Source organism: Pseudomonas sp. NPDC088414 (assembly GCF_044753325.1).
GTDB lineage: Bacteria > Pseudomonadota > Gammaproteobacteria > Pseudomonadales > Pseudomonadaceae > Aquipseudomonas.
On the sequence record NZ_JBIVMY010000003.1, the window covers coordinates 136,085 to 189,757 of the forward strand.

Below are 53,673 nucleotides of genomic sequence, written 5' to 3' on the forward strand. Positions count from 1 at the left end.
GGTCTTCTAAACCGATTTGGATAAGCCGCGCTCGAGTTCTTCACGATATTCCATGCTGGGCTCCGCTAGCTCAGTAGATGGGCTAGGCGATATGGCGCCAGTCGAGCCCTGAATCTTGATCGGCCAGTTGCAGCCAGTCCGGGTCGCACCCGAGGGTGTCGACGAAACATTGCCGGGCCAGCTGCGGCAGGTTGTTCTTGCTGCTCAGGTGGGCGAGAACCAGATGCTGCAAGCCCTGCCACCCCAACTCGGCCACCAGGAATGCCGCCTGATGGTTGTTCAAATGTCCCAGCTCGCCGCCCACCCGTTGCTTGAGAAAGTATGGGTAATGACCACGGGCCAGCATGTCGCGACAGTGGTTGGACTCGATCATCAACGCATCGAGATCCCGATAGCTGTCCAGCACCCGCTCGCAGTAGGAACCCAGGTCGGTCAGCAGGCCGAAGCGCCGCTGCTCGTTATCACTGAATACGTACTGGGTCGGCTCCTGCGCATCATGGGCCACGGCAATGACCCCGATGTTCAGTGCGCCGATCTGCAGCTGCTCGCCGCCGGCCAGAAAGCCTGCGGGTTCGATCGGTTTGCGCATCCCGCGCAGTGTGCCGCGACTGAGGTAGACCGGTAGATTGTAGCGCCGAGACAGCAAACCCACGCCATGCACGTGGTCGGCATGTTCGTGGGTTACGAGTATCGCGCTCAGTTGCGCCGGGTGAACCCCCAGACGCAACAGGCGTTTTTCGGTTTCCCGCAGGGAAAAACCACAATCCACCAGCACATACGTATCAGCGCTGGCGATCAGCGTGCCGTTCCCTTGGCTACCGCTGCCGAGAACGGCAAAGCGCATGTGATCAGCCCAGGTTGTCCTGAATCACGCTCAACACTTTGCGCGCCACATCGGCTGGCGCGACGGTGTTGATGTTCTTCTCGACGGTGACCTGAACGTTCTCGCCGACCTTGCTCAGGCGCACCTGATAACGCTCGGCGCGGGCTTCAACTTCTTCCTTGGTCGGCGCACTGCCGAACAGGCTGCTGAAGAAACCAGGCTTGTCGTCTTTCTTCTCGGCTTTTTCGGCCAGGTTGATGTAGTACAGGCCCAGGCTGCGGTTGATGTCTTCAACGCGCCACTGACCTTGCTCCAGCGCACGACCGACGCTCGACCAGGCACGATCCAGGTCCGGACCGACGTTCAGTACCGGGTTGCCGCTGCCGTCTTCGCTGAGGCTGACACGGCTCGGGGTATCGAAGTCACGCGAAGCCAGCATCGACACCGAACCACCCTTCTCGGAGATCCGGCTCATGCTCGCGAGCATGTCGTCGACCAGCGCTGCATCCAGACCAGTGTTGACCGAGCGGTTGGTGAAATCGACGTCGGCGGTGCTGCCGGCAGGACGCTCGGCGCTGACCACGTAGATCTCACTGGTGTTGCGCTGCACGCCCGGCTCGATACGCACCCGCACGCGGGTTTCGCTGTCGGAACCGACACCGGCGGCGCTCAGGCGCTTGGCCACAGCGGCGGACAGTTCGTCGGAATGCTGCCAGGTGGTGGTGAATTCACCGGTTTGCGGACGCTGCTCATCCAGACGGAAACCGTTGTCCTGGAAGAACTGCACCGCCACTGGCCAGACTTCGGCTGGTGGGTGCTGGGCCACGACCCAACGCGAGTCACCGCTCTTCTGCAGCGAGTAGTCGGTCGCCTCGGCAACTGCTGTCAGCGGTTGCGGGCGCGGCACCACGTATTCGCCCTTGGCGGTGTCATCGGCCACGTTGCGCGGGATCGGCAACAGCGGATCCAGACGCTTGGAGGTGCTGACATTCGGTGGCAGTTGCATCGGTGCAGTCTGTTGCGCTTCCAGGTAATCGCTACCACGGTCACGGAAATAACCTTCCGGGCCCCAGACCCATCCGCAGCCACTGGTGCTGGAGATAATCAAGGCAAGTGCGGAAAGTCCGGCCATTCGCTTCATGCGTTGTACTTCCTCAATTAAACCAGGACGCTGCACTGGCGCAGGGCCGTGCGAAGCGTTTCATGACAAGGAGCGCTCAGCCAGGTCAACGGCAGGCGGATGCCTTCGTGCATCAGGCCCATTTCAACCAAAGCCCACTTCACCGGAATCGGGTTGGCTTCGATGAACAGGTCCTTGTGCAGCGGCATCAATTTTTCGTTGATCGCCCGTGCGGTCTCGGCGTCGCCGTTCAGCGCAGCCTCGCACAGGTCAGCCATTTCGCGCGGGGCGACGTTGGCCGTTACGGAGATGTTGCCTTTGCCACCCAGCAGGATCAGCTCGACCGCAGTCGGATCATCGCCGGACAGCACGATGAAGTCCTTGCTCACGCCGTCGATGATGGCTTTGGCGCGTTTCAGGTCGCCAGTGGCTTCCTTGATGCCGATGATGTTCGGCACGGTGGACAGGCGAATCACGGTCTCGGCCTGCATGTCGCAGGAGGTGCGGCCGGGAACGTTGTACAGAATCTGTGGAATGTCGACCGCTTCGGCAATGTGCTTGAAGTGCTGGTACAGGCCTTCCTGCGTCGGCTTGTTGTAGTACGGCACCACCAGCAGGCAGGCGTCGGCACCGGCTTCCTTGGCGTTGCGGGTCAGCTCGACGGCTTCGCGGGTCGAGTTGGCGCCGGTACCGGCGATCACCGGGATGCGGCCTGCGACCTGTTTGACCACGGCTTTGATGACGGCGATGTGCTCTTCTACATCAAGGGTCGCCGATTCGCCGGTAGTACCGACCGCGACAATGGCGTGGGTACCGTTTTCAAGGTGGAAGTCCACGAGTTTTCGGAGGCTGTCCCAGTCAAGACGCCCTTGTGCATCCATGGGTGTGACCAGTGCCACCATACTGCCCCGAATCATGAAAACGCTCCTGCCGGAAAAAGAGAGCGGTAATGGTACTGGCGCCAAGATGCTTGCACAAGCGAAGTACTGCGCCGCCATTCCCCTTGGCGTCGGTTTTCGCTACCCTTCAGACTTTGATCGGTACAGATCAGCTTGTACGCCGGGTTCCAGCCTCCCTTTTCGGCCTCCCAGGTCCCGTTCCAGCGTCGCTGCTGCACGCTCCACCATTATTGGAGCGAATTGCGAGCCGTGGCCCGGGGCTTTCTGAATCGGCACGCGCAGAAACTCCCGACGGCCAACGCCCATCGACCTACCGACCGCTCATCGCTTTAGGAATGCTGCATGTCCACCCCCACAGTTCGCGAACAATTCCTTGTCATCAGTGCCCTTGGCGCCAACCCCATGGAGCTGACTAACGTCCTGTGCCGCGCCAGCCATGAAAATCGCTGCGCCGTCGTCACCTCCCGCCTGACTCGTCACGGCGAGTGCAGCGCCCTGGTGCTGGAAATCTCCGGCAGTTGGGACGCCCTGGCCCGCCTCGAAGGCAGCCTGCCGACCCTGGCCAAGCGCCACGCCTTCACCGTCAACGTGGTGCGCAGCGCGGCGCTGGAAAACCGCCCGCAGGCCCTGCCCTACGTGGCTTATGTCAGCTCGGCGTATCGCCCGGACATCATCAATGAACTGTGCCAGTTCTTCATGGATCACAACGTCGAGCTGGAAAACCTGACCTGCGATACCTATCAGGCCCCGCAGACCGGCGGCACCATGCTCAACGCCACGTTCACCGTGACCCTGCCCGCCGGCACCCAGATCAGTTGGCTGCGCGACCAGTTCCTGGACTTCGCCGACGCGATGAACCTGGATGCGCTGATCGAACCTTGGCGCCCACAAAACCCAATGTAAGGAAGCTTTCATGGCCGTTGTCATCGACCAGCCGGTTGCGGATTTCGAAGCACCTGCCACCAGCGGGCAGACCGTCAGCCTGTCCGCTATGAAGGGCAAGCAAGTGGTGATCTACTTCTATCCGAAGGACAGCACTCCGGGCTGCACCACCGAAGGCCAGGGTTTTCGTGACCAGTACGCGGCGTTTCAGGCTGCCAACACGGAAATCTTCGGCATTTCCCGCGACAGCCTGAAATCCCACGAGAACTTCAAGTGCAAGCAGGAATTCCCTTTCGAGCTGATCAGCGACAAGGACGAAGCCGTCTGCCAGCTGTTCGACGTGATCAAGCTGAAAAAGCTGTATGGCAAGGAATACCTGGGCGTTGATCGCAGCACGTTCCTGATCGACAGGAACGGTGTACTGCGTCAGGAATGGCGCGGCGTGAAAGTGCCGGGGCATGTGGATGCGGTGCTGGCTGCGGCTCAGGCGCTGAATAAAGCCTGAAGATCAAAAGATCAAAAGATCAAAAGATCGCAGTCTGCGGCAGCTCCTACAGGGAAACGCATTCCAATTGTAGGAGCTGCCGCAGGCTCGGGCCGCGATCGGACGATCTTTTTGCTTTTATAGCAATGGAGCCACCACAGGCTCCTTGCGCGGCCAGGCATCCAGCACGGCCTTGAACAACGTCGCCAGCGGAATCGCAAAGAACACACCCCAAAATCCCCAAAGCCCGCCAAACAGCAGCACCGCGCAGATGATCGCCACCGGGTGCAGATTGACCGCCTCGGAAAACAGCAACGGCACCAGCACGTTGCCATCCAGGGTCTGAATGATTCCGTAGACCGCCATCAGATAGATGAACTGATCGCTCCAGCCCCACTGGAACAACGCAATCAGCAACACCGGCACAGTCACCACCACCGCGCCGACGTACGGCACCACCACCGACACCCCGACCAGCAACGCCAGCAGCGCCGCATAGTTGAGGCCAAGCGCGACGAACGCGATGTAAGTCACGCCGCCACAGATTACGATCTCGATGACCTTGCCACGAATGTAGTTGGCGATCTGCCGGTTCATTTCCTGCGCCACGCGGGTGATCAGCGCTCGCTCACGGGGCAGATAGCCGCGCACCCACTCGCCGATCATGGCCCGATCCTTGAGGAAGAAAAACACCAGAATCGGCACCAGCACCAGATAGATCATGATGTTGACCAGCAGCGGCAGACTCGACAGGGAAAAGGTCAGCGCCCATTGGCCGAACTTGCCGATTTCGCCACGCGCCGCTTCGATAGCCTGCAGTACCTGCTCATCCGAGACCAGATGCGGATAGCGCTCGGGCAGCAGCAACAGCAGCGACTGCCATTTGGCGAGCATCCCCGGCAGCTCGTTGAACAGTGTGATCAACTGATGCCACAGCAGCGGCAACACCACCACGATGAACACCAGCAACACGCCCATGAACAGCGCAAACACCAGCCCCACCGCCGCCGCGCCAGGCACGCGCATGCGCTCCAGTGCGAGTACCAGCCCCTGCATCAGATACGCCAGCACCATGCCGGCCAATACCGGCGCGAGCATGCCACCGAGTGTGAGCACCGCGGTAAAGGCGAGAAACAGCAGCACCGCCAGCACCACCGCTTCTTCGTCGGAAAAGTAGCGCTGAATCCAGTCGCGTAACACTTTGAACATCAATAATCCTTAGGTCTTTTACGCTGTCGGCCTCAGGCTTTTTTCAACCAGTAACGGTAGACGCCTGCTTCGTCTTCTTCGCGCAGCAGCGTATGACCGGCCAGACGGGCAAAGGTGCGGAAGTCGCGCTGCGAACCTGCATCCGTGGCGATCACCTTGAGCACCGCGCCGCTGGGCAACTTGTTGAGTTCCATCTTGGCCTTGAGCAACGGCAACGGGCAATTCAGGCCACTGGCGTCCAATTCACAGTCATGGGCTACAGCGTCAGTCATTGCGTCACTCCGGTTCAGGTGGTTGAGGCGCCTAGAATATCTGGTCGCAAGCCCGGTGTCCGGCTACAGTAAGGTCTTTGTCTTCTAAGGCTTTGTGCATGACATTTCTGCGCCCTACCCTGCTGACGCTCGCTTGCCTGCTCGCCTCACCGGGCTTTGCCGACGATCTGCCGTCACTTGGCGACGCCAGTTCTGCCATTGTCTCTCCGCAACAGGAATATCAGCTGGGCCGCGCCTGGCTGGCGATGTTGCGCAGTCAGGTTGCACAGCTCAACGATCCGCAGCTCAAAGACTACGTCGAATCCAGCGTCTACAAGCTGGTGGAAACCAGCCAGGTCACCGATCGGCGCCTGGAATTCATTCTGATCAACAGCCCGCAGCTCAACGCCTTCGCGGCACCGGGCGGGGTGGTCGGGGTCAACGGCGGCCTGTTCCTCAACGCACAGACCGAAGGCGAATACGCCTCGGTACTGGCCCACGAACTGGCTCACTTGTCGCAACGTCACTTTGCTCGCGGCGTCGAAGCCTCGCAGCGGATGCAGGTGCCGATGATGGCGGCGCTGCTCGCCGGCATCGTGATTGCTGCCGCCGGAGGCGGTGATGCCGGGATCGCGACCATCGCCGGTACTCAGGCCGCAGCCATTCAGTCGCAGCGTACCTTCTCGCGCCAGAACGAGCAGGAAGCCGACCGTATCGGCATCCTCAACCTGGAAAAGGCCGGATACGACCCGCGCTCGATGCCGACCATGTTCGAACGCCTGATGCGCCAGTATCGCTTCGACGCCAAGCCGCCAGAATTTCTGCTGACTCACCCGGTGACCGAATCGCGTATCGCCGACACCCGTAACCGCGCAGAACAAGCACCGGCGGGCGGCATCGAAGACAGCATGCGTTATCAACTGATCCGCGCCCGCGTTCAGCTGATCTATGAAGAAACCCCGGGACTGGGCGCCAAGCGCTTCCGTGCACAACTGGATGAAAATCCGAAAAACGACGTGGCGCGCTACGGCCTGGCGATCGCTCAGATCAAGGGCGGCCAGCTCAACGAAGCCCGGGAAAACCTCAAACAGCTGCTGGCCAGGTCGCCCAACGAGATCATCTACAACCTCGCGCAGATCGACCTGGACATTACCAATAACCGTCTGCCGGATGCGCAAACGCGGGTTGACCGAATGCTCACCCAGTATCCGGGCAACTATCCACTGAATCAGGTTCGGGTCGACCTGTTGCTGAAACAGAATCGCACCGCCGACGCGGAGAAAGCCCTCGACAGCCTGCTCAAATCCCGTCCGAATGATCCTGACGTGTGGTATCAGGTCGCGGAAACCCGTGGTCTCTCTGGGAACATCATTGGTCTGCATCAGGCTCGCGCCGAGTACTTCGCGCTGGTCGGCGATTATCGTCAGGCGATCCAGCAGCTCGACTTTGCCAAGCGCAAGGCGGGCAGCAACTTCCCGCTGTCCTCGCGGATCGATGCACGCCAGCGCGAGCTAATGGAGCAGGAGCGCATGATCAAGGACATGATGGGCTGAGTTTTCCTCGACGAGGCAAATGTTTCAGGCATAAAAAAACCGCCTCTTTCGAGGCGGTTTTCTATTTCACCGCTAGCGGATTATTCAGCCAGTTTGAAGGTGATGAAGCTCGCGCGACCTTCACGCAGAACACGCATCGACACCGAACGATTCTTTGGCAGCGCCTTGGCGATCTCGGCGAACTCCTTGGTGGAGCCGATGGCCTGGTTGTTCAGGTGAGTGATCACGTCACCCGGCTGCAGACCGATCAGTGCCGCAGGACCATCCTGAACATCCTTGATCACCACACCACCCTTGAGGTCGTAGGTTTTCTTCTGCTCGGCGGTCAGCTCGATCACCGACACACCGAGGCGGTTACTGCTGCTTTCCGCGCCGGATTTCGGCAATGCAGCCAGCTCTTTGTCCTCGTCCGGAATCGCACCGACGGTCAGCTCGACATTCTTGCGCTTGCCGTCACGAATCACTTCAAGGTTGGCCTTGGCGCCCGCTTTCAGCGCACCGACCAAGTGTGGCAGATCGGCGGACATGACGATCGGCTGACCGTTCATGCTCAGGATCACGTCGCCCACTTGCAGGCCGCCCTTGGCTGCCGGACCGTCATCCTGAATCTGTGCAACCAGCGCACCGGCCGGCTTATCAAGACCGAACGACTCGGCCAGATCCTTGTTCACTTCCTGGATGACCACGCCCAGCCAGCCGCGGCTGACCTTGCCACCGCTTTTCAGCTGATTGGAAACGTCCATCGCCACATCGATCGGGATGGCGAACGACACGCCCATGAAACCACCGGAACGGGTGTAGATCTGCGAGTTGATCCCGACCACTTCACCGTTCAGGTTGAACAGCGGGCCACCGGAGTTACCCGGGTTGATCGGCACGTCGGTCTGGATGAACGGCACGTAGTTTTCGTTTGGCAGGCTACGGCCGACGGCGCTGACAATGCCTTGGGTCACAGTGTGGTCAAAGCCGAACGGCGAACCGATCGCCACAACCCACTGGCCCGCCTTCAGGTCCTGGGACTTGCCGAGCTTGAGCACCGGCAGATCCTTGCCATCGATTTTCAGCAGGGCCACGTCGGAGCGTGGATCGGTGCCGATCAGCTTGGCTTTCATTTCACTGCGATCTGCCAGACGCACGAGGATTTCGTCGGCATCGGCAATCACATGGTTATTGGTCAGGATGTAGCCATCCGAGGAAATGATGAAGCCCGAACCCAGCGATTGCGCTTCACGCTGACGATCGCCGCGCGGCGAACGCTGCTGAGGTGGCATGCCACGCTCGAAGAACTCGCGCAACATCGGCGGCAAGCCTTCCAGGTCAGGCATCTGCTGGTTCACCTTGCGGTCCGGCAGTTTCTGCGTGGTACTGATGTTCACCACTGCAGGCGAGGCCTGTTCAACCAGTTGGGTGAAATCCGGCAGGTCGGCTGCCTGGACAGCGGGGACAGCCTGACCCAGTACCAGCACGGTGGCGAAAATGGACAGATAAGACTTCAAGCTAAGTATCGACATACAGCTCCCGTTACGACGAGCAGGGTTAAGCGATATGGAGCAAGGAACACCGGGAACCGCAGGCCGGCATTTTTGTTCCGGGAACGACAGACAAGGCCAGAGCCGTGAGGCTCTGACCTATAAAAAACTTTCGGGTGATTTGCAAATGAAAATGCTGAGCAAACATTTCATCTACGTCTCGAAGAAGAAGTGGAAATGACTGAAATCAGCTCACTGCTTGCTGGTTGCAGCGCCATCGTTGCGCATCGAAAGGGCAATCCTCTCGGCCGTGCCGATTGGAATTTCGCCGACCACCGTCACCATCATCTCACCCTCAGGCGTAGTGAGGCGGCGGGAAACAGCGACAGTCGGCCCCAACTGCGTGCGGGTGTCGGTCACTGTTGCACCGTTCAACGGCTCAAGAAATACCGAAAAACGCGCAAGCCCGTCGTCATACATCAGGCTGCTGACCTGAGTCTTGGTTTGCGGATCTTTGTGCGAGGTGCTGCTGGTCAGTACGAAGCCTGGGGGCAGCCAATCAGAATGCCAGACCTGAGCCGTCTTCACCGCAGAAGCCTTGTCACTATCAATAGTAACGGCCTTGCACTCGGTGCCAGCCTGCAGGTCTTTGTCCGACGGGACATCAGCGGTATTCAGGCTGGTGAACTGGAAACGCTCAAGTAGCTGCCCCTTGTCGTTGAGCAACAACGACTTCAGTGGCAATCCGGTCTGTTTATCCAGATGCAGTTCGAAACCATAGCGATGCTGGTCGCGAGGCGTCAGCGATACGATAACCGCATCACGCCCGGCCACGCGCGACTTGCCAATGACGGCAAGCTCATACCAGTTTTTCAGCTTTTGCGGATCAAGCGAACGAGCGGTCGAGTTGGGAGAATCTCCCAACCCCGCAATCAGGGTGCCGCTGACGCATTGAGTATGCCCATCAACACGTACGACTTCCTGAGCCGAGCCGTCGAGCTGAAGCAAACGCTCGCGGACCTGACCGTTCTGGACACGATGCCAGATATTATGGGTAGAAAAACTACCGTTACGCTCGTATACGAAAGTGCCTTGGAAGCTTTGCTGCTGCTCGGCCTGACCCAGGCGGATCAACCAGTCCTGGGCCTCGTCGGCATGGGCTGGAACAATGAACCAGCCGCTCAGCAGAAGCGAAAGTAGAGGTATGGCGCGCATGATCCTCCTTAACGGTTTTCCATGCTTGCTGCACGCGCATAAGGCAGAGCGCTTTCAGTACCTTTCAATGCAGCCTGCTGGGCATGCTGACGCAGATAGCCTGGCAGACGCTGATCGTGCCAGCCTGGCTGACCTTGCAGGACGCCATTGGCCATCGGGCCAGTGGTTTCCGAGCTTTCCTTGTAACCAGCCAGGACAGCCGGGCCCTTGACCTGCGGTGCAACCAGCGAAGGCTGATTGGACTGCTGGGCCAGCTCGACGCCAGCGATTTCGTCCTGGTTATACAGGCGCACGCCGGCCAGTACTGCAACGGTCACCGAAGCTGCAACGGCCAGACGACCCAGGTTGCGCCAAGGGCCGCGGGATACTTTGGCTGGAGCCGTTTCGTCTTCCAGCGCAGCAGAAACTGCCGCAGCAATGTCCAGACGCGGAAGCAGCAGATCCTTGTGCATGGCTGCCCGAGCGATCTGATAACGAGCCCAGGTCTCACGGGTTTCAACATCGTCCAGTGCATTGATCACTCGACGCAATTCCAGTTCGTCCGCTTCGTTATCCATCACTGCGGACAGCGATTCCTGCAGGGCTTCACGACTCATGGCGTTCCTCTCTTGGCTGTCGCCGCTGTCTCAGTTTTCCTGCAACAACGGCTGCAGGGCTTTATCGATGGCCTCCCGGGCGCGGAAAATCCGGGAGCGCACGGTACCCACCGGACACTGCATGACGCTCGCAATGTCCTCGTAACTCAGACCATCGAATTCACGTAAAGTTAAAGCCGTACGTAAATCCTCTGGCAGTTGCTGAATGGTTCGATGGACGGTGCCTTCGATCTCATCCCGCAGCAATGCGCGTTCCGGTGATTCGAGATCCTTGAGGCCATGATCGCCGTCGTAGAACTCTGCATCTTCAGAACTTACATCGCTATCCGGCGGCCGGCGGCCGCGTGATACCAGATAGTTCTTTGCCGTGTTGATGGCAATGCGGTAAAGCCACGTATAGAACGCGCTGTCTCCGCGAAAGTTTCCTAGTGCTCGGTAGGCCTTGATAAAGGCTTCCTGAGCCACATCCTGGGCTTCATGGGTGTCGTGCACGAAACGCACGATCAACCCGAGAATTTTGTGCTGATATTTCAGCACCAGCAGATCGAAAGCTCGCTTGTCGCCACGCTGAACGCGCTCGACCAGCTGCTGATCCTCTTCCTGGGTTAGCATGAACACTCCTCGATAAGCATGGAGGAGGCTTGCATAACTAAACGACCAGACTTGCAAACATAGACTCGGGCTTTTCGCAAAAGTTCTCCCCCTCCAGGCAAGTTTCCTGCGGGCTCTGATTTGGCACGCACGAAAAACGCAGCGCGGGATAAACCGGCTGCGCGAATAATCTTGTCATCGGTTCGCCGGCAAAAACCCAATCGCAGGTTCTGCATTGAAGCCGACACTGTCCCGTGCTTCTGGCAACTGACTATTGATCTTGGGCCTCTGGCAAAAGTTCCAATTATTTATAGCCGCGCTGAAGCGACATCGAGCAACCATGTGCTGAAAAAGCCTGTTTCATCCTCGATACAGTCGCCTTTTTCCAAAACGACAGAAAAAAACGTCCGACGAAACGTCAAGCTTTTGTCGTCACAGTAGTTTCACAATGCCATACGAGCCCGGCTATTGTGCCGCTCCACCCCTCTATATACTAGTGGGCTGTGTGGCTGTCTTGACTCGCCGATCCAGCTGTCTTGCACCACCCCCGATCCGGGTCGCTTTGAGCGGAATCCTGAAATGAGCCAACAGTTTCAACACGATGTTCTGGTGATTGGCAGCGGCGCTGCCGGTTTGAGTCTCGCGCTGACCCTGCCGGGTCATTTGCGCATTGCCATATTGAGCAAGGGCGATCTGGCCAACGGCTCGACTTTTTGGGCCCAGGGCGGCGTCGCTGCCGTGCTGGACGATACCGATACTGTCGAATCCCACGTCGACGACACTCTGAACGCCGGCGGCGGTCTGTGCCATGAAGACGCGGTGCGCTTCACCGTCGAGCACAGCCGCGAAGCCATCCAGTGGCTGATCGACCAGGGGGTGCCGTTCACCCGCGACGAACAGTCCGGCACCGAAGACGGCGGTTTCGAATTCCACCTGACCCGCGAAGGCGGCCACAGCCATCGGCGCATCATCCATGCCGCGGACGCAACCGGCGCAGCGATTTTCACCACCCTCCTCGCCCAGGCCAAAGAACGCAGCAACATCGAACTGCTGGAGCAGCGAGTTGCCGTTGACCTGATCACCGAACGCCGTCTGGGTATGAGTGGCGAGCGCTGCCTCGGCGCCTACGTGCTCAATCGCGCAACCGGCGAAGTCGACACCTACGGCGCACGCTTCGTGATCCTCGCGTCCGGCGGCGCCGCCAAGGTCTACCTCTATACCAGTAACCCCGACGGCGCCTGCGGTGACGGCATCGCCATGGCCTGGCGCTCGGGCTGCCGAGTGGCGAACCTGGAATTCAACCAGTTCCACCCCACTTGCCTGTACCACCCACAGGCCAAAAGTTTCCTGATCACAGAAGCCTTGCGTGGTGAAGGCGCGCACCTGAAGCTGCCCAACGGCGAACGGTTCATGCCTCGCTTCGACAAACGTGCCGAACTGGCGCCACGCGACATCGTCGCCCGCGCCATCGACCATGAAATGAAACGCCTGGGCGTCGACTGCGTGTACCTCGACATCAGCCACAAGCCTGAAGCCTTCATCAAAAGCCACTTCCCGACCGTCTACGAACGTTGCCTGGGCTTCGGCATCGACATCACCAGGCAGCCGATCCCGGTCGTACCGGCGGCGCACTACACCTGTGGTGGGGTGATGGTCGATCAACACGGTCGCACCGATGTGCCGGGGCTGTACGCGATCGGCGAAACCAGCTTCACCGGCCTGCACGGGGCCAACCGCATGGCCAGCAACTCGCTGCTCGAATGCTTCGTCTATGCCCGCTCGGCGGCAGCGGACATTCTTGCGCAACTGGATAACGTCACTGCGCCAACCGCCCTGCCCGAGTGGGACGCCAGCCAGGTCACCGATTCCGATGAGGACGTGATCATCGCCCACAACTGGGATGAGCTGCGCCGCTTCATGTGGGACTACGTGGGCATCGTGCGCACCAATAAACGCTTGCAACGGGCGCAGCACCGCGTGCGTCTGTTGCTGGACGAGATCGACGAGTTCTACAGCAACTATAAAGTCAGCCGCGACCTGATCGAGCTGCGTAATCTGGCGCAAGTCGCCGAACTGATGATCTGCTCAGCCATGGAGCGCAAGGAAAGTCGCGGTCTGCATTACACCCTCGACTATCCGAACCTGTTGCCCGAGGCGCTCGACACTATTCTGGTGCCGCCCACCTACGCCGGCTGAACTTGAGCCGCACTCGCAGGCGACGGTGCAGATCCGCCGCCTGCGAGTCCCGCGGTATACAGATCGAGCGCACCCGCCGCTCGCCGCGCAAACGAAAGCGCAACACCACGATCAACGGCAACGCCAGGCTGTCCGGGCGCAGCTGCACCGCTTGCCAGTCGCCCGCCTGATTCCACAACTGCCAGCCATCGGCGTCGCGGCGCAATCCGCAAAAAGCCTGCGGATGCTTCAGCAGAATCTGCCGTGGCACCACCCACGCAGCGTGCAGCAGACAGGCGAAGGCCCCAAGCAGACAGGCCCAGAGTGGAATCGTCAAAAGAAACAACACACCCAGAGCGAACGACTGGGCCAACAGATATGCCGCCAGCAACTGCCGTGAGGCATGCCAGCGGCATTCGAACGTGTTACTTGGGCTGAACACGGTCCAGGATCATCCGGACCATGCGCTGCAGCTCAGGGTCTTCAGATTCGCTGCGCTCCATGAACCAGCCGAACATGTCCTGATCCTCGCAGGTCAGCAGACGCACATACAAGTCGCGATCGACCTGATTGAGGTGCGGATAGACCTCTTGCACGAACGGCACCAGCAGCACGTCAAGTTCCAGCATGCCGCGACGGCTGTGCCAGAAGAGGCGATTGAGTTCAACTTGTTCGACCATGGAGCCCTCCTCAAATAGGCGCGCAGTATACAGCCCCGGCGCGGGTCGCACAGTCGGCTTTGGTCGGGCACCACCGATCCTTTATCAACTACCCATTTCAACAACGCGCCCTTATGATGTGCCCCAGACTTTTTTACCCTGCGATGACCCATGGCCGATTCTGCTTTTTTCTGCACCCTGTCTCATGAAGGCGTACTCGCGGTTCGCGGCGTGGATGCCGGCAAATTCCTGCAAGGCCAATTGACCTGCAACATCAATTACCTCAGCGACAGCCAGGCCAGCCTGGGCGCGCGCTGCACGCAAAAAGGCCGGATGCAGTCGAGCTTCCGCATTCTGCTCGAAGGTGACGGCGTGCTGCTGGCGATGGCCAGCGAACTGCTGGAGCCGCAACTGGCGGACCTGAAAAAGTACGCGGTGTTCTCCAAATCCAAGTTGACCGACGAAAGCGCCGCCTGGGTGCGTTTTGGCCTGGAGCATGGCGACACAGCGTTGGCCAGCCTGGAGCTGAACCTGCCAAGTGAAACCGACAGCGTAGTGCGCAATGCAGGCCTGATCGCGATTCGCGTCTCGCCGGATCGCGCCGAACTCTGGGTACCGGCCGATCAAGCCGACGTCATCAAGGCCAAACTGGCCGCCGCCCTGCCTGAAGGCGATCTGAACCAATGGTTGCTGGGGCAGATCCGCGCCGGTATCGGTCAGGTCATGCCGAGCACCCGCGAGCTGTTCATCCCGCAGATGCTCAACCTGCAGGCCGTCGGTGGCGTGAGTTTCAAGAAAGGTTGCTACACCGGCCAGGAAATCGTCGCGCGCATGCAGTACCTGGGCAAGCTCAAGCGTCGCCTCTATCGCGTGCAACTGGACGCGAGCGAACTGCCGGAGCCGGGCACCCCGCTGTTCGCCCCGAGCCACAACAGCGCCATCGGCGAAGTGGTGATTGCGGCCCGCGCCGCAGAAAAGATTGAACTGCTGGCGGTGTTGCAGGCCGAAGCTGCCGAAGCGGGTGATCTGCACCTGGGCGCCCTCGAAGGGCCAGCCCTGCATTTGCTCGACCTGCCCTACGAACTGGATCGCGACCGCGAAATCCAGCGCTGATCGCAGCTTTTGTTGCAACACCCTAGAGAAACTACATGAGCGAGCTGGCGGATAAGGTCCAACAGGATTTGGTTGAGGCCATCGATAACGATGACCTGGTTCTGCCAACGTTACCGGAAGTGGCCCTGCAAATTCGCAAGGCCGCCGAAGACCCGGAGATCAGTGTCAGCGACCTGAGCAAAGTGATTGGCCGCGACACGGCGCTGTCGGCGCGCCTGATCAAAGTGGTCAACAGCCCGTTGCTGCGCGCGACCCAGGAAGTCACCGACCTGCACACCGCGATCACCCGGCTGGGGGTGAACTACAGCAGCAACCTGGCGATCGGGCTGGTGATGGAACAGATTTTCCACGCCCGCTCCGAGGTGGTCGAACAGAAGATGCGCGAAGTCTGGCGCAAGAGTCTGGAAATCGCCGGCGTCAGCTACGCCCTGTGCCGCCGTCACACCCAACTCAAACCTGATCAGGCGGCGCTGGGTGGACTGGTGCATCAGATCGGCGTGCTGCCGATCCTGACCTACGCCGAAGATCACTACGAACTGCTGTCGGACCCGGTCAGCCTCAACCATGTGATCGACCATATTCACCCGTTGCTGGGCGACAAGCTGTTGCGGGTCTGGGAATTTCCCGAGCAACTGGTGGCGTTGCCGGGGCTGTATCTGGATTTCAAACGCGACTCGGCACACCTCGATTACGTCGATCTGGTGCAGGTGGCGAGCCTGTATTGCCACAAGGACAGCGATCATCCGATTGCGCGGATTGACCCGCTCAGCGTGCCGGCATTCAGGAAGCTTGGGATCGATCCGGAGAACAAGCAATTGTGCGCGGATCTGGAAGAATCGCGAACGATGTTTTACTGACCTGTGGCGAGGGAGCTTGCTCCCGCTGGACTGCGAAGCAGCCCCTAAACCAGGCGGCTCCCTTCATCAGGCAAACCTTGCACTCATCACGACTGCTGGGCAGCCGAGCGGGAGCAAGCTCCCTCGCCACAACAGCCCTCTCGGCTGCTATCCGGCAATAAAACTCACCCGAACCTTCAAGCCGGCCTGCTCACCATCATGCAAGGTGATCTGCGCCAGATGCGCCCGGCAGATCTCTCCGACAATCGCCAGCCCCAGCCCTGAGCCCGCGACCTGCTGATTACGCCGGTAGAAGCGCTCGAATACCCGATCACGCTCTTCCAGCGGAATCCCCGGCCCGTCATCTTCAACCTCAAGCACCGCCGGCGCCGCGACCCGCAGAATCACGTTGCCGCCCGGTGGCGTGTGCGCCAGTGCGTTGTCCACCAGATTGCTCAGCAGTTCATTGAGCAACGTCGGTTCACCGCGCAGCCACACTGGCTCATCGGCCTCCAGCGCTAGCGCGACCCCGCGCGCATGGGCCAAGGGCGCCATGGCCATGCCCAGCTCGCGGGCCAACTGACTCAGATCGAGCAACTGCGCGCCGCCCTCGGCTATCGCCCGGGCACCGTTTTCCACCCGCGCAAGCGACAGCAGTTGATTGGCCAGATGGGTCAGGCGGTCGGTGCTTTGCGCAGAAGATTCCAGAGTTGTGCGCCAGGTTTCCGGTTCACTGGAACGCAGCCCCAACTCCAGCCGCGCCTTCAACGCCGCCAGTGGCGTGCGCAACTCGTGTGCAGCATCGGCGATGAACTGTGCCTGCCGCTCGAACTGCCCGCGCAAACGTTCAGTGAAGTGATTGAGCGCGCGCACCAGCGGCCACAATTCACGCTGTACTTCCACCAGCGGCAGTGGCCGCAAATCATCGGGCTGACGCTCCTCCACCGCCGTGCGCAAACGCTCCAGCGGGCGCAGCGCGGCACTCACCGCAAACCACACCAGCAACAAGGCGCCGATCGCGAGCATGCCCAGACGCAGCAGCGTATCGGCCGCCAGACTGCGGGCCATGCTGACTCGCGCCTCATCGGTTTCGGCGACACGGATTTCCGCCATGCCGTTCATGTTCGGTTCGGTGACCGCTTTGAGCAGGCTGACCACGCGCACGTTCTGCCCGCGATAGGTCGCGTTATAGAAGCGCGCGAGCGCTGGATAATCGTCGGTTCTCGGCGTACCGGGTGGCGGCCCGGGCAGGTTTTCGTAGCCGGAAATCAGCTTCTGGTGGATGTCGTTGACCTGGTAGTAAATCCGCCCGGCGCTGTCGTAAGCGAAGGTGTCCAGCGCCACGTAGGGCACGTCGGCGCTGAGCGTACCGTCGCGCTGCGACAGGCCGGCGGCGATGGTTCGCGCCGAGGCCAGCAGGGTTCGGTCGTAGGCCGTGTCAGCGGCTTCGCGCCCGTTCCAGTACGCGCTCAAACCACTGGCGAGCATCAATACCACCAGCAGCAGCGCGAGGTTCCACAGCAACCGCCAGCGCAGGCTGCTGGGCTTATGCATCGCGGCTTTCCAGCAGGTAACCAAGACCACGGAAGGTCACGATCGCCACCGGTTGGCCGTCGAGTTTCTTGCGCAGGCGATGCACGTAGATTTCGATGGCATCGGGGCTGGCTTCTTCGTCGAGGCCGAACACCTGAGCCGCCAGTTGCTCCTTGCTCATCACCCGTCCCGGGCGGGCGATCAACGCTTCGAGCACGGCTTGTTCGCGAGAGGTCAACGTGAGCAGTTCTTCGCCGAGGCTGAAGCGCCGGGTGTCGAGATCGTAGGCCAGTACGCCGCAGCGCTGCTGACGCTCGCCACCGAGCACACTGCGCCGCAGCAGGGCTTTGACCCGTGCTTCGAGCTCGGTCAGTTCGAACGGTTTGGCCAGGTAATCGTCGGCGCCGAGATTCAAGCCGTGTACGCGGTCCTTCACATCGCTGCGCGCCGTCAGCATCAACACCGGCAGGTTCTTGCCGCGTGCCCGCAGGCGCGCCAGCACCTCGAATCCGTCCATGCGCGGCAGGCCGACGTCGAGGATTGCCATCGCATATTCCTCGCTGCCCAGCGCCAGGTCGGCGGCCACGCCATCGTGCAACACGTCCACGGTCAGACCGGTGCTCTTGAGCGCCTGGGCGACGCTTTCGGCCAGTTGCAAATGGTCTTCGACGAGCAGAACACGCATGGATCTCTACCTCATTCAGGGATGGCCGACGCCACTCTTTGCCGCGGAGTTTACAGCCGCAACCGCCGCTGTGAAGCCCGAAACCCGCGAAATCCAGCTGAAAGGTTAGTGAAAGGTTAGCCCGTTAGAGTCCGGTCACGGACAGTTTCGACTGCCGTCGCTGCTGCCACACAGCGCTACGAAAAACGCCTCGAAGCGTTTTCGACCAATAAGAACAATAAACGGAGTACACCCGCATGCCGTCCTTGCAGACCAAGGCTTCTACGCCTGTTCGTCCTTCTCGTTTGCGCCACGCCACCCTCGCCAGCACCGCTGCCCTCGCCGGTTTTTCGCCGCTGAGCTACGCCGACTTCATCAAAGACAGTTCCGCCACCTTCGAAACCCGCAACATGTACTTCAACCGCGACTTTCGCGACGGCACCAGTGCCCAGCAAAGCAAGCGTGATGAATGGGCGCAGGGTTTCATGCTCAACCTGCAATCGGGTTACACCGACGGCACCGTGGGGTTCGGTGTCGATGCGCTAGGCATGTTGGGCGTCAAACTTGATTCGAGCCCGGATCGTACCGGCACCGGCCTGCTGCCGACCCACGATGACGGGCGCGCGGCGAACGAATACTCGAAAGTCGGCCTGACCGGCAAAGTGAAAATCTCCGCCACCGAACTGAAAATCGGCAGCCTGATTCCCGAACTGCCGATCCTCAAACCGAATGACGGGCGCATCCTGCCGCAGACCTTTGAAGGCGGCTTGCTGACCTCCAAAGAGATCAAGAACCTGACCTTCACCGGCGGGCGTCTGGAGAAAGCCAAGGATCGCGACAGCACCGATTTCGAGGACATTGCCCTCAACAACAAGAACAGCCGTTTTGCCGGCACTGCGGCTGGCAAGCATTTCGACTTTGCCGGCGTGGACTACAAGTTCACCGACAAGATCACCGGCAGCTACCACTTCGCCCAGCTCGATGAAGTCTACAACCAGCACTTCTTCGGCCTCGTTGCCTCGCGGCCAATGGGACCGGGCACCTTCGCCACCGACCTGCGCTTTGCCGTCAGTGACGATCAGGGCGCGGCCCGGGGTGGCGAGATCGATAATCGCTCGCTCAACGGTCTGGTCAGCTACGCCCTGAGCGGCCACAAGTTCACCGCCGGTTATCAGCACATGTCCGGCGACAGCGCCTTCCCGTATGTCGATGGCAGCGACCCGTACCTGGTCAACTTCGTGCAGATCAACGACTTCGCCGGCGCCGAAGAACGCTCGTGGCAAGCGCGCTACGACTTCGACTTCGCCCGCCTCGGCATCCCCGGCCTGTCGTTCATGAGCCGTTACCTGAGCGGTGACAACATCAAGCTCAAGAACGGTGAAGAAGGCAAAGAGTGGGAGCGCAACACCGAGATCAAATATGTAGTACAAAGCGGCGCCCTGAAGGACGTTGCGCTGCGTTTGCGTAATGCCACTTACCGTTCCAACTACTCGGCTCGCGATGCGGATGAAGTGCGGTTGCTGGTGAGCTATAGCGTTGCTCTTTGGTAATTGATTGAAATGCCGGAGTGTTGAAGATCAAAAGATCGCAGCCTGCGGCAGCTCCTACAAAAAGCCCTACAACAACAAGACTGTGGAGAAACCAATGAATTTGTCACTGCGTAAAGTTGCTCTGGCCGCTGGCGTCATGCTGTTCGCCGGCCAGCTGATGGCCGAACCGAAACGTCCGGAATGCATCGCCCCGGCCTCCCCCGGCGGTGGTTTCGACCTGACCTGCAAACTGGCGCAGAGTGCGCTGGTCAATGAAAAACTGCTGACCAAACCGATGCGCGTGACCTACATGCCCGGCGGTGTCGGCGCGGTGGCGTACAACGCGGTCGTCGCCCAGCGTCCGGCCGATGCCGGCACGCTGGTGGCGTGGTCCAGCGGTTCGTTGCTGAACCTGGCGCAGGGCAAGTTCGGTCGTTTTGATGAAACCAATGTGCGCTGGCTGGCCGCCGTCGGCACCAGTTACGGCGCCATCGCGGTGAAAAGCGACTCGCCTTACAAGACCCTGGACGATCTGGTCAAAGCCCTGAAGAAAGATCCGAGCTCCGTGGTCATCGGCTCCGGCGGCACCGTCGGCAGCCAGGACTGGATGCAGACCGCACTGATCGCCAAGGCTGCCGGGATCAACCCGCGTGACCTGCGTTACGTCGCGCTCGAAGGTGGCGGCGAAATCGCTACTGCACTGCTCGGCGGTCATATCCAGGTCGGCAGCACCGACATTTCCGACTCCATGCCGCACATCCAGAGCGGCGACATGCGTCTGCTCGCGGTGTTCGCCGACAAGCGCATCGACGAGCCGGAAATGAAAGACATCCCGACGGCTCGTGAGCAAGGCTACGACATCGTCTGGCCGGTGGTGCGTGGTTTCTACCTCGGGCCAAAAGTCAGCGACGAAGACTACGCCTGGTGGAAAGACGCCTTCGACAAACTGCTGGCCTCGGAAGAGTTCGCCAAGCTGCGCGATCAGCGTGAACTGTTCCCGTTCGCCATGACCGGCCCGGAGCTGGACACCTACGTGAAGAAGCAGGTCGCGGACTACAAAGTGCTGGCCAAAGAGTTCGGCCTGATTCAGTGATCGTCTCTGTCTAGCGGCTGCGGCCTCGCGCATCGAGGCCTCGGCACAGGAGTTTCCCATGCTCTTACAACGCATTTTCGCCTCGGTGCTATTGCTGGCCTGCGTCGGCCTGGCCCTGATGGCGTGGCCGTATCAAGCGGCTTTTTCTTATGAACCGGTGGGCCCGCGCGCCTTTCCTCTGCTCATGCTCGGCCTGATGGGCGTGGCGCTGCTGTACATGGTGTTCCGCCCGGCACCGATCAAACACAGTGAAGACGAGCCGCCACTGGATCGCCAAACCCTGACCAAGATCGGCATCTGCGTGCTGTTGCTGCTGGTCTTCGCCGGTCTGTTCGAACCGCTGGGCTTCATCCTCAGCAGCATCCTGATCGGCATCCCGATGGCGCGCCTGTATGGCGGTCGCTGGCTGCCGAGCATTGTGGTGACAACGTTGATGGCCATCGGTCTGTACCTGCTGTTCGACCGTCTGATGGACGTTCCACTGCCGCTGGGCCTGCTCGACGTTCTGGAGAACTGATATGGATACTCTCGGTTATTTGGGTCAGGGCTTCGGCGTCGCGCTGAGTCCGTACAACCTGGTCACGGCCCTGACCGGCACGCTGATCGGCACCGTGGTCGGGCTGTTGCCGGGCCTGGGCCCGATCAATGGCGTGGCCCTGCTGATCCCGATCGCCTTCGCCCTCGGCCTGCCACCGGAGTCGGCGCTGATTCTGCTGGCGGCGGTGTATCTGGGTTGCGAATACGGCGGGCGGATCAGCTCGATCCTGCTGAACATTCCGGGCGAAGCCTCCACCGTGATGACCACCCTCGACGGCTATCCGATGGCGCGTCAAGGTCTGGCCGGTGTCGCCCTGTCGCTGTCGGCGTGGAGCTCGTTCATCGGTGCGTTCATCGCCACTTGCGGCATGGTGCTGTTCGCCCCGTTGCTGGCGAAATGGGCGATTGCCTTCGGCCCGGCGGAATACTTCGTGTTGATGGTGTTCGCGATTGTCTGTCTCGGCGGCATGGCCGGTGATCGTCCGCTGAAGACCTTTATTGCGGCGCTGATCGGCCTGTTCCTGTCGACCGTCGGCATCGACGCCAACAGCGGTGTTTATCGCTTCACCGGCGACAACATTCACCTGACCGACGGCATCCAGTTCGTGGTGTTGGTGCTGGGTCTGTTCTCGGTGAGCGAAATCCTTCTGCTCCTGGAAAAAACCCATCGCGGCCAGGAAGCGGTGAAGGCCACCGGGCGCATGATGTTCAACTTCAAGGAAGCGGCGTCGGTGTTCGTGGTGAACATCCGTTGCGGCCTGCTGGGTTTCATCATGGGCGTGTTGCCGGGTGCCGGCGCGACGCTGGCCAGTGCCGTGGCCTACATGACCGAAAAACGCATCGCCGGTACTGGCGGCAAATTCGGTCAGGGTGACGCCCGTGGCCTCGCCGCTCCGGAAACCGCGATCGGCGCGTCGGCCTGCGGCGCGCTGGTGCCGATGCTGACCCTCGGTGTACCCGGTTCCGGCACCACAGCGGTGATGATCGGCGCCCTGTCGCTGTACAACATCACCCCGGGGCCGCTGTTGTTCCAACAGCAACCGGATATCGTCTGGGGCCTGATCGCTTCGCTGTTCATCGCCAACATCATGCTGGTGATCCTCAACATCCCGATGATCCGCATCTTCACCCGCATCCTCGCCGTGCCGAACTGGGCACTGGTGCCGGTGATCGCGATCATCACCGGGATCGGCGTCTACGCCGTGCATGCGACCACGTTCGACCTGTTCCTGATGGTCGGCATCGGTATCTTCGGCTACATCCTGCGCAAGCTGGATTTCCCGCTGTCGCCAGTACTGCTGGGCTTCATTCTCGGCGGGCTGATGGAGCAGAACCTGCGTCGTGCGCTGTCGATCTCCAACGGTGCGCTGGAAATCCTCTGGTCGAGCCCGATCACTTTCGGTGTGTGGATCCTGACCGCGATCATGTTGCTGCTGCCGCTGCTGCGTATCTGGCGTAAACGTTCGGCTGCGCAACGCGCCATCGCCGATGTCTGATCGCTCCTCCCTCAGAAGCTGGTGGGCGACCCCGCTGGTCGGTCTGCTTGGCGGTTTTATCGCCAGCCAGATCGGCTGGCCGCTGCCGTGGATGGTCGGCTCGTTGCTGGCGATCATCCTCGTGCGCTGCCTCACTCCGTGGCAACTCACGGAAATCCCCGGCGGGCGCAAATGCGGCCAATGGATTGTCGGCATCGGCATCGGCCTGCACTTCACCCCGCTGGTGATGGAGCAGGTGCTGAGTCATTTCGGTTTGATCTTCTTCGGTGCGCTGGTCACCAGCCTGTCGGCAGTGGTCGGCGTGTGGTTGATGCGCCGCACCGGCGAGGATCGCGCCACGGCGTTTTTCTCAAGCATGCCCGGCGGCTCCGGGGAGATGGTCAACCTCGGCGCACGCAATGGCGCGCTGCTCAGCCATGTCGCGGCGGGGCAGAGTCTGCGGGTGCTGGTGGTGGTGCTGTGCGTGCCGGCCGCGTTCAAGTATCTGCTGGGCGACGGCACGCCGATTTCCCACGCTGGCAACGTCGATTGGCGCTGGCTGGCGATTCTGTTTCCTGCGGGCGCCCTGCTCGCCTGGCTCTGGCAGCGTTTGCGTCAACCCAATCCGTGGTTGTTCGGCCCGTTGCTGGTCAGTGCTACGGTGAGCATTGCCTGGGATCTGCACATCGGTCTGCCGGACGGTGGCAGCCAGATCGGCCAGTGGCTGATCGGCAGCGGGCTGGGCTGTCACTTCAATCGACAGTTCTTCCGCCGCGCACCGTCATTCATGGGCAGGACATTGATCGGCACGGCGCTGACCATGTTGATCGCCACATTGGCGGCGTTGGGCTTGAGCGCGCTGACCCATCTGGATTTGCGCTCGCTGACGTTGGGCATGATGCCCGGGGGGATTGCCGAGATGAGTCTGACGGCGGAGACCCTGCAACTGTCGGTGCCGCTGGTGACGGCGATGCAGGTGATGCGCTTGCTGTTCGTGCTGTTTCTGGCGGAACCGTTGTTCAAGTACTGGAACCGTAATCCCGAGTAACACCGAGTCACTGTGGCGAGGGAGCTTGCTCCCGCTGGGCTGCGCAGCAGACCCGAGATCCTTGAATCGGGTGCTTCTGGCACACCGAAATCACAGGTTTTGCGGCTGCTGCGCAGCCGAGCGGGAGCAAGCTCCCTCGCCACAGATTTACTCAGCCAGTCAAATCGGCGGCAACCGCCACTCGATCGGCGCTTCACCGTTCTGCTCAAGAAACTTGTTGGTCCGGCTGAAATGTCCGCACCCCAAAAATCCACGATAAGCCGACAACGGCGACGGATGCACCGAGGTCAGCACCAGGTGCTTGGTCGCATCGATCAGCTTCTGCTTGCTCTGCGCATGCGCCCCCCACAGCATGAACACCAGGTGCGGCTGGCGTTCGCTGACCAGTTCGATGATCCGGTCGGTGAAGAACTGCCAGCCCTTGTCCTTGTGCGCGTTGGCATTGGCGCGCTCGACGGTCATGGTGGTGTTGAGCATCAACACACCCTGATCGGCCCAGCTCTGCAGGTAACCGTGGTTGGGGATGTCGATGTTCAGGTCGCGTTTCAGCTCTTTGTAGATGTTGACCAGCGACGGCGGCGCCGGCACGCCCGGTTGCACCGAAAAGCACAAGCCGTGGGCCTGGCCCGGGCCGTGGTACGGGTCCTGGCCGAGGATCACCACTTTGACTTTATCCAGCGGCGTCGAATTCAGCGCGTTGAAAATCAGCGGTCCCGGCGGGTAGATTTCCTTGCCGGCCGCCCGCTCCTGCTGCAGAAAAGTGCGCAACTCTGCCATGTAAGGCTGGTCGAACTCAGCACGCAGTGCCTCCTTCCAGCTCGGTTCGAGTTTGATACGGTCGTCAGCAGTCATGGTCATACCCGGCAAAAACAATGGGGCGAACCCTAGGAAAGCCGACCACGCTTGTCAATTGATCTGACGCAGATCCGGCACTTTCCCACACAGCGATCATACTGAACGCTCAAATTCCCGATCGAGGTCACGATGAATCTGCACTTCGAAGAACTCACCGGCACCGACGGCGCTCGCCTCGGGATCGCCAGCCTGGATGCTGAAAAGTCGCTCAACGCGCTGTCCTTGCCGATGATCAACGCCCTGAGCGACAAACTGAACGCCTGGGCCAAGGATTCACAAATCGTCTGCGTGCTGCTGCGCGGCAACGGTGCCAAGGCGTTCTGCGCCGGCGGCGAGGTGCGCAGTCTGGTGGAAGCCTGCCGCGCCCACCCCGGCGAAGTCCCGCCACTGGCCGCACAGTTTTTCGCCGCCGAGTATCGCCTGGACTACAACCTGCACACCTACCCCAAACCGCTGATCTGCTGGGGCCACGGTTACGTGCTCGGCGGCGGCATGGGCCTGTTGCAAGGCGCGAGCACCCGAATTGTCACGCCGAGCAGTCGCCTGGCGATGCCGGAGATCACCATTGGTCTGTACCCGGACGTGGGCGCCAGCTGGTTTCTGTCACGGTTGCCGGGCAAGCTCGGTCTGTTTCTTGGCCTGACCGGCGCGCACATGAACGGGCGCGATGCCATCGATCTGGATCTGGCCGATCGCTTCCTGCTTGAAGAACAGCAACCGCAACTGATCGAAGGCCTGCTGCAACTGAATTGGCAGGAACAGACCGACATGCAGCTCAACAGTCTGTTCAAGGCCCTGCAACAGGAAGCCGTGGGGCAGATGCCCGAAGCGCAGTGGTTGCCGCGCCGTCAGCAGATCGACGAACTGCTCGACGTCAGCGACGTCACCTGCGCCTGGAAAGCCATCAGCCTGCAACGCGACAGCAGCGACCCGCTGATCGCCCGCGCCGCGAACACCCTGAGCGAAGGCTCGCCGCTGACCGCGCATCTGGTCTGGGAACAGATCCTCCGCGCTCGCTACCTGTCGCTGGCCGAAGTGTTTCAGATGGAATACACCCTGAGCCTCAATTGCTGCCGGCACCCGGAATTCAGCGAAGGCGTGCGCGCACGATTGATAGACAAGGATCAGAAACCGCACTGGCATTGGCCGGACATCAATAACGTCCCGGAGGCGGTGGTCGAGGCGCATTTTCACAAGGTCTGGGAAGGTCGGCATCCGTTGGCCGATTTGACGGTTTACTGATTGCCCGGCAAATCGCAGGCACAAAAAAGCGGCGCTCAATGCGCCGCTTTTTTGTTTGCGGATGATTACCAGCGACCGCCTCGCCCGCCGTGGTCACCGCGGTTACCGTGATGGTCACGGCCGCCACGGTCACGATCCCAACCCCCACCACGGTGACCGTCCCAACGGCCACGATCATTGTCGTGCCAGCGGCGGCTCTCGTAGTAGCGCGGCGCTGGTTGGTAGTAACGTGGCGCCGAGTAATAACGCGGAGCCGGTTGGTAGTAACGCGGGGCCGCCTGGTAGTAGCGCGGGGCCGAGTAGTAGGTGCTGCCACCGCTGTAATAGGTGCCGCCAGTGTTGTAGTACGCCGGAGCGGGTGAGGTGTAGACCTCTGAGCTGTAATAACTGTCTGCGTAGGAGTAGGGAGCGCAACCGGCAACGGAAAACATCATCGCAGCAAGTAGAAGAATTCGTCGATACATGGCGGCCTCCTGGACCGCGGGTAGCCGCACCAGCGACGCTGGCAGGCATCAGTCGTTTATTCGGTGACTGACGAAACATCTGACAGCGTTTTCCGAATCTGGTGCGCTTTCGTAACAAGTTGAAACATGTGATTGATGAAATCCTGTTCATTTGGAAAACACTTTCATTCAACCGCCGATCAGTGGTGCCCGCCGTGATAACCGCCGCCGTGATAACCGCGTCCATAACCACCGCGATAACCGTAGCCGCCATAGTAATAATGCCCGCCACCGTAGTAGCGCGGTCCGTAATAACCGCCGTAGTAATACGGCGAATAATAGCCGGGGTAGTAGTAAGTGGCGGGGTAAGCGTCGTAAGGCCCGGCGTAGTAATAACAACCGGACAGACCCAGGCCGAGCACCGCTCCCAACAGCACCCGGCGCAACAGTTTTGAATTACCCATGACGGCCTCCTGAAAGACCCACGACCGCAGCAGGACAGCGCAGCCGACACAGTTTTTGACTGTCAGGTCCGGGGCGAGTGCCGGGCGCGGAAAGGCTTCAGATCAGCGGCGTCAGTCACACTGAAAATCCTCTGTGGTAGCAGGTTTGCTCCCACAGTTGGCCTGCGAGCTTGCACAGGCTACCGTCCCGGGCCGATCATGCGATGCAACGGGCCAAGCAAACCGGCCGTAACCGCACCTGCGTGGAAATGCCTCACCCGACTTATGCCTGATTCCGACACTAAACCCGACCTCTGCCCGGCCTGCGGCGCCCGCAACGACTGCAGCCTTGCCGACCCGCGCAACGCTGACCGAGCCTGCTGGTGCTACGGCGTGAGCATTGATCCGGCAGTCCTCGAGGCGCTGCCAGCGGCGCTGCGCGACAAATCCTGCCTATGCCCGCGCTGCGCTCAGGTCGAAGCGCAACTGCAAGCAGCGGCTCGGCCAATCCCGTAAGATGCGCGACCCTTTTTTCCGCCGATTCCTGACCATGCGCGTCGACCGTTTTCTCAGCAACCTGCCCCGCTATAACCGTCAGCAGGTTCGCCTGTTGCTGGTGGAAAAGCGTGTGCGGATCGACGGAAAAGTCGTCAGCGACCCGCACAGCGAAGTGCTGGAGTTCAGCCGCGTCGAAGTCGACGAAGAAGTCCTGCAACTCGGCAAACCGGCGCGCTACTTCATGCTGCACAAACCGCCCGGCTGCGTCAGCGCCACCCGCGATCCGCAACACCCGACCGTGCTCGATCTGATCGATGAGCCGGACAAGGACGACCTGCACATCGCCGGGCGCCTCGACTTCAACACCACCGGGCTGATGCTGATCACCAACGATGGCAGCTGGTCGCGACGCCTGACCCAACCGCAGACCAAACTGCCGAAGGTCTATTACGTCGAGACCGAACAGCAGATCGGGCCGCAATACGCCCTCACGTTTGCCGAGGGCATCTACTTCGCTTTCGAAAACCTGACCACGCAACCGGCGCGACTCGAAGTGCTCGGCCCGCGAGTGGCGCGCCTGAGTATCATCGAGGGTCGCTACCATCAGGTGAAGCGCATGTTTGGTCACTTCAACAACAAAGTCTTGCGCCTGCACCGCGAATCCATGGGCCCGCTGTCGCTGGATAACGCGCTAAAACCGGGCGAGTACCGCGCTTTGCGCACCGAAGAGATCCATTTGTTCTAAGCCGGCGACCGCTCAGCAGAAGTTGTCGAACAATTTACCAACGGCACTTGCGCGATCCCGCTCCCACTGCTTGAATCAGGACGTCGGCCAAATTGTGACCGATGAGTCACAACATACTTCCAAGAAACTTTTTGCCGGTCGTCAGCCCTTGGGTTGCGCCTCAGCCGGCAGACTGCCCGCCAATAACAACACCCGTCGACCGCAGTCATGGATCGACATGGGCCAAGCACATTCCAGGCGTATGCCTACCTGTCACAAAGCTCGTGCAATCTCTATTTGCGCGCATACCCGCTTGCTTGCCAGGAGTCTTATGACATGAGGCCAGAAATCGCTGTGCTGGATATACAGGGTCAGTATCGGGTTTACACGGAGTTCTATCGCGCAGACGCCGCAGAAAAGACCATCATCCTGGTCAACGGCTCGATGGCCACGACTGCGTCGTTTGCACAGACTGTGAAAAACCTGCACCCGCAATTCAACGTGGTTTGCTACGACCAACCCTACGCGGGCAAGTCGAAAATCCACAACCGTCACGAGAAACATCTGACCAAGGAAGTCGAAGGGCTGATCTTGCTGGAGTTGATCGACCATTTCGGCGCCGAACACGTGCTGTCGTTTTCCTGGGGTGGTGCGGCGACTCTGGTTGCCCTGTCCCACCAGCCGCGGCGTATCGAGAAAGCCGTGATCAGCTCGTTCTCGCCGGTGATCAACGCACACATGCTTGATTACCTTGAGCGCGGTGTCGATTACCTCGGCCAGCGTGACGGCGACCGCGTCGGGCACCTGGTCAACAGCACTATCGGCAAACACCTGCCGTCACTGTTCAAGCGCTTCAACTATCGCCACGTCAGCAGCCTGGCCGAGCACGAATACGGGCAGATGCACTTCCACATCAATGACGTACTGCACAGCGATCGTCAGTGCTATTTGAATGCCGCGAAGAAGATCAACGTGCCGGTGCTGTTCCTCAACGGCGAATGGGATGAATACACCGCCGCCGAAGACGCCCGGATATTCGGCAACCATGTGGCGCACAGCACCTTCACCACGCTGCAGGCCACCGGCCACTTCCTCGACATGGAGCACAAGGCTGCGTGCCGCGATAGCCAGAACGCCCTGCTCGGTTTCCTGAAACCGTCACAACAGTCGAGCCGAACGCGCTACTCGTTCGTCCAGGATCACCATGCATTGGCCATTTGAAAAAGCGTCGGCGCGTGCGAGTCTGTGGGGCTGAAAAACCAGCATGGACTGTCCTGCAGATTCGCCCGCGGATGACCGTTTTCAATGCTGTAACGCGCTGCGAGCAAAAGAAAAACTTCAAATCTGCGCCCGACTCTGGTACAAAGTCAGCCGCTCTGAGCGGGTATAGTTTAGTGGCAAAACGAAAGCTTCCCAAGCTTTAGTTGAGGGTTCGATTCCCTCTACCCGCTCCACTCAATCAGGTCTCACGTTGTGTCATGACGGGGGATGCAGGAACAGAAAAAACCGGCCTACAGGGCCGGTTTTTTTGTGTCCGGGATTTTGTGGGAAGGCACCATGAATGATGATTCTCCTGACTCGGACCTCTCCTCAACCAAATTTGAATAATTCCATTTTTCTGTGGGTTATTGCGATTTTTAAAAGATAAGCCACAATAAACAGGAATAACGCATGGATGACAAATTCCTGGATAAATCCAGAATTACCGGGTTTAAAGTAGCTTTTGAGGTGTAAGACCCATTATGTTGGATTTGAGCCTTAGCAAGCCAAGTGAGATCGTCAAGCGGATCTGTGAACGCCTGCGCACTGATCGACTCGCTCTGGAGATGACACAAGCAGATGTGGCCGCACGTGCCGGCATCGGAACCAACACGGTATCCAATCTTGAGGCCGGGCGTAATGTGGGCTTCGAAAATCTGGTGCGCGTCGCCATGGTACTTGGACGCAGCAAGGAACTCGAAAACCTGTTCTTGCCAAAGCTTGAAACTCTGGACGACATCCTGCGCTACGAAAACAGTGCCAAGCGTTACCGCATCAAAAGGAAATCCGACAATGCTTGAGAAAGTAGACGTCTACTACGAGGGTTGGGGTGACCATTGGCGGTGGGGCACACTGGCTTCCACCGCAGCGCTGACCGGCCGTCCGCTGGTGGTGTTTGAGTACAGCGACGAAGCGAAAAAAAGAGGACTCGAACTTTCGTCCCTGAAACTTCCTTTACAAGGCGCAAAATTAAGCCGGGATTTCCCGCAACATCAGTTGGGATTGCCAGGCCCCGTCTATGACTCGCTGCCCGACGGTTGGGGCATGCTGCTGATGGATCGTCTATTCAAACGTCGCGGCCTGAATCCCGCACGCATCGGCCCCTTGGAGCGACTGGCCTACATTGGCAACAATGCCATGGGCGCCATGTCGTTCAAGCCTGTGGCGCCTGAGGTGCTAGAACCGCAGATGCATGTTCCCATTGAATTGCTTGCAGCCGAAGTGCAACAAGTGCTCAAAGGTGAAGGGGGTGAGCTTCTTCAGAAGTTGTTGCTGGTGGGAGGATCTCCGCAAGGTGCCAGACCAAAAGCTCTGGTCTATCGCGATCCTGATACCGGGACGTTCACCACTGCCGCCACTCCGGCTTTTGAAGCATGGCTGGTGAAATTCCCGGCCCAGCACGAACACCCCGAAGTGTGCGCTATCGAAATGGTTTATGCCGAGTGCTTGCGCCTCTGCGGCATTCAAACACCAGACACGCAATACTTCAGTCTGTCAGACGGAATGGCTGCCTTCGCCAGCAGACGGTTTGATCGACAGGACGGACTACGCGTCCCCATGCAGAGTCTCGCAGCCTTTACCGGTGCAGATTTTCGCTCTCCTGGGGCATTGGACTATGTCAACTTCCTGCGCGCCACCCAAAGATGTACCAATGATGTACGTGAAAAAGCACGGGCGTTCGAGCGTGCTGTTTTCAACGTCGCGTTCCACAACCGGGATGATCATCCCAAGAACTTTGCCTACACCATGTCGCGAGCTGGCGATTGGAAACTAGCCCCGGCCTACGATGTGACCTTTTGCGAGGGGCCGGGTGGGTATCACCAGATGGATGTGATGGGCGAAGCGCTGGAAATCGACCGAAAGGCCATGCTTGGACTGGCAGAAGAAGCGGAGGTTGGTGCCTATGAGGCAGGAGTTATCATTGAGCGCTTTTGCGACGTATCCAGCCAATTCTCGACTGTGGCAAATGATCGTTATCCTGGCGTGATCACTCAGGAAACCCTGCGTACCATTCAAAGCCGAATTGATCACAACATCAAGTTGTTGCGATGACTGCATATCCTTGCAAATCACACTTTTTGAAACCCTGAAGATTTTTCCGACATTACAGATCCACAACACACCCACGGTTCTCACCGTCCCCACGACCCGCTAGCATTTCCACCTCACCCACCACCCTCCCCCCTGCGCGTCCATCGACGAATACGCGTTTTGACTTTCGAGGGACTCCATGGCGCGGCCACCTTGCCGCTGATGACCGAACTCAAAAGAGCACTTCCCCCATGACGCAAAACATTTACGACGACCCCGAATTTTTTCACGGTTACAGCCAGATGAACCGTTCAATCGGCGGCCTCGATGCTGCGCCGGAGTGGCCGGCACTCAAGGCTTTGCTGCCATCGATACACGATTTGCATGTGGTCGACCTCGGCTGCGGCTATGGCTGGTTCAGCCGATGGGCCAGTGAGCACGGTGCCGCCCATGTACTGGGGCTGGATGTCTCGGAAAAGATGCTCGAGCGGGCGTGCGAAACCACTGCGGCGGCGAACATCCGCTATGAACGCGCCGATCTTGAGCATCTCGACTTGCCGGCCTGCAGTTTCGATCTGGCCTACAGTTCGCTGGCGCTGCATTACATCAAGGACCTGCCAGGGTTGTTCGCTCGTCTGTACGTAGCGTTGAAACCGGGTTCGCATTTTGTGTTCTCCATCGAACACCCGATCTTCATGGCCCCGCGCAATCCGGGCTGGCTGGTCGACAGCGACGGTCACAAGCGCTGGCCGCTGGACAGTTATCAAATGGAAGGCGAGCGGGTGACCCACTGGCTGGCCGACGGGGTGATCAAGCAGCATCGCACGATTGGCACGCTGTTGAATTCGTTGATCGCGGCGGGCTTTGCCATTCGCCATGTCAATGAATGGGGGCCGAGCGATGCGGAGGTGGCGGCGCAACCGGCGCTGGCGGAAGAGCGGGAGCGGCCGATGATGATGTTGGTGGCGGTGCAGCGCTAACTCGCGAAACATGCATTGTGGCGAGGGAGCTTGCTCCCGCTGGGGCGCGAAGTGCCCCGAAGCCCTTGGGCCTGCTTCGCAGTCCAGCGGGAGCAAGCTCCCTCGCCACAGAATTGTTGTTTGCCCTTAGCGAGTCGCGACGATAAATAGCCGAGGAAACGGCAACAGCACCGAACCATCCGGCAACGCCGGATACGCCTCTGCAACGGCCGCCAGGTACTGCTGCAGATACTGCGTCTGCTCCTCTTCGCTCAGCGGGCTCAGAAACGGAATCAAGCCACTGCCCTTGAACCACTCCACGATCCCCGCCGCTCCACCTGACAACTGATGGTGATAGGTAGTACGCCACACATCGACCCGCGAACAGTGCGGACGCAACATCGAGAAGTATTCGCTGGCACTCGCCATGTCGGTGCGCTGCCCGGCGGCGCCGGCGAGTTTCGCGGCCCATGGGCCATTGGCGGCGACTTCGCGCATCAGTCGATGGGAAGGCTCGTTGAGGTTGTCCGGCATCTGGATCGCCAGACTGCCACCGTCCGAAAGCTTACCCGCCAACGCCGGCAGCAACGTCGCGTGATCCGGCACCCACTGCAGCACGGCGTTGGCGAAGATCACATCGAACGGCCCTTGATCCGCCCAACTATCGATTTGCGCGACCTCGAACTGCAACTGCGGCAGCCGCTTGCGCGCCGCGTCAATCATGTCCGCCGAGCTGTCCAGCCCTCGGACCTGCGCCTGCTCGAAACGCTGCACCAGCAGTTCGGTAGAGTTACCCGGGCCACAACCGATATCGACCACCGATCGCGCCTGAACCGTGGGAATCGCCGCCAGCAGATCACGGGCCGGGCGGGTGCGTTCATCTTCGAAAGCGACGTATTGTCTGGCGGACCAACTCATTGCGTTCTCCTGTCGGGACATTCCTGCGGTTCGTCACAATACAGGCAGCGCTGCGGACAGTTCCAGAGAGGCTTATTGCAAGGGATGTCTTCACCCTCACAATTTTTGGCAGACGTCATTTGTAAGTAGAATTTTCATCGCGCCCCGGATGTCTGAATTTCAAGCTCTCCCAATAAGGAACACCGCAATGAAATTCGCGAAAATCTCCCAGACCCTGGCTCTCTGGGCCGGTAGCCCGAAAACGTTCATGGGCGCATTGATCCTGATTTTTCTGTGGGGGTTGAGTGGGCCGATTTTTCATTTCAATGACACCTGGCAACTGATAATCAACACCTCAACCACGATCATCACCTTTCTGATGGTGTTCCTGATCCAGAACACGCAGAACCGCGATACCGACATCCTGCACCTGAAGCTTGATGAGTTGCTGCGGGTGAATAAAGAAGCGCAGAACGCGATGCTCGGGCTGGAATCGCTGGATCTCAAACAACTCGAGGCGTTGCGCAAGCATTACCGCAGCCTGGGGGAAAGCGAGGTGTTCAATCTTGATGGGCTGGGGGAGAAGAGCAAGCCGAAGCAGGATTTGAATGACTGCTAAGTAAAGTTGAACAAAGCAAAAGATCGCAGCCTGCGACAGCTCCTACAGGGAATGGTGTAGGAGCTGCCGCAGGCTGCGATCTTTTGATTGGCAAGTAGTATCAGCGGCTGGCTTGCAGCGCTCGCGCCATTTCCAGATGGCTTTGCAGTTTTGGCAGTGTCTCGTCGGCAAAGGCCTTGATTTCCGGCACGTCGGTCGACTGCGCTTCCTGCTGAATCTGCTGGATCGCTTCTTCGGTCGCTTTCACTTGGCTCGCGGCGTAGGCCTGATCGAAGGTTTCGCCGTCTTTAACCTGCGGGATCATGGTCTTGGCCTTGTCGGCGATTTCTTCACGGGGCGCGACCGGCAGATCGAGTTTCTTCGCGATCTTCGCCAGATGCTGGTTGGCCGTGGTGCGGTCATTGATCACGACGATGGTGTAATCCTTGACCTCTTTGGATTCGGATTTCTGGTGCGCCAGACGACTGGCTTCGATGTCGGCCATGCCTTTGGCGGACGCATCGTTGATGAAGTCGGCAGGCGACTGGGCGAATGCTGTGCCCGCGAACAAACCCAACAGCGTGGCAAAACTGAAACGACGTATCTGGGTGGCCATCCGGCTCATGGTCGCGCCCTCCTATCTCTGCAAATTCAAGCGGGGGCTTGCGCCCCCGCCTCTCAATCAAAACTACCTCACCGACTACTTCGACTTCTGAGCTGGCTTGCGGCCCATTTCGGTTTTCGCAGGCTCTTTGTCGACTGTCGTGGTGGTGGTTTTCCCACCTTTGCGACCGGCTTCAGAGGCCTTCGTTCGATCGTTGGCGAAGTTTCCCGAGTTCGAGTTTCTTGAATTAGGCATGATTCTCTTCCTCTTGGTATTGATCGTTGGCGAGCAGGTGCCCGCCTAGATTGAGAATTGCCGGACTGCCAAAGGTTTAGAAAAGTTGCCCGCGCCGCGACGAACGGCGCGCACTGGCTCAGTTATCCACCGCCCGATGATTGAGGCGTTTGGCAGTGTACATCGCCTGGTCGGCATGCCGGAACAGTTGCTGTTCCTCGCTGCCATGTTCGGGATAACGGGCCACACCGATGCTCGGTTCGATGTGCAGGTTGTGACCGTCCAGGCGCATCGGCTTCATCAGTACCTGGCGGATTTTTCCGGCGACGATGTCGGCGTCTTCAGCGGCGTGAACGCTGTGCAACAGCACCACGAATTCGTCGCCACCGATGCGCGCCACGGTATCGGTATCGCGTACGCAGCCCTTGAGCCGGCTCGCCACCGTTTGCAGCAGCATGTCGCCGACCGCATGGCCAAATGTGTCGTTGACCTGTTTGAAGCGATCCAGATCGACGTACAGCAGCGCCATGTTTCCCGAGGTTTCGCGGGCAGCAGCCAACGCAGCCTTGAGGCGCTCTTTGAGCAATCCGCGATTGGGCAGCTGGGTCAGTTGATCGTACTGCGCCATGCGCTTGAGCCGCGCGTGCAGTTGCTGACGCTCGATCGCGGTCGCGACCTGGGCGCAGACGTATTGCAGCAATTCCTTGTCCTGCTCGGTGTAACGCTCGCCGCCCGGCAGACTTTTGACGATCAGCGCACCGATGGTGCCGTTCTTCGAATTCAGCGGCACACCGAGCCAGCAGGGTGAGTCCTGCCCCGTCACCAGCGCGGCGAAGTCGGGCGAGGCGTCGGGGCTGTCCGGCGTCAGCAGAATCGGCTGACCGCTGCGGATGACCTCCGTACACAAACGCCCGGTGACGGTGCCCGGTTGCTCGGGCTGCAATTCGTGGTCATCGACGTGATAGGGAAAATTCAACTGCGCACAGTGCTCGTCGTACAGCGCCACGGAGAAATTCAGCGCCGGCAACCATTCGCCGATGATCAGGTGGATGCGTTTGAACAGCGCCAGCAAGTCTTCGGCGACATGCGCCGCCTCGGAAATCGCATACAGCGCAGCCTGACGCGATTCCGCCTGCTTGCGCTCGGTGATGTCGCGGGCCACGGCGATGCGCAGCTGATCGACCTCCGACCAGCGCGCCGACCAGAGGATGTTGACGATGCGGCCATCCTTGCGCACGTAACGATTTTCGAAATTGTGCTTGGGTTCGCCACCCATGATGTCGCGGGCGGCAGCGAGAGTGCGCTGACGGTCTGCGGGATGCACCAGCTCGATCATTTGCCGGCCGATCAGTTCTTCAGGGGTATAACCGAAAATACGCTCGCAGGCGGCGCTGACAAAAACGAAACGGCCCTGCCTGTCCACCGCACAGACGGCATCCAGCAACAGGTCCATGTAACTCGCCAGCGGCGCGGAATTTCGGCTTTCCATGGTTCAGCGTGGATGTCCGGACAATGCAGCACTGATCAACCATCCCTGACCCTTTGTTCACGCATCCCTGCACACAACTTCAAGCCTTGTTCGGCAGCAATCCCGGCAGCGCATGCACCAGCGCATTGATGGCAAAACCGATAAACATCACGCCACACAACCGCGTGATCATCAGCTCATGGCGCTGATACAGCGTGCGTACCCGTTGGGCGCCGACAACGCCGATCAAGATAGCGTAAGCCAGCAATCCGCCGAAGAAGCTCAGGGCGATCAGCGCCGGCAGCATCGACCAGTTGAGCAGTTCGGCACGGCTCGACAGCAGCGCAGTAAAGGTCGCCACCGCCACCGGGTAAGCCTTGGGATTGGTCAGGCCGAACAGGATGCCGTGCCAGAACGGCTGACGCGCTGCGCCTTGCGGCTGGTCATCACTGCGCCGTTTGGCCCGCACTGCACGCCAGCCGAGCCAGAACAGGTACAAGCCGCTGAGCACGCCGAGCACATCGAACGCGGTACTGCCGATCTCGCGGGCGCCGACGATGGCGATCAGCGCGGTGCTGCACCAGACCACATCACCGAGCAGGTGGCCGCAAAGAAACCCGGCCCCGGCCCGCCGGCCATGCGCCGCGCCGATGCCGAACACCGCCAGAACGCCAGGCCCTGGCGTGATGCCGTAAATGAAACCCGAGGCCAGAACGGCCATTAGCAGCGATGGAGTCATGAAAAACCTGCTGTCGCCAGTACAAATGATGGCCAGTCTATATCAGCCCAATGTGTCTGATCACGACGCGTCGTAAAAACGCATGCCCGAGTACGGTTTCAACCGACAGGCTGCCAGTCGCGAAGCCAGATTGCCGACGTGAGCCTCCAGCTTGTGGCCATCGGGATCCAGGAAGTAGAACGACGCACCTTCGCTGCGGTTGTCGCGCCATTCCCGAATGTTCGCCGCTTTTAGCTTCTGCACAAACGAGGGAAAATCTGCCTCAGCGAGGCTGAACGCGTAATGGGTGTAGTCGACGGATGGCTCGGCGCTGCGCTGCGCATCCAGCGACAGACACAACCACAGCCCCGGCAGCGACAGGTACGCACCGGCATCCCATGTCGCTTCGACGCGCAGACCCAACACATCGCGATAGAACGCCAGGCTGCGGGGCAAATCGCTGACAGCGAGGGTCAGGTGGTTGAGACCGGTGAGCATGGGATCAATAACCTCTGAGGTCTTCAGGAACGTTGTACTGCTGGCCATCGTACGTCAGGGTGTTCTGCTTTTTCTTCAGCTCGGTGTTAGTCGATATGCACTGATTGCCGGCCTTTTTGTTTTTCATTTTGCTGCCGCTGGTGGTGACGATCAGATCGGCGAAACCATTGTGGCTCGTTGGAGCGATCTCGAGCGTCCGGCGGATTTTTTTGCTGTAGCCCTCGCAGTCATTTACGAACTCACCGTTGTCCTTGAAGACCACCAGGCCTTCAAGCACCGGACGTAACTCGTCACCCTCGCGCACATACAGCGCCAGATCGGTTTTCTCGTAGGGAATGGCCTGGGAACTGTGGACAAACTTTGCGCGCAGACCAAAAGCGCGAATATCCGGCGTCAATCGGTAGCGCGCCGTGTCGATGCGCACATCATCCAGGCGCACGGCATCGGAGTTGTAGGCGCCCGGCTTACGGTAGGTGGCAATGGGTTTGGCGTTGCTCGCGTTGAGGAGCGCCAGGTCCAGATCGAACGCCCCGGCATCGTCGCCACCGGAATCGGCAAGATAGGTGGATTTGACCGAAATCGCCTGACTCGGAAACGCCGGCCAGACATTGCAGCGCGACATGGATTTGCCGTCGAAGCTCTTGGTTGTGCAGGCGGCGTGGGCCTGGGTGGTGATGGCCATAAATGCAAAAGCCAGGATGAAGGTGTTTCTGCAGGTCATGTTTCTTCCTTGATAAAGTCTTGTGCGCAACCGTTAGACGAATGGCGGGCCGGGACAAGTATGACGCTGTAGTATGTTGCACTACAAATCACTACACCGAGATCATCATGTCCGTCATGTCTTTGCGGCTTCCCGACGAAATTGCAGATACGCTGGCCAACCTCGCCAAAGCGACCGGGCGCAGCAAGTCTTATCTGGCAGTCGATGCATTGCGCGAATACCTGGCGCGCGAAGCCTGGCAAATTGAAGAAATCCAAAAAGCGCTGAACGAAGCCGATGCCGGTGATTTCGCTTCTGCCGATGACGTCAGGGCGATCGCCAACAAATGGAATGCCAATGCGCGTTGAGTGGCTGCGTACCGCACTCAGGAATCTCGATGACGAAGCGGCCTACATCGCGATTGAAAATCCGCAGGCAGCCTCAGAGTTTGTTCAAGCCATTCTCGACTGCGTCGATCACCTTGCCCGCTTTCCTGCCTCCGGGCGCGAGGGACGTTTGCCCGGAACCAGAGAGTGGGCGCTCCCTGATCGCCCCTATCTGATTCCGTACCGGGTTCGTCAGGGCCGACTTCAGGTTCTGCGCGTCTTCCATACTCGCAGGCTTCCTCCGCGCACGTGGTAGGCCATTATCAATCGCGGCTCCCGGATCGATCTATCCCCTCCTCAATCCGGCGATTCAACCAGTTCAACGCCTGATCCCCACCCCGGCGCCTATGCCACGCCAGCACAAACGTGAACGGCGCGATCTCGAACGGTGGCGGCAGCACAATCAGTTCCTGCTGATCAATCTCGCGCACGCTGCGCGACGACACCGTGAGAATCAAATCCGTACCGCTGATCAACTGCGGCGCGACATTCCAGTGCGGCAGGCTGATGGCAACGCGGCGGCGTTCGCGCAATGAGGTCAGCGCCCGTTCGATTTCCGGGGTGCCGCTGCCGCGCATTTCCAGCAACACATGCGGGCGCGACAGGTAAGTCGGCAAATCCAGTACGCCGTCGGTCGGCAAGCTGCGGCGATCCAGCAGGCAGACGTAGCGTTCTTCGAACAGCGCGCTGCAGCGCAACTCGTTAGGCATTTCCGGAAACACCCCGGCGGCCAGGTCGATGTCGCCGTTGAGCACGCCTTCGAGCATGCCTTCGCGGCTGGCATGGCTGATCTGCAGATCGATGCCCGGCGCCTCACGGCGCAAGGTGCGGATCAGCCCGGGCAGGATGATGGCCGCGCCGTAGTCGGACATCGCCACGCGAAAGGTCCGCCGCGCAGTGGCCGGATCGAACGTGTTCGGCGCCAGCAACGACTGCACCTGGGCCAACGCTTCGGCCAGTGGCGCAACCAGTTCCAGCGCCCGCGCCGTGGGCACCAAAGTCGAACCGGCGCGCACCAGCAGCGGATCGCCGAGCAAGTCGCGCAGACGCGCCAGCGCATGGCTGACTGCCGGTTGGCTCAGGTGCAGCCGCTCGGCGGCGCGGGTGACATGTTGCTCGCTGAGCAAGGCGTCGAGGACCACCAGCAGGTTGAGATCGATACGGCGCAGGTCATTCATCTTGTGCATGTTCTGTATGACAAAACCGAATTTAAATCTGCGCGACGAATACTCTAGAGTCCAGCAAAACCTGTTGGAGAGTGATCATGAGTACGTTGCAGTGGACCGGTTTGTTGCTGCTGGCCGCGTTTGCCGGGGCGGTGGTGCCGTTTCAAAGTGCGATCAACAGCAACCTGGCACGGGGACTCGGCCATCCGTTGTGGGCAACTCTGGCTTCGTTGCTGGTGAGTGTGTTGGTGCTGGTGCCGGTGATTCTGGCGTTGCGCCTGCCGCTGCCGTCGCTGGGTTTTATCAGCAAGGCACCCTTGTGGATGTGGGCTGGCGGTGCGTTCGGCGTGTGTTTTGTGGCGCTGGCGGTGATGTTGCTGCCCAGGCTCGGCGCGTCGGGATTTGTTGCGCTGGCGTTGGCCGGGCAGGTGATTGCGTCGATGCTGCTTGATCACTTCGGGCTGTTCGGGCTGGTGGAGAAACAGCTGACGTTATCGCGCGCGCTGGGGGCGTTGTTGCTGATTGGCGGGGTGATGTTGATTCAGTTTGGTGGGGTGTTTGAGAGGAATGTGGCAGCAGTCGGTTAATCCAGAGGGTTATTCGATGTCTGGAAGACAGCCATCGCGAGCAGGCTCACTCCTACAGTTGAAATGCGTTCCCCTGTAGGAGTGAGCCTGCTCGCGATGGCGTCAGAGGTGGCGCGAAAAACCTCGGAACGTGTCGAGGCTGTACCCTGCTCAAAACGCGTTACGGAAAATCTCCTCGATCTGCCGCTGATCCGCCGCCCGTGGGTTGGTCAGACCGCACGCGTCTTTCAGTGCGTTGGTGGCGAGCACTGGAATATCGCTGAGCTTGGCGCCGAGTTCACGCAGGCCGCCCGGTATGTCGACGTCCCTGGCCAGACAACGGATCGCATTGATCGCCGCCTGAGCGCCCTCTTCCGGGCTGAAACCACGGATGTCCGCGCCCATGGCGTGGGCGACATCGGTCAGGCGTTCGGCGCAGACCAGCGCGTTGAAGGTCTGCACGTGCGGCAGCAACACTGCATTGCACACGCCATGGGGCAAGTCGTAGAAACCGCCCAACTGGTGCGCCATTGCATGCACGTAGCCGAGCGATGCGTTGTTGAACGCCATGCCGGCGAGGAACTGCGCGTAAGCCATGTTCTCCCGCGCCGCGAGGTCGCTGCCGTCACGCACAGCCAGGCGCAGGTTGTTGCTGATCAGGGTCATGGCCTTCAGTGCGCAGGCGTCGGTGATCGGGTTGGCAGCGGTCGACACGTAGGCCTCGATGGCGTGGGTCAGCGCGTCCATGCCGGTGGCGGCCGTCAGGCTTTTCGGCATGGCGACCATCAGGGCCGGGTCGTTGACCGACAGCAGCGGCGTGACGTTGCGGTCGACGATGGCCATTTTCACGTGGCGTGACTCGTCGGTGATGATGCAGAAACGGGTCATCTCGCTGGCGGTGCCGGCGGTGGTGTTGATAGCGATCAGCGGCAGCTGCGGCTTGCTCGATTGATCGACGCCTTCGTAGTCGCGTATCTGCCCGCCGTTGGTTGCGCACAGGGCGATGCCCTTGGCACAGTCATGGGGCGAACCACCGCCCAGCGACACCACGAAATCACAGCGACTGTCCTTGAGCAACGCCAGACCGGATTCGACGTTGGCAATGCTCGGGTTCGGTTTGGCCCCATCGAAAATCACCGAGTCGATGTCCTGCATCGCCAGTTTCTCGGCAAGCATGGTTGCCACGCCAGCCTTGGCCAGCCCCGTATCAGTGACGATCAGCGCCTTGCGAAAACCATAATTACGGATCGCAACCATGGCCTCGTCGAGGCATCCGTTGCCCATGATGTTTACCGCCGGAATGAAAAAGGTGCTGCTCATGCGCGTCTCCTGACTGGGGCCGAATCGACTGCTCCGATCCGGCGGATGTGCACAGGATCGACCGATCGGTCACCACCGATGTTGATCTGGCTCAATGCCCGCTCGTGATAAAGTCGCCGTCCATCAGCCCCTATGTTTTGAGATGTGCCAAGCAATGAGCGATTTTCTGGATGTCGATGCCACCCTCGAAGACTGGAACGCCCTGCGCGCCACCGCCGACTTCAACGGTCTGCTGGTGGGCAATGGCGCCAGCCGCGCGGTGTGGGACGATTTCGGCTACGACTCGCTGTTCGAAAACGCGCGCACCGTGGAAGAGAAACCGCTGAGCCCGTCGGAACTGAGCGTGTTCGATGCGATGCAGACGCGCAGCTTCGAGCAGGTACTCGGTGCGCTGAAAACCACCAGCCGGGTCAACAAGGCGCTGGCGGTCAGTTCGGCCGCACCGCGCAATCGCTATTACGCGATCAAGGAAGCGCTGATCAACACCGTGCATGCGGTGCACATTCCATGGCGCCTGGTGCAGACCTCGACCCTGGCCACGCTCAACGACGAGCTGGCGCGTTATCGCACGGTGTTCACCACCAATTACGACCTGCTCAATTACTGGGCGCTGCAACACGACAGCGAGGCCATTGACGACCTGTTCAACGGCCCCGACGCCAGTTTCGATCTGAGCGCAAGCGCCAGCGCCAAACCGCGTCTGCTGTACCTGCACGGTGGCCTGCATCTGGTGCGCAATCAGGACGGCACCGCGCGCAAACTGACCTCGACCGAGGGCACCCTGCTCGGCAGTTTCGCGATCAACAATACGATCAAGACCCTGGATGATGTGCCGCTGTTCGTCACCGAAGGGCCGAGCGCAGACAAGCTCAAGACCATTCGCAGTTCGGATTATCTGTCGTTCTGTTATGAGCAGTTATTGGGGCACGCGCAGAACCTGTGCATCTTCGGTCATGCCTTGGGCGAGCAGGATGCGCACATCGTGCGGGCGCTGCAGCTGGCAAAACCGGCGAGCGTGGCGATCTCGATCTATCCGCGCAGTGCGGCGTTCATCCAGCATCAGAAACGGCATTACGCGAAGGTGTTCGAGGGCACCGGGGTTGCGTTGCGGTTTTTTGATGCGAAGACGCATGCGTTGGGTGATCCGAAGTTGTCAGTGCCCGTAGAAGTCTGAAGCCAATACATCACCTGTGGCGAGGGAGCTTGCTCCCGCTGGGCAGCGAAGCTGCCCCCAAATATCAAGCTGCAAAGCGCTGACTGCTGCGCAGCCAAGCGGGAGCAAGCTCCCTCGCCACAACAGCAGAATCGGCTCATTCTTCGGAGCTGTGCACCACCACCAGCAACTGCGCCTGCACCTCGCCCACCGATCGGATCCGATGCGGTTTCTGCGCATTGAAATGCAGCGCATCGCCGCGCTCCAGCAGCACCCGCTCATTCATGAAATCCACTTCCACCTGCCCTTCGTGGACGAACAGAAACTCCTCGCCCAGATGCTCCTTGAAGGTCTTGTCGGTGAACTCGCCGGGCGGGTAGATGATGAATGGCAGCAGGTTGCGTTCGCTGACCTGATGCGCCAGCACCGCATAGCCCGGGCTCTGATCATTGGCCGCCAGTGACTGGCGTTCGTGGCTGCGCACCAGACTGTAGCTGTCGAGGCTGACGTTGTCTTCGGAGAACAGTTCCTCGACCTTCACGTTCAGCGCTTTCGCCAGTTTCAGCGCGGCCGCAATCGACGGAGTGTTCAACCCGCGTTCGACTTTCGACAGATAACTCTTGGTCATGCCGGATTTTTCGGCCAGTGCCTCAAGCGTTACGCCAAGTTTTTTTCTCAATAATTTCAAACGGATAGACATGCGCAGCAGTTATTCCATCAAGGAAGCGACAATTCATGCTTGCTTATGACACTTTGTGTCATATAGGCTCTTTCGTGTCATTTGCAATCACCCAAAGGACACAGACATGGCCAAGACATTAGCACTACCCAAAGCGCAACTGGTCAAGCAAGCGCTGACCCAGATGCAAAACACCCTGGCGGATAATACGTGGACTGACCGGCAAAAGCTGGCGCTGACCTGCCGGATCCTGTTCGAGAACGGTCATGACTCCGGTCTGGCCGGACAAATCACCGCCCGCGGCGCGCAGCCCGGCACCTATTACACTCAGCAACTGGGCCTGGGTTTCGATGAAATCACCGCGAGCAATCTGCTGCTGGTCAACGAAGACCTGGAAGTGCTCGAAGGCCACGGCATGGCCAACCCGGCCAACCGTTTCCACAGCTGGGTCTACCGCGCCCGGCCGGACGTGAACTGCATCATCCACACCCACCCGACGCACATTGCCGCACTGTCGATGCTGGAAGTGCCGCTGCAGATTTCCCACATGGATCTGTGCCCGCTGTACGACGACTGCGCATTTCTCGAAGGCTGGCCGGGCGTGCCCGTGGGCAACGAAGAGGGCGAACTGATCGCCGGTGCGCTGGGCGACAAGCGCGCAATTCTGCTGTCGCACCACGGCCAGCTGTCCACCGGCAGCACGATCGAAGAAGCCTGCGTCATCGCCCAATTGATCGAGCGCGCAGCGAAGTTGCAACTGCTGGCGATGGCCGCCGGGACGATCAAGCCGATCATTCCGCAACTGGGTCGCGAGGCCCATGACTGGGTGTCGAAACCCAAGCGCCACGCCGCCGCTTTCAACTACTACGCCCGGCAGAACCTGCGCCAACACGCCGATTGCCTGAACTGATTTCAGCTTTTTCCGGAGACTCATCATGTCCAACATTCACGGCATCATCGGCTACACCATCACCCCGTTCGACGCCCACGGCGAAGGCCTCGATCTGCCGGCACTCGGCCAATCCATCGATCGCCTGATCGACAGCGGCGTCCATGCCATCGCCCCGCTCGGCAGCACCGGCGAAGGCGCTTACCTCAGCGACGCCGAGTGGGATCAGGTCGCCGAGTTCAGCATCAAACACGTGGCCAAACGGGTGCCGACCATTGTCAGCGTGTCCGACCTGACCACCGCCAAAGCCGTACGCCGCGCACGCTTCGCCGAAGCCCACGGCGCCGACGTGGTGATGGTGCTGCCAGCGTCTTACTGGAAGCTGACGGAAGCGGAAATCCTCGCGCATTACCGCGCCATCGGCGACAGCATCGGCGTGCCGATCATGCTCTACAACAACCCGGCCACCAGCGGCACCGACATGTCGGTCGAACTGATTCTGCGCATCGTCAATGGCGTGGAAAACGTGACCATGGTCAAGGAGAGCACCGGCGATATTCAGCGCATGCACAAGCTGCAATTACTCGGTGAAGGTCAGGTGCCGTTCTACAACGGCTGCAATCCGCTGGCACTGGAAGCCTTTGCCGCCGGGGCGAAGGGTTGGTGCACCGCCGCGCCCAACCTCATCCCGCAGCTGAACCTGGATCTGTACGCAGCCACTCTGGCCGGTGATCTGGAACGGGCGCGTGAGTTGTTCTACCGCCAGTTGCCGCTGCTGGACTTCATCCTCAAGGGCGGTTTGCCGGCGACGATCAAGGCCGGGCTACGCGAGACGGGGCTGGAGGTCGGTGATCCGCGGTTGCCGGTGTTTCCGCTGAACGAGGCTGGGCGAGGTCAGCTAAAAGCAATCCTCAAGACCCTGCGCTGATACCAGCAACACGCAAAACCCTGTAGGAGCTGTCGAGTGAAACGAGGCTGCGATCTTTTGATCCTGATCTTTACCATCAAGATCAAAAGATCGCAGCGTGCCGCAGCTCCTACAGAGGGATGTGCCGGGTTCAGAGCACCGGCAAGGTCTTGTCCTTGATCACTTTGCTCGGCCCGTTGGCCTTGACGCTGGCGATGCCTTTGGCACACGCGGCGTCATTGGAATAGGACTCGCTGCTGCCGATGATCTGGTGGTTGGCGGCCTTGAGGTTGAAGTAAGGATGGCCGTCCTTGGTGGTCTTTTTCTCGTAGCGCTCATCCAGCGGGCTGTTGGTCTGCACCGAAGCAATGCCGCTGTCGGCAGCCGCGCGGGTGGTGTAGAGCTCGCTGGTGAGAATGGTTTCGGCGTTGGCGGCCTTCAGCACAAACCTGAACTGGCCGTTGCTGCTTTTGCTCACTTCGTACCATCCGGACATGCGCGTTTCTCCTTGGCGGTTGAGAGGTTTTGCGCCAGTGAGTTAAGACCAGCCAAAGACTTCTGTCGCCTGTAATGGCCTCTTCGCGAGCAAGCTCGCTCCCACAGTAGATCTCCAGTGATCACAAAAATAGGTGAGCACTCGGTAACCAATGTGGGAGCGAGCCTGCTCGCGAAGGCGTCACCCCGGTGTTGGCTATTTCACCACCGCCCGCACCACCGACAACTGCGGCTCCGTCACTCGCCGCTGGCTCAGATACCGCGTACAGCTCACCCGCAAAAACGAAGCAAAATTCACCACCTCCCCGCGATAATCCATCACCTCTTCATACAGCTTGGCGATCAACTGGTTGGTGGTCATGCCATCGACCTCGGCAATTTCGCTGAGGATGTCCCAGAACTGGTTTTCCAGGCGCAGCGTCGTCACCACGCCGCAGATGCGCAGCGAGCGCGAGCGGGATTCATAGAGAATCGGGTCGGCCTTGACGTAGAGCTCGCACATCGGCGAATCCTCGTTACAGGGTGATCTTGGTGCCGAGCAGGCCAAGGAAACCGGCCAGCCAGTTCGGATGCGCCGGCCATGCTGGCGCAGTTGCCAGATTGCCTTGAACGTGGCCGTCGGTCACCGGGATGTCGATGAACGTGCCACCGGCCAGGCGCACTTCCGGGGCGCAGGCCGGATAGGCGCTGCATTCGCGACCTTCCAGAACGCCCGCTGCCGCCAACAGCTGCGCGCCGTGGCACACAGCGGCAATCGGCTTGCCGGCCTTGTCGAAGGCGCGCACCAGTTCCAGGACTTTCTCGTTCAGGCGCAGATATTCCGGCGCTCGTCCGCCGGGGATCAGCAGCGCGTCATAATCGGCCTCGGCAACTTTGGCGAAATCAAAGTTGAGGGCGAACAGGTGTCCGGGTTTCTCGCTGTAGGTCTGGTCGCCTTCGAAGTCATGGATCGCGGTGCGTACGGTCTTGCCGGCGGCCTTGTCCGGGCACACGGCGTGCACGGTGTGACCGACCATTTGCAGGGCCTGGAACGGCACCATCACTTCGTAGTCTTCGACGTAATCGCCGACCAGCATCAGGATTTTTTTCGCGGCCATGGGGAGGACTCCTCTGGGAAACGGCTTGCAGGAGTATTCAAGGTAGACCTTATCCGTTCGGGCGGGTAACAACCGGCTACTACGCCTCCCCGCCTTTGTGGCGAGGGAGCTTGCTCCCGCTCGACTGCGCAGCAGGCGCAAAACCTGTTTGCACAGTTTTCCTGAAAAAGCGGGGGCCGCTTCGCAGCCCAGCGGGAGCAAGCTCCCTCGCCACAGGGGATCCAACTGTATGGATAACTCTTTGCCTGGCTGTACCAGCCCGAGCGCCCCGGTTTATGGCTTGATTAAGGCAATCCCCTGCCACCTTCTATTCTGGTTCACATCATGTCCTCGCGCGAAAACACCGGCATGGCCCTCGGCCTGCTCGGGGTTGTGATTTTCAGCCTGACCCTGCCCTTCACCCGGATTGTGGTGCAGGAACTGCATCCGCTACTCAACGGCCTCGGCCGCGCGCTGTTCGCAGCAATTCCGGCGGCAGCGTTGTTGTTATGGCGACGCGAGAAGTGGCCGAGCTGGCAGCAGATCAAAGGCCTGAGTCTGGTGATCGCCGGGGTGATTCTCGGCTTTCCGGTGCTGTCGGCGTGGGCCATGCAGACCTTGCCGGCGTCCCACGGCGCCCTGGTCAACGGTTTGCAGCCGCTGTGCGTGGCGCTGTATGCGGCGTGGCTGTCCCATGAGCGCCCGTCGAAAGCCTTCTGGGCCTGCGCCGCGCTGGGCAGTGCACTGGTGCTCGGTTACGCGTTGTACACCGGAGCCGGCAGCATTCAGGCCGGTGACTTGTTGATGCTCGGCGCAATTGCCGTCGGTGGTCTGGGCTATGCCGAAGGTGGCCGGTTGGCCAAGGAAATGGGCGGCTGGCAGGTAATCTGCTGGGCGCTGGTGCTGTCGACGCCGCTGCTGATCGGGCCAGTCTTGTATCTGGCGCTGCAACATCACGGTGCAGTGTCAGCCAAGGCCTGGTGGGCGTTCGGCTATGTGGCGCTGTTCTCGCAGTTTCTCGGCTTCTTCGCCTGGTACGCCGGGTTGGCGATGGGCGGGATCGCGCGGGTCAGTCAGATTCAGTTGCTGCAGATCTTTTTCACCATCGCGTTTTCGGCGCTGTTCTTTGGTGAACATGTCGAGCCGATCACCTGGGTGTTTGCCTGTGGGGTTATCGCTACCGTGATGCTCGGGCGCAAGACCGCAGTAAAATCAAATGTGGGAGCGAGCTTGCTCGCGAAGGGGCCGTAACAGTCGACATCATCGTTGACTGTCAGTCCGCTTTCGCGAGCAAGCTCGCTCCCACAGGATCAGAGGTATCCATCCGAACGCAGCAGCGTTTCCAGACAGTGCTCGCTGATGTTGTAGAACGCTTTCAACTCGGCAATCTTCACCAGCAACTGAGCCGGGTCCACCGGCTCGGCGCGTTTCACCGCCAGAATCATCTTGTTCTTGTTGGTGTGTTCCAGCGAGATGAACTCGAACACTTTGGTTTCGTAACCGCAGGCTTCGAGGAACAACGCGCGTAGGCTGTCGGTGACCATTTCCGCCTGCTGGCCCAGGTGCAGACCATATTGCAACATCGGCTTGAGCAGCGCCGGGCTCTGGATCTGCAGGCGGATCTGCTTGTGGCAGCACGGCGAGCACATGATGATCGACGCGCCGGAACGGATGCCGGTGTGGATCGCGTAGTCGGTGGCGATGTCGCAGGCATGCAGGGCGATCATCACGTCCAGTTCGCTTGGCGCCACGCTGCGCACGTCACCGCACTTGAACACCAGCCCCGGGTGTTCCAGCTTGGCCGCAGCGGCGTTGCACAGGTTGACCATTTCTTCGCGCAGCTCGACGCCGGTGACTTCGCCTTCGGCCTTGAGCGTGTTGCGCAGGTAATCGTGAATCGCGAACGTCAGGTAGCCCTTGCCCGAACCGAAATCCGCCACCCGCACCGGCTTGTCCAGCGCCAGCGGTGAGGAGGTCAGGGCGTGGCTGAAGACTTCGATGAACTTGTTGATCTGCTTCCACTTGCGCGACATCGCCGGGATCAGCTCATGCTGCGCGTTGGTCACGCCCAGATCCTTGAGGAACGGCCGGCTCAGGTCCAGAAAACGGTTTTTCTCACGGTTGTGCTCGGCGGACGGTGCTTCACGCAATTGCTGAGGCTTGCTCTTGAACAGCGAACTCTTGCCCTTTTTGCTGTATTCGAGCTGGGCTTCGTCGGTCACGGTCAGCAAATGCGCATTCTTGAACGCGGCCGGCAACAGCTCGGCAATCACCGCCACGCCTTCGCTCAGCGGCAGATTCTTGGTGATGTCGCGGGTCTTGTAGCGATAAACGAACGACAGGTTGGGCTGCGCCTTGACCGTCACCGCTTTGATGATGATCCGCTGCAGATCCGCCTCTTCACCCACGTACTTGGCCAGCACCAGTTTGATGAAGCCGTTCTGTTCGAGGCTGGTTTGCAGCAGCTTGATGAACTGGGCGTGATGGTCTGGCGTGGGTTTGGTGGAGGGGGCGGTAACGGACATGGACAAGCGGCCTCGAACGGGCGAAATCGGAAGTGGCGGGTATTTTAGGGGGGATGGCGGTTGGGGACACGCTCTTATTTACCCAACGGCACCAGAACCTATTGCACCGGGTCTTTTGTGGCGAGGGAGCTTGCTCCCGCTCGGCTGCGCAGCAGTCGTTAAAACAGGCGACTACTTACTCCAGACAAACCGCGTTTACCGGGTTCAGGGCCGCTTCGCGCCCCAGCGGGAGCAAGCTCCCTCGCCACAGGGGATGACTACGCCCAGAGACTCAACCCAGCACAATCAACCGATTGGGCAATTCATTCCTCACCTGCGTCACCGGCACGTGCACCTTGAGCAGTTCACCGCAGGCCTCGATGCAGGTCACGAACCCTTCAAGCGTGCGGCCCTGGCGCACCTGCTCGGTGAACGCGGCGACAATCGTGTCCCAGCTGTTGTTGTCCAGCCGTCGGGAGATCCCCTCGTCTACCAGAATCTCCACGTAACGCTCGGCTTCGCAGACAAAGATCAACATGCCGGTGCTGCCGACGGTGTGATGCAGGTTCTGTTCGAGAAACTGCCGCCGCGCCAGGTTCGACGCGCGCCAGTGGCGCACACGGCGCGGGATCAGGTGGGTGGTGATTTTCGGCAGACGAAACAGCAGGCACAGGACGATGAACAGCCCCCACTGCACCAGCAACAGGCTGCGCATGGTCAGCCAGCCCGTCAGGTAATGAACGATGCCCGGCACCAGCAGCGCCAGCAGGCTGGCCCACAGCAGCGGGATATACGCGTAGTCGTCGGCGCGGGCCGCCAGCACGGTGACCAGTTCGGCGTCGGTGTCGCGCTCGACCCGGGCGATCGCCTCGGCGACTTTGCGTTGTTCGTGTTCAGTCAGTAATGCCATGTCGAAAAGTGCCTGATCATTATTGTTGTGTGTTCACCAGCCGCCGGACGAACCGCCGCCGCCGAAACTGCCCCCGCCGCCGCTGAAGCCCCCGCCTCCACCACCGCCGCCGCCAAAACCACCACCACCGAAACCGCCCCCGCCACCGGAGCCACCCCGGCCGGCGGGAAGGATACCGAGCATCTGGCAGACAAACACGGTCAGGATGAACAACACCACCAGAAAAACGAACAACAGCGGATGCCGCGAGACAAAATCACTCTGCGGATCACCGCTCGACTCATACACCGTCGACGGTTCGTCCAGCGGATTGCCGCCGAGCACCACCAGCATCGCCGCCACGCCGTCGCTGATGCCCTTGCTGAAATTGCCGGCCTTGAACGCCGGGGTGATCACTTGATGAATGATCACCGAGGTCTGTGCATCGGTCAGCCGATCTTCCAGCCCGTAACCGACTTCGATGCGCAGCTTGCGCTCGTCCCGGGCAACGATCAGCAGCGCGCCGTTGTTCTTGTCCTTCTGGCCGATGCCCCAGTGCCGGCCCAGTTGCACGCCGTAATCCTCAATGGTGGTGCCCTGCAGATCAGGCACCGTGACCACCACCAACTGCTCGCCGGTGGCCTGCTCGTGAGCCTGCAATTGCTGGCTCAACTGGGCGCGCACCGACGGCTCGAGCATCTGCGCCTCGTCCACCACCCGCCCGCTCAGTGCCGGGAACGTCAACTCGGCCCGGGCGCTGACGGCGAACAGCCAGAGCATCAGCACCAGGCCTATCTTCAACACACGCATGAATAACCTCGGGTCAGAACTTCACTTCCGGGGCCTTTTCCGCACCGGGGGTGGTGGCTTCGAAGGTTTCGCGAATCGGCAGGTCGCTGTACATCACGCTGTGCCAGAGGCGACCGGGGAAAGTGCGGATCTCGGTGTTGTATTTCTGCACCGCCAGAATGAAATCGCGCCGCGCCACGGCAATCCGGTTTTCCGTGCCTTCGAGCTGCGATTGCAGGGCTAGAAAGTTCTGGTTGGCCTTCAGGTCCGGATAACGCTCGGAGACCACCATCAGACGGCTGAGCGCACCGCTCAACTGATCCTGGGCCTGCTGGAACTGCTTGAGTTTTTCCGGGTTGTCGAGGGTGCTGGCATCGACCTGGATCGACGTCGCCTTGGCCCGCGCCTCGACCACTGCGGTCAGGGTCGCCTCTTCATGCTTGGCGTAGCCTCTGACAGTCTCCACCAGGTTGGGGATCAGGTCGGCACGGCGCTGATACTGGTTCTGGACCTGGCCCCAGGCGGCTTTCGCCTGTTCATCAAGGGTCGGAATATTGTTGATGCCGCACGCGGTCAACAAGGTGGCGAGGACCAGCAGCGTGGCGACCTGAAGACGCGAGCGGTAGGTTGGACTGACATTCATCAAAGTGATGCTCCCTGGCGTATTTCATAAAAAACCGACCGTGAAACCTTCTGCATCGGCGGTTGGGGCATAATCGGCCGCGCCACTGGATTGCAACGGGCCGATGGGCTAAAAAGAGGCCCTGCGCAAACGCTGCCGAGTGTCGGCGGGCGTTTTTGGCTCGGTCATTTTGAGCCTGCACCCGAACAACAATAGTCGCTCCCTAACTTTTGGCTGGCCGGCATTGCATTGCCGCTTGGGCCCTTGAGAAAAATATTCATGAAGAAGCTGTGTTTGCTGGGTCTGTTCGTCAGCCTGGCCAGTCATCAAGTATTGGCCGCCACGACCCCGGCACCCCTGGAAAACAAGGACGCGTTCATCAGCAATCTGATGAAGCAAATGACCCTCGATGAAAAGATCGGCCAGTTGCGCCTGATCAGCATCGGCCCGGAAATGCCTCGCGAGTTGATCCGCAAAGAGATCGCCGCCGGCAACATCGGCGGCACGTTCAACTCGATCACTCGCCCGGAAAACCGTCCGATGCAGGACGCGGCGATGCGCAGTCGCCTGAAGATTCCGATGTTTTTTGCGTACGACGTGATCCACGGTCACCGTACGATTTTCCCGATTCCGCTGGCCCTGGCCTCGAGCTGGGACATGGACGCCATCGGCCAGTCCGGGCGCGTTGCCGCCAAGGAAGCTGCGGCCGACAGCCTCGACATCACCTTCGCGCCGATGGTCGACATCTCCCGCGATCCGCGCTGGGGCCGCAGCTCCGAAGGGTTCGGTGAAGACACCTACCTGACCTCGCGCATCGCCAAAGTGATGGTCAAGGCCTATCAGGGCGACACGCCGAGCGCGGCTGACAGCATCATGGCCAGCGTCAAGCACTTCGCCCTGTATGGCGCGGTCGAGGGCGGTCGCGACTACAACGTCGTCGACATGAGCCCGGTGAAGATGTACCAGGACTACCTGCCACCGTACCGTGCGGCGATCGACGCCGGTGCCGGTGGGGTCATGGTGGCGTTGAACTCGATCAACGGCATTCCGGCCACCGCCAACACCTGGCTGATGAACGACCTGCTGCGCAAGGACTGGGGCTTCAAGGGCCTGGCCGTCAGCGACCACGGCGCGATCTTCGAACTGATCAAGCACGGCGTGGCCGCCGACGGTCGTGAAGCGGCGAAGCTGGCGATCAAGGCCGGCATCGACATGAGCATGAACGACACCCTGTACGGCAAAGAGCTGCCGGGGCTGCTCAAGTCCGGCGAGATCGAGCAGAAAGACATCGACAACGCGGTGCGCGAAGTGCTCGCCGCCAAGTACGACATGGGCCTGTTCAAGGATCCGTACCTGCGCATCGGCAAGGCCGAGGATGATCCGGCCGACACCTACGCCGAAAGCCGTCTGCACCGCGCCGAGGCCCGTGACGTGGCACGTCGCAGCCTGGTGCTGCTGAAGAACCAGAACGACACCCTGCCGCTGAAGAAAGACGCAAAAGTCATGCTGGTCGGCCCATTGGCCAAGGCACCCATCGACATGATGGGCAGCTGGGCCGCTGCGGGCAAACCTGCGCAATCAGTCACCCTGTTCGACGGCATGAGCTCGGTGATCGGCGACAAGGCCAACCTGATCTACGCCCGTGGCGCCAACATCACCAGCGACAAGAAGGTTCTGGATTACCTGAACTTCCTCAACTTCGACGCCCCGGAAGTGGTCGATGATCCGCGCCCGGCCAACGTGTTGATCGACGAAGCGGTAAAAGCGGCCAAGGACGCCGACGTGATCGTCGCCGCCGTTGGCGAGTCCCGTGGCATGTCCCACGAATCTTCCAGCCGCACCGACCTGAACATCCCGGAAAATCAGCGCGAGCTGATCCGTGCCCTGAAAGCCACCGGCAAACCACTGGTACTGGTACTGATGAACGGCCGCCCACTGACCATCCTCGAAGAGAACCAGTCGGCTGATGCGATTCTGGAAACCTGGTTCAGCGGGACCGAGGGCGGTAACGCCATCGCCGACGTGCTGTTCGGCGACTACAACCCGTCGGGCAAACTGCCGGTGACCTTCCCGCGTTCCGTGGGCCAGATCCCGACCTACTACAACCACCTGAGCATTGGCCGGCCGTTCACGCCGGGTAAACCGGGCAACTACACCTCGCAGTATTTCGATGACACCACCGGCCCGCTGTTCCCGTTCGGTTACGGCTTGAGCTACACCCAGTTCACCCTGAGTGACATGGCGTTGTCGTCGACCACGCTGAACAAGACCGGCAAGCTCGATGCCAGTGTCACCCTGAAAAACAC

60 protein-coding genes and 1 tRNA gene (1 of these 61 running past the window's edge) are annotated in these 53,673 nt (G+C 60.2%); 28 read left to right on the forward strand and 33 right to left on the reverse strand.

Translation table 11 applies throughout. The annotated features are described in order from the left end of the window. Nucleotides 1-82 precede the first annotated feature (82 nt). The 3 genes from ACIP8I_RS05635 to dapA are packed head-to-tail and all read right to left on the reverse strand — an operon-like array spanning nt 83 to nt 2,860. The gene (locus ACIP8I_RS05635) at nt 83-844 is read right to left on the reverse strand and encodes an MBL fold metallo-hydrolase (protein WP_400759380.1); all 762 of its coding nucleotides are present in this window, start codon (nt 842-844) and stop codon (nt 83-85) included. Nucleotides 845-848: 4 nt separating this feature from the next. After that, nucleotides 849-1,964, reverse strand: coding sequence for an outer membrane protein assembly factor BamC (gene bamC / locus ACIP8I_RS05640; RefSeq protein ID WP_007963286.1), 1,116 nt, complete (start codon nt 1,962-1,964; stop codon nt 849-851). A gap of 17 nt (nt 1,965-1,981) precedes the next feature. Continuing rightward, nucleotides 1,982-2,860 carry a 4-hydroxy-tetrahydrodipicolinate synthase gene (gene dapA / locus ACIP8I_RS05645; protein ID WP_007963285.1) on the reverse strand — a complete coding sequence of 293 codons (879 nt, stop codon included), beginning with the start codon at nt 2,858-2,860 and terminating at the stop codon, nt 1,982-1,984. A gap of 324 nt (nt 2,861-3,184) precedes the next feature. Here dapA and ACIP8I_RS05650 point away from each other — a divergent pair, with 324 nt between their 5' ends. Both ACIP8I_RS05650 and ACIP8I_RS05655 read left to right on the forward strand, forming a co-directional pair. Continuing rightward, entirely contained in the window at nt 3,185-3,745 is a 561-nt protein-coding gene (locus ACIP8I_RS05650; RefSeq protein WP_007963284.1) for a glycine cleavage system protein R, read from the forward strand. A gap of 10 nt (nt 3,746-3,755) precedes the next feature. Then, nucleotides 3,756-4,229 (forward strand): peroxiredoxin, encoded by a 474-nt coding sequence (locus ACIP8I_RS05655; protein ID WP_400759385.1) that lies wholly within the window; start codon nt 3,756-3,758, stop codon nt 4,227-4,229. Between the two features lie 117 nt (nt 4,230-4,346). Here the strand turns inward: ACIP8I_RS05655 and ACIP8I_RS05660 are convergent, their stop codons facing one another. Beyond that, a complete protein-coding gene (locus ACIP8I_RS05660) occupies nt 4,347-5,417 on the reverse strand; it encodes an AI-2E family transporter (RefSeq protein ID WP_027614463.1) in 1,071 nt (356 codons plus the stop codon). A gap of 32 nt (nt 5,418-5,449) precedes the next feature. Continuing rightward, a complete protein-coding gene (locus ACIP8I_RS05665; protein ID WP_007963279.1) occupies nt 5,450-5,689 on the reverse strand; it encodes a sulfurtransferase TusA family protein in 240 nt (79 codons plus the stop codon). Between the two features lie 98 nt (nt 5,690-5,787). On the opposite strand from ACIP8I_RS05665, the gene ACIP8I_RS05670 reads away from it, so the two are divergent. Further along, nucleotides 5,788-7,221, forward strand: coding sequence for a M48 family metalloprotease (locus tag ACIP8I_RS05670; protein ID WP_367083623.1), 1,434 nt, complete (start codon nt 5,788-5,790; stop codon nt 7,219-7,221). 80 nt (nt 7,222-7,301) lie between these two features. Here ACIP8I_RS05670 and ACIP8I_RS05675 read toward each other — a convergent pair whose 3' ends face one another. From ACIP8I_RS05675 to rpoE, 4 genes are all read right to left on the reverse strand, one after another. Then, nucleotides 7,302-8,732 (reverse strand): DegQ family serine endoprotease, encoded by a 1,431-nt coding sequence (locus tag ACIP8I_RS05675; protein ID WP_007963275.1) that lies wholly within the window; start codon nt 8,730-8,732, stop codon nt 7,302-7,304. 210 nt (nt 8,733-8,942) lie between these two features. Next, nucleotides 8,943-9,905, reverse strand: a complete 963-nt coding sequence (locus tag ACIP8I_RS05680; RefSeq protein WP_400759388.1) for a MucB/RseB C-terminal domain-containing protein — start codon at nt 9,903-9,905, stop codon at nt 8,943-8,945. A gap of 8 nt (nt 9,906-9,913) precedes the next feature. Next, complete coding sequence (locus ACIP8I_RS05685) at nt 9,914-10,501, reverse strand: sigma-E factor negative regulatory protein (protein ID WP_003222558.1); 588 nt, start codon at nt 10,499-10,501, stop codon at nt 9,914-9,916. A gap of 30 nt (nt 10,502-10,531) precedes the next feature. After that, complete coding sequence (gene rpoE / locus ACIP8I_RS05690; protein ID WP_003172477.1) at nt 10,532-11,113, reverse strand: RNA polymerase sigma factor RpoE; 582 nt, start codon at nt 11,111-11,113, stop codon at nt 10,532-10,534. 558 nt (nt 11,114-11,671) lie between these two features. Between rpoE and nadB the strand changes: the two genes are divergently transcribed. Then, complete coding sequence (gene nadB, locus ACIP8I_RS05695) at nt 11,672-13,288, forward strand: L-aspartate oxidase (RefSeq protein ID WP_400759390.1); 1,617 nt, start codon at nt 11,672-11,674, stop codon at nt 13,286-13,288. On the opposite strand, the gene ACIP8I_RS05700 is transcribed toward nadB, so the two are convergent. After that, nucleotides 13,257-13,709: a protein YgfX gene (locus ACIP8I_RS05700; RefSeq protein ID WP_400759392.1), complete on the reverse strand. Its 453-nt coding sequence runs from the start codon at nt 13,707-13,709 to the stop codon at nt 13,257-13,259. The genes nadB and ACIP8I_RS05700 overlap by 32 nt on opposite strands. Then, nucleotides 13,693-13,947 carry a succinate dehydrogenase assembly factor 2 gene (locus ACIP8I_RS05705; protein ID WP_007963266.1) on the reverse strand — a complete coding sequence of 85 codons (255 nt, stop codon included), beginning with the start codon at nt 13,945-13,947 and terminating at the stop codon, nt 13,693-13,695. Before ACIP8I_RS05705 ends, ACIP8I_RS05700 begins: the two co-directional genes overlap by 17 nt. A 150-nt stretch (nt 13,948-14,097) precedes the next feature. On the opposite strand from ACIP8I_RS05705, the gene ACIP8I_RS05710 reads away from it, so the two are divergent. Together ACIP8I_RS05710 and ACIP8I_RS05715 are read left to right on the forward strand one after the other, a co-directional pair. Then, nucleotides 14,098-15,039 carry a YgfZ/GcvT domain-containing protein gene (locus ACIP8I_RS05710; protein ID WP_400759394.1) on the forward strand — a complete coding sequence of 314 codons (942 nt, stop codon included), beginning with the start codon at nt 14,098-14,100 and terminating at the stop codon, nt 15,037-15,039. 35 nt (nt 15,040-15,074) lie between these two features. Further along, the gene (locus tag ACIP8I_RS05715) at nt 15,075-15,896 is read left to right on the forward strand and encodes an HDOD domain-containing protein (protein WP_123586899.1); all 822 of its coding nucleotides are present in this window, start codon (nt 15,075-15,077) and stop codon (nt 15,894-15,896) included. Between the two features lie 147 nt (nt 15,897-16,043). On the opposite strand, the gene ACIP8I_RS05720 is transcribed toward ACIP8I_RS05715, so the two are convergent. Continuing rightward, entirely contained in the window at nt 16,044-17,429 is a 1,386-nt protein-coding gene (locus ACIP8I_RS05720) for a sensor histidine kinase (protein ID WP_400759396.1), read from the reverse strand. Then, a complete protein-coding gene (locus ACIP8I_RS05725) occupies nt 17,422-18,093 on the reverse strand; it encodes a response regulator (protein WP_003222545.1) in 672 nt (223 codons plus the stop codon). Before ACIP8I_RS05725 ends, ACIP8I_RS05720 begins: the two co-directional genes overlap by 8 nt. A 236-nt stretch (nt 18,094-18,329) precedes the next feature. On the opposite strand from ACIP8I_RS05725, the gene ACIP8I_RS05730 reads away from it, so the two are divergent. The 5 genes from ACIP8I_RS05730 to ACIP8I_RS05750 all read left to right on the forward strand — a co-directional run bounded on the left by ACIP8I_RS05730 (nt 18,330) and on the right by ACIP8I_RS05750 (nt 23,754). Continuing rightward, a complete protein-coding gene (locus ACIP8I_RS05730) occupies nt 18,330-19,622 on the forward strand; it encodes an OprD family porin (protein WP_400759398.1) in 1,293 nt (430 codons plus the stop codon). Between the two features lie 94 nt (nt 19,623-19,716). Beyond that, nucleotides 19,717-20,694 (forward strand): tripartite tricarboxylate transporter substrate binding protein, encoded by a 978-nt coding sequence (locus ACIP8I_RS05735; protein WP_115988033.1) that lies wholly within the window; start codon nt 19,717-19,719, stop codon nt 20,692-20,694. 58 nt (nt 20,695-20,752) lie between these two features. After that, nucleotides 20,753-21,211, forward strand: coding sequence for a tripartite tricarboxylate transporter TctB family protein (locus tag ACIP8I_RS05740; protein ID WP_103519697.1), 459 nt, complete (start codon nt 20,753-20,755; stop codon nt 21,209-21,211). Between the two features lies 1 nt (nt 21,212). Further along, nucleotides 21,213-22,727: a tripartite tricarboxylate transporter permease gene (locus tag ACIP8I_RS05745; protein ID WP_007963259.1), complete on the forward strand. Its 1,515-nt coding sequence runs from the start codon at nt 21,213-21,215 to the stop codon at nt 22,725-22,727. Further along, nucleotides 22,720-23,754 (forward strand): AbrB family transcriptional regulator, encoded by a 1,035-nt coding sequence (locus ACIP8I_RS05750; protein ID WP_400759400.1) that lies wholly within the window; start codon nt 22,720-22,722, stop codon nt 23,752-23,754. Before ACIP8I_RS05745 ends, ACIP8I_RS05750 begins: the two co-directional genes overlap by 8 nt. A gap of 159 nt (nt 23,755-23,913) precedes the next feature. On the opposite strand, the gene ung is transcribed toward ACIP8I_RS05750, so the two are convergent. Further along, the gene (gene ung, locus ACIP8I_RS05755; RefSeq protein ID WP_096796634.1) at nt 23,914-24,606 is read right to left on the reverse strand and encodes a uracil-DNA glycosylase; all 693 of its coding nucleotides are present in this window, start codon (nt 24,604-24,606) and stop codon (nt 23,914-23,916) included. Between the two features lie 132 nt (nt 24,607-24,738). Here ung and ACIP8I_RS05760 point away from each other — a divergent pair, with 132 nt between their 5' ends. Then, a complete protein-coding gene (locus ACIP8I_RS05760; RefSeq protein WP_400759403.1) occupies nt 24,739-25,851 on the forward strand; it encodes an enoyl-CoA hydratase/isomerase family protein in 1,113 nt (370 codons plus the stop codon). 65 nt (nt 25,852-25,916) lie between these two features. Here ACIP8I_RS05760 and ACIP8I_RS05765 read toward each other — a convergent pair whose 3' ends face one another. Further along, nucleotides 25,917-26,315, reverse strand: coding sequence for a hypothetical protein (locus tag ACIP8I_RS05765; protein ID WP_007963255.1), 399 nt, complete (start codon nt 26,313-26,315; stop codon nt 25,917-25,919). A 179-nt stretch (nt 26,316-26,494) separates the two neighbouring features. Beyond that, entirely contained in the window at nt 26,495-26,758 is a 264-nt protein-coding gene (locus ACIP8I_RS05770) for a hypothetical protein (protein ID WP_400759405.1), read from the reverse strand. Between the two features lie 264 nt (nt 26,759-27,022). Here ACIP8I_RS05770 and ACIP8I_RS05775 point away from each other — a divergent pair, with 264 nt between their 5' ends. From ACIP8I_RS05775 to ACIP8I_RS05805, 7 genes are all read left to right on the forward strand, one after another. Continuing rightward, entirely contained in the window at nt 27,023-27,253 is a 231-nt protein-coding gene (locus ACIP8I_RS05775) for a cysteine-rich CWC family protein (RefSeq protein ID WP_400759406.1), read from the forward strand. 34 nt (nt 27,254-27,287) lie between these two features. Continuing rightward, on the forward strand, nt 27,288-27,980 hold the full coding sequence (locus ACIP8I_RS05780; RefSeq protein ID WP_400759408.1) for a pseudouridine synthase: 693 nt from the start codon (nt 27,288-27,290) through the stop codon (nt 27,978-27,980). Between the two features lie 315 nt (nt 27,981-28,295). Next, nucleotides 28,296-29,180, forward strand: a complete 885-nt coding sequence (locus tag ACIP8I_RS05785; RefSeq protein ID WP_400759410.1) for an alpha/beta fold hydrolase — start codon at nt 28,296-28,298, stop codon at nt 29,178-29,180. Between the two features lie 159 nt (nt 29,181-29,339). Beyond that, nucleotides 29,340-29,413: transfer RNA gene (locus ACIP8I_RS05790), tRNA-Gly, on the forward strand. 288 nt (nt 29,414-29,701) lie between these two features. Next, entirely contained in the window at nt 29,702-30,019 is a 318-nt protein-coding gene (locus ACIP8I_RS05795; RefSeq protein ID WP_003222513.1) for a helix-turn-helix domain-containing protein, read from the forward strand. Next, the gene (locus ACIP8I_RS05800) at nt 30,012-31,271 is read left to right on the forward strand and encodes a type II toxin-antitoxin system HipA family toxin (protein WP_400759412.1); all 1,260 of its coding nucleotides are present in this window, start codon (nt 30,012-30,014) and stop codon (nt 31,269-31,271) included. Before ACIP8I_RS05795 ends, ACIP8I_RS05800 begins: the two co-directional genes overlap by 8 nt. Nucleotides 31,272-31,501: 230 nt before the next feature. Then, nucleotides 31,502-32,230, forward strand: coding sequence for a class I SAM-dependent methyltransferase (locus ACIP8I_RS05805; RefSeq protein WP_400759414.1), 729 nt, complete (start codon nt 31,502-31,504; stop codon nt 32,228-32,230). 126 nt (nt 32,231-32,356) lie between these two features. On the opposite strand, the gene tam is transcribed toward ACIP8I_RS05805, so the two are convergent. Beyond that, the gene (gene tam / locus ACIP8I_RS05810; RefSeq protein ID WP_367083592.1) at nt 32,357-33,127 is read right to left on the reverse strand and encodes a trans-aconitate 2-methyltransferase; all 771 of its coding nucleotides are present in this window, start codon (nt 33,125-33,127) and stop codon (nt 32,357-32,359) included. Nucleotides 33,128-33,314: 187 nt separating this feature from the next. Here tam and ACIP8I_RS05815 point away from each other — a divergent pair, with 187 nt between their 5' ends. Continuing rightward, complete coding sequence (locus ACIP8I_RS05815; protein WP_003222503.1) at nt 33,315-33,725, forward strand: low affinity iron permease family protein; 411 nt, start codon at nt 33,315-33,317, stop codon at nt 33,723-33,725. Between the two features lie 100 nt (nt 33,726-33,825). Here ACIP8I_RS05815 and ACIP8I_RS05820 read toward each other — a convergent pair whose 3' ends face one another. The 6 genes from ACIP8I_RS05820 to ACIP8I_RS05845 form a co-directional block, all read right to left on the reverse strand. After that, nucleotides 33,826-34,329 (reverse strand): DUF4142 domain-containing protein, encoded by a 504-nt coding sequence (locus tag ACIP8I_RS05820; protein ID WP_027614439.1) that lies wholly within the window; start codon nt 34,327-34,329, stop codon nt 33,826-33,828. A 75-nt stretch (nt 34,330-34,404) separates the two neighbouring features. Then, entirely contained in the window at nt 34,405-34,563 is a 159-nt protein-coding gene (locus ACIP8I_RS05825; protein ID WP_003222499.1) for a KGG domain-containing protein, read from the reverse strand. 118 nt (nt 34,564-34,681) lie between these two features. Further along, nucleotides 34,682-36,031, reverse strand: a complete 1,350-nt coding sequence (locus tag ACIP8I_RS05830; RefSeq protein ID WP_367083589.1) for a diguanylate cyclase domain-containing protein — start codon at nt 36,029-36,031, stop codon at nt 34,682-34,684. 79 nt (nt 36,032-36,110) lie between these two features. Next, entirely contained in the window at nt 36,111-36,749 is a 639-nt protein-coding gene (locus ACIP8I_RS05835) for a LysE family translocator (RefSeq protein ID WP_007963245.1), read from the reverse strand. 60 nt (nt 36,750-36,809) lie between these two features. Continuing rightward, nucleotides 36,810-37,226, reverse strand: coding sequence for a fosfomycin resistance glutathione transferase (fos, locus tag ACIP8I_RS05840; protein ID WP_400759418.1), 417 nt, complete (start codon nt 37,224-37,226; stop codon nt 36,810-36,812). Nucleotides 37,227-37,230: 4 nt separating this feature from the next. Then, nucleotides 37,231-37,947 (reverse strand): hypothetical protein, encoded by a 717-nt coding sequence (locus tag ACIP8I_RS05845; RefSeq protein ID WP_400759420.1) that lies wholly within the window; start codon nt 37,945-37,947, stop codon nt 37,231-37,233. Between the two features lie 107 nt (nt 37,948-38,054). Here ACIP8I_RS05845 and ACIP8I_RS05850 point away from each other — a divergent pair, with 107 nt between their 5' ends. Beyond that, a complete protein-coding gene (locus ACIP8I_RS05850) occupies nt 38,055-38,294 on the forward strand; it encodes a CopG family ribbon-helix-helix protein (protein WP_103485684.1) in 240 nt (79 codons plus the stop codon). Further along, nucleotides 38,284-38,568 (forward strand): type II toxin-antitoxin system RelE/ParE family toxin, encoded by a 285-nt coding sequence (locus tag ACIP8I_RS05855; protein WP_367083582.1) that lies wholly within the window; start codon nt 38,284-38,286, stop codon nt 38,566-38,568. The genes ACIP8I_RS05850 and ACIP8I_RS05855 overlap by 11 nt, the downstream gene beginning before the upstream one ends. A 7-nt stretch (nt 38,569-38,575) precedes the next feature. Here the strand turns inward: ACIP8I_RS05855 and ACIP8I_RS05860 are convergent, their stop codons facing one another. Continuing rightward, nucleotides 38,576-39,499, reverse strand: a complete 924-nt coding sequence (locus ACIP8I_RS05860; RefSeq protein WP_400759422.1) for a LysR family transcriptional regulator — start codon at nt 39,497-39,499, stop codon at nt 38,576-38,578. A gap of 77 nt (nt 39,500-39,576) precedes the next feature. On the opposite strand from ACIP8I_RS05860, the gene ACIP8I_RS05865 reads away from it, so the two are divergent. After that, nucleotides 39,577-40,065, forward strand: a complete 489-nt coding sequence (locus tag ACIP8I_RS05865; RefSeq protein ID WP_367083578.1) for a DMT family transporter — start codon at nt 39,577-39,579, stop codon at nt 40,063-40,065. 150 nt (nt 40,066-40,215) lie between these two features. Here the strand turns inward: ACIP8I_RS05865 and yiaY are convergent, their stop codons facing one another. Beyond that, complete coding sequence (gene yiaY, locus ACIP8I_RS05870) at nt 40,216-41,364, reverse strand: L-threonine dehydrogenase (protein ID WP_400759424.1); 1,149 nt, start codon at nt 41,362-41,364, stop codon at nt 40,216-40,218. A 154-nt stretch (nt 41,365-41,518) separates the two neighbouring features. On the opposite strand from yiaY, the gene ACIP8I_RS05875 reads away from it, so the two are divergent. After that, the gene (locus ACIP8I_RS05875) at nt 41,519-42,538 is read left to right on the forward strand and encodes a DUF4917 family protein (RefSeq protein WP_400759426.1); all 1,020 of its coding nucleotides are present in this window, start codon (nt 41,519-41,521) and stop codon (nt 42,536-42,538) included. A gap of 136 nt (nt 42,539-42,674) precedes the next feature. Here the strand turns inward: ACIP8I_RS05875 and ACIP8I_RS05880 are convergent, their stop codons facing one another. Next, nucleotides 42,675-43,217 (reverse strand): helix-turn-helix domain-containing protein, encoded by a 543-nt coding sequence (locus tag ACIP8I_RS05880; RefSeq protein ID WP_400759428.1) that lies wholly within the window; start codon nt 43,215-43,217, stop codon nt 42,675-42,677. Nucleotides 43,218-43,323: 106 nt separating this feature from the next. Here ACIP8I_RS05880 and ACIP8I_RS05885 point away from each other — a divergent pair, with 106 nt between their 5' ends. Both ACIP8I_RS05885 and ACIP8I_RS05890 read left to right on the forward strand, forming a co-directional pair. After that, nucleotides 43,324-44,106, forward strand: a complete 783-nt coding sequence (locus tag ACIP8I_RS05885) for an aldolase (RefSeq protein WP_400759430.1) — start codon at nt 43,324-43,326, stop codon at nt 44,104-44,106. A 22-nt stretch (nt 44,107-44,128) separates the two neighbouring features. Then, the gene (locus tag ACIP8I_RS05890) at nt 44,129-45,013 is read left to right on the forward strand and encodes a dihydrodipicolinate synthase family protein (protein WP_400759605.1); all 885 of its coding nucleotides are present in this window, start codon (nt 44,129-44,131) and stop codon (nt 45,011-45,013) included. Between the two features lie 130 nt (nt 45,014-45,143). Here ACIP8I_RS05890 and ACIP8I_RS05895 read toward each other — a convergent pair whose 3' ends face one another. The 3 genes from ACIP8I_RS05895 to ACIP8I_RS05905 form a co-directional block, all read right to left on the reverse strand. Further along, nucleotides 45,144-45,488 (reverse strand): YegP family protein, encoded by a 345-nt coding sequence (locus ACIP8I_RS05895; protein ID WP_041070456.1) that lies wholly within the window; start codon nt 45,486-45,488, stop codon nt 45,144-45,146. Between the two features lie 195 nt (nt 45,489-45,683). Then, nucleotides 45,684-45,989 (reverse strand): ribbon-helix-helix domain-containing protein, encoded by a 306-nt coding sequence (locus tag ACIP8I_RS05900; protein WP_003222468.1) that lies wholly within the window; start codon nt 45,987-45,989, stop codon nt 45,684-45,686. A 13-nt stretch (nt 45,990-46,002) separates the two neighbouring features. Then, nucleotides 46,003-46,584: a DJ-1/PfpI family protein gene (locus tag ACIP8I_RS05905; protein ID WP_095138502.1), complete on the reverse strand. Its 582-nt coding sequence runs from the start codon at nt 46,582-46,584 to the stop codon at nt 46,003-46,005. Nucleotides 46,585-46,908: 324 nt separating this feature from the next. Between ACIP8I_RS05905 and ACIP8I_RS05910 the strand changes: the two genes are divergently transcribed. After that, nucleotides 46,909-47,814: a DMT family transporter gene (locus ACIP8I_RS05910; RefSeq protein WP_210557925.1), complete on the forward strand. Its 906-nt coding sequence runs from the start codon at nt 46,909-46,911 to the stop codon at nt 47,812-47,814. A 59-nt stretch (nt 47,815-47,873) separates the two neighbouring features. Here the strand turns inward: ACIP8I_RS05910 and ACIP8I_RS05915 are convergent, their stop codons facing one another. The 4 genes from ACIP8I_RS05915 to ACIP8I_RS05930 all read right to left on the reverse strand — a co-directional run bounded on the left by ACIP8I_RS05915 (nt 47,874) and on the right by ACIP8I_RS05930 (nt 51,388). Further along, nucleotides 47,874-49,088 carry a class I SAM-dependent methyltransferase gene (locus tag ACIP8I_RS05915; RefSeq protein ID WP_400759433.1) on the reverse strand — a complete coding sequence of 405 codons (1,215 nt, stop codon included), beginning with the start codon at nt 49,086-49,088 and terminating at the stop codon, nt 47,874-47,876. A 271-nt stretch (nt 49,089-49,359) separates the two neighbouring features. Continuing rightward, nucleotides 49,360-49,977: a hypothetical protein gene (locus ACIP8I_RS05920; protein WP_367083562.1), complete on the reverse strand. Its 618-nt coding sequence runs from the start codon at nt 49,975-49,977 to the stop codon at nt 49,360-49,362. 33 nt (nt 49,978-50,010) lie between these two features. Continuing rightward, entirely contained in the window at nt 50,011-50,766 is a 756-nt protein-coding gene (locus ACIP8I_RS05925; RefSeq protein WP_400759435.1) for a TPM domain-containing protein, read from the reverse strand. Between the two features lie 13 nt (nt 50,767-50,779). Further along, nucleotides 50,780-51,388, reverse strand: coding sequence for a LemA family protein (locus ACIP8I_RS05930; RefSeq protein WP_007963199.1), 609 nt, complete (start codon nt 51,386-51,388; stop codon nt 50,780-50,782). Nucleotides 51,389-51,646: 258 nt separating this feature from the next. On the opposite strand from ACIP8I_RS05930, the gene bglX reads away from it, so the two are divergent. Beyond that, nucleotides 51,647-53,673 carry the 5' portion of a beta-glucosidase BglX gene (gene bglX / locus ACIP8I_RS05935; RefSeq protein ID WP_400759438.1) on the forward strand. Its footprint extends 265 nt past the window's final position, so only the first 2,027 of its 2,292 coding nucleotides appear in the window; its start codon is at nt 51,647-51,649; its stop codon lies beyond the right edge, outside the window.

Excerpts from the sequence above, each read along its gene's own strand:
- ACIP8I_RS05635 (WP_400759380.1), bottom strand. The coding sequence starts at position 844 with ATGCGCTTTGCCGTTCTCGGCAGCGGTAGCCAAGGGAACGGCACGCTG.
- bamC (WP_007963286.1), bottom strand. The coding sequence starts at position 1,964 with ATGAAGCGAATGGCCGGACTTTCCGCACTTGCCTTGATTATCTCCAGC.
- dapA (WP_007963285.1), bottom strand. The coding sequence starts at position 2,860 with ATGATTCGGGGCAGTATGGTGGCACTGGTCACACCCATGGATGCACAA.
- ACIP8I_RS05650 (WP_007963284.1), top strand. The coding sequence starts at position 3,185 with ATGTCCACCCCCACAGTTCGCGAACAATTCCTTGTCATCAGTGCCCTT.
- ACIP8I_RS05655 (WP_400759385.1), top strand. The coding sequence starts at position 3,756 with ATGGCCGTTGTCATCGACCAGCCGGTTGCGGATTTCGAAGCACCTGCC.
- ACIP8I_RS05660 (WP_027614463.1), bottom strand. The coding sequence starts at position 5,417 with ATGTTCAAAGTGTTACGCGACTGGATTCAGCGCTACTTTTCCGACGAA.
- ACIP8I_RS05665 (WP_007963279.1), bottom strand. The coding sequence starts at position 5,689 with ATGACTGACGCTGTAGCCCATGACTGTGAATTGGACGCCAGTGGCCTG.
- ACIP8I_RS05670 (WP_367083623.1), top strand. The coding sequence starts at position 5,788 with ATGACATTTCTGCGCCCTACCCTGCTGACGCTCGCTTGCCTGCTCGCC.
- ACIP8I_RS05675 (WP_007963275.1), bottom strand. The coding sequence starts at position 8,732 with ATGTCGATACTTAGCTTGAAGTCTTATCTGTCCATTTTCGCCACCGTG.
- ACIP8I_RS05680 (WP_400759388.1), bottom strand. The coding sequence starts at position 9,905 with ATGCGCGCCATACCTCTACTTTCGCTTCTGCTGAGCGGCTGGTTCATT.
- ACIP8I_RS05685 (WP_003222558.1), bottom strand. The coding sequence starts at position 10,501 with ATGAGTCGTGAAGCCCTGCAGGAATCGCTGTCCGCAGTGATGGATAAC.
- rpoE (WP_003172477.1), bottom strand. The coding sequence starts at position 11,113 with ATGCTAACCCAGGAAGAGGATCAGCAGCTGGTCGAGCGCGTTCAGCGT.
- nadB (WP_400759390.1), top strand. The coding sequence starts at position 11,672 with ATGAGCCAACAGTTTCAACACGATGTTCTGGTGATTGGCAGCGGCGCT.
- ACIP8I_RS05705 (WP_007963266.1), bottom strand. The coding sequence starts at position 13,947 with ATGGTCGAACAAGTTGAACTCAATCGCCTCTTCTGGCACAGCCGTCGC.
- ACIP8I_RS05710 (WP_400759394.1), top strand. The coding sequence starts at position 14,098 with ATGGCCGATTCTGCTTTTTTCTGCACCCTGTCTCATGAAGGCGTACTC.
- ACIP8I_RS05715 (WP_123586899.1), top strand. The coding sequence starts at position 15,075 with ATGAGCGAGCTGGCGGATAAGGTCCAACAGGATTTGGTTGAGGCCATC.
- ACIP8I_RS05720 (WP_400759396.1), bottom strand. The coding sequence starts at position 17,429 with ATGCATAAGCCCAGCAGCCTGCGCTGGCGGTTGCTGTGGAACCTCGCG.
- ACIP8I_RS05725 (WP_003222545.1), bottom strand. The coding sequence starts at position 18,093 with ATGCGTGTTCTGCTCGTCGAAGACCATTTGCAACTGGCCGAAAGCGTC.
- ACIP8I_RS05730 (WP_400759398.1), top strand. The coding sequence starts at position 18,330 with ATGCCGTCCTTGCAGACCAAGGCTTCTACGCCTGTTCGTCCTTCTCGT.
- ACIP8I_RS05735 (WP_115988033.1), top strand. The coding sequence starts at position 19,717 with ATGAATTTGTCACTGCGTAAAGTTGCTCTGGCCGCTGGCGTCATGCTG.
- ACIP8I_RS05740 (WP_103519697.1), top strand. The coding sequence starts at position 20,753 with ATGCTCTTACAACGCATTTTCGCCTCGGTGCTATTGCTGGCCTGCGTC.
- ACIP8I_RS05745 (WP_007963259.1), top strand. The coding sequence starts at position 21,213 with ATGGATACTCTCGGTTATTTGGGTCAGGGCTTCGGCGTCGCGCTGAGT.
- ACIP8I_RS05750 (WP_400759400.1), top strand. The coding sequence starts at position 22,720 with ATGTCTGATCGCTCCTCCCTCAGAAGCTGGTGGGCGACCCCGCTGGTC.
- ung (WP_096796634.1), bottom strand. The coding sequence starts at position 24,606 with ATGACTGCTGACGACCGTATCAAACTCGAACCGAGCTGGAAGGAGGCA.
- ACIP8I_RS05760 (WP_400759403.1), top strand. The coding sequence starts at position 24,739 with ATGAATCTGCACTTCGAAGAACTCACCGGCACCGACGGCGCTCGCCTC.
- ACIP8I_RS05765 (WP_007963255.1), bottom strand. The coding sequence starts at position 26,315 with ATGTATCGACGAATTCTTCTACTTGCTGCGATGATGTTTTCCGTTGCC.
- ACIP8I_RS05770 (WP_400759405.1), bottom strand. The coding sequence starts at position 26,758 with ATGGGTAATTCAAAACTGTTGCGCCGGGTGCTGTTGGGAGCGGTGCTC.
- ACIP8I_RS05775 (WP_400759406.1), top strand. The coding sequence starts at position 27,023 with ATGCCTGATTCCGACACTAAACCCGACCTCTGCCCGGCCTGCGGCGCC.
- ACIP8I_RS05780 (WP_400759408.1), top strand. The coding sequence starts at position 27,288 with ATGCGCGTCGACCGTTTTCTCAGCAACCTGCCCCGCTATAACCGTCAG.
- ACIP8I_RS05785 (WP_400759410.1), top strand. The coding sequence starts at position 28,296 with ATGAGGCCAGAAATCGCTGTGCTGGATATACAGGGTCAGTATCGGGTT.
- ACIP8I_RS05795 (WP_003222513.1), top strand. The coding sequence starts at position 29,702 with ATGTTGGATTTGAGCCTTAGCAAGCCAAGTGAGATCGTCAAGCGGATC.
- ACIP8I_RS05800 (WP_400759412.1), top strand. The coding sequence starts at position 30,012 with ATGCTTGAGAAAGTAGACGTCTACTACGAGGGTTGGGGTGACCATTGG.
- ACIP8I_RS05805 (WP_400759414.1), top strand. The coding sequence starts at position 31,502 with ATGACGCAAAACATTTACGACGACCCCGAATTTTTTCACGGTTACAGC.
- tam (WP_367083592.1), bottom strand. The coding sequence starts at position 33,127 with ATGAGTTGGTCCGCCAGACAATACGTCGCTTTCGAAGATGAACGCACC.
- ACIP8I_RS05815 (WP_003222503.1), top strand. The coding sequence starts at position 33,315 with ATGAAATTCGCGAAAATCTCCCAGACCCTGGCTCTCTGGGCCGGTAGC.
- ACIP8I_RS05820 (WP_027614439.1), bottom strand. The coding sequence starts at position 34,329 with ATGAGCCGGATGGCCACCCAGATACGTCGTTTCAGTTTTGCCACGCTG.
- ACIP8I_RS05825 (WP_003222499.1), bottom strand. The coding sequence starts at position 34,563 with ATGCCTAATTCAAGAAACTCGAACTCGGGAAACTTCGCCAACGATCGA.
- ACIP8I_RS05830 (WP_367083589.1), bottom strand. The coding sequence starts at position 36,031 with ATGGAAAGCCGAAATTCCGCGCCGCTGGCGAGTTACATGGACCTGTTG.
- ACIP8I_RS05835 (WP_007963245.1), bottom strand. The coding sequence starts at position 36,749 with ATGACTCCATCGCTGCTAATGGCCGTTCTGGCCTCGGGTTTCATTTAC.
- fos (WP_400759418.1), bottom strand. The coding sequence starts at position 37,226 with ATGCTCACCGGTCTCAACCACCTGACCCTCGCTGTCAGCGATTTGCCC.
- ACIP8I_RS05845 (WP_400759420.1), bottom strand. The coding sequence starts at position 37,947 with ATGACCTGCAGAAACACCTTCATCCTGGCTTTTGCATTTATGGCCATC.
- ACIP8I_RS05850 (WP_103485684.1), top strand. The coding sequence starts at position 38,055 with ATGTCCGTCATGTCTTTGCGGCTTCCCGACGAAATTGCAGATACGCTG.
- ACIP8I_RS05855 (WP_367083582.1), top strand. The coding sequence starts at position 38,284 with ATGCGCGTTGAGTGGCTGCGTACCGCACTCAGGAATCTCGATGACGAA.
- ACIP8I_RS05860 (WP_400759422.1), bottom strand. The coding sequence starts at position 39,499 with ATGCACAAGATGAATGACCTGCGCCGTATCGATCTCAACCTGCTGGTG.
- ACIP8I_RS05865 (WP_367083578.1), top strand. The coding sequence starts at position 39,577 with ATGAGTACGTTGCAGTGGACCGGTTTGTTGCTGCTGGCCGCGTTTGCC.
- yiaY (WP_400759424.1), bottom strand. The coding sequence starts at position 41,364 with ATGAGCAGCACCTTTTTCATTCCGGCGGTAAACATCATGGGCAACGGA.
- ACIP8I_RS05875 (WP_400759426.1), top strand. The coding sequence starts at position 41,519 with ATGAGCGATTTTCTGGATGTCGATGCCACCCTCGAAGACTGGAACGCC.
- ACIP8I_RS05880 (WP_400759428.1), bottom strand. The coding sequence starts at position 43,217 with ATGTCTATCCGTTTGAAATTATTGAGAAAAAAACTTGGCGTAACGCTT.
- ACIP8I_RS05885 (WP_400759430.1), top strand. The coding sequence starts at position 43,324 with ATGGCCAAGACATTAGCACTACCCAAAGCGCAACTGGTCAAGCAAGCG.
- ACIP8I_RS05895 (WP_041070456.1), bottom strand. The coding sequence starts at position 45,488 with ATGTCCGGATGGTACGAAGTGAGCAAAAGCAGCAACGGCCAGTTCAGG.
- ACIP8I_RS05900 (WP_003222468.1), bottom strand. The coding sequence starts at position 45,989 with ATGTGCGAGCTCTACGTCAAGGCCGACCCGATTCTCTATGAATCCCGC.
- ACIP8I_RS05905 (WP_095138502.1), bottom strand. The coding sequence starts at position 46,584 with ATGGCCGCGAAAAAAATCCTGATGCTGGTCGGCGATTACGTCGAAGAC.
- ACIP8I_RS05910 (WP_210557925.1), top strand. The coding sequence starts at position 46,909 with ATGTCCTCGCGCGAAAACACCGGCATGGCCCTCGGCCTGCTCGGGGTT.
- ACIP8I_RS05915 (WP_400759433.1), bottom strand. The coding sequence starts at position 49,088 with ATGTCCGTTACCGCCCCCTCCACCAAACCCACGCCAGACCATCACGCC.
- ACIP8I_RS05920 (WP_367083562.1), bottom strand. The coding sequence starts at position 49,977 with ATGGCATTACTGACTGAACACGAACAACGCAAAGTCGCCGAGGCGATC.
- ACIP8I_RS05925 (WP_400759435.1), bottom strand. The coding sequence starts at position 50,766 with ATGCGTGTGTTGAAGATAGGCCTGGTGCTGATGCTCTGGCTGTTCGCC.
- ACIP8I_RS05930 (WP_007963199.1), bottom strand. The coding sequence starts at position 51,388 with ATGAATGTCAGTCCAACCTACCGCTCGCGTCTTCAGGTCGCCACGCTG.